45 protein-coding genes and 2 pseudogenes (2 of these 47 only partly in view) are annotated in these 57,671 nt (G+C 72.4%); 35 read left to right on the top strand and 12 right to left on the bottom strand.

Annotation, left to right across the window (positions count from 1 at the left end; genetic code table 11):
* The 3 genes from ABT070_RS05890 to ABT070_RS05880 all read left to right on the top strand — a co-directional run.
* A protein-coding gene (locus ABT070_RS05890) for an SCO1167/SCO6262 family helicase (protein ID WP_351755227.1) crosses the window boundary here: on the top strand, positions 1 to 2,364 show its 3' portion. The gene continues 501 nt to the left of window position 1, outside the view; 2,364 of the gene's 2,865 nt are visible here — the last part of the coding sequence; the start codon falls outside the window, past its left edge; it ends in the stop codon at positions 2,362 to 2,364.
* Entirely contained in the window at positions 2,361 to 3,665 is a 1,305-nt protein-coding gene (locus ABT070_RS05885; protein WP_351755224.1) for an SWF or SNF family helicase, read from the top strand. The genes ABT070_RS05890 and ABT070_RS05885 overlap by 4 nt, the downstream gene beginning before the upstream one ends.
* 160 nt (positions 3,666 to 3,825) lie before the next feature.
* Complete coding sequence (locus ABT070_RS05880) at positions 3,826 to 5,169, top strand: esterase-like activity of phytase family protein (RefSeq protein WP_351755221.1); 1,344 nt, start codon at positions 3,826 to 3,828, stop codon at positions 5,167 to 5,169.
* 49 nt (positions 5,170 to 5,218) lie between these two features.
* Here the strand turns inward: ABT070_RS05880 and ABT070_RS05875 are convergent, their stop codons facing one another.
* The gene (locus ABT070_RS05875) at positions 5,219 to 5,680 is read right to left on the bottom strand and encodes a hypothetical protein (protein WP_351755218.1); all 462 of its coding nucleotides are present in this window, start codon (positions 5,678 to 5,680) and stop codon (positions 5,219 to 5,221) included.
* Between the two features lie 209 nt (positions 5,681 to 5,889).
* Positions 5,890 to 7,056: a xylose isomerase gene (gene xylA, locus ABT070_RS05870; protein WP_351755215.1), complete on the bottom strand. Its 1,167-nt coding sequence runs from the start codon at positions 7,054 to 7,056 to the stop codon at positions 5,890 to 5,892.
* A 129-nt stretch (positions 7,057 to 7,185) separates the two neighbouring features.
* Here xylA and xylB point away from each other — a divergent pair, with 129 nt between their 5' ends.
* The 5 genes and pseudogenes from xylB to exaC all read left to right on the top strand — a co-directional run bounded on the left by xylB (position 7,186) and on the right by exaC (position 14,022).
* Positions 7,186 to 8,631 carry a xylulokinase gene (xylB, locus tag ABT070_RS05865; RefSeq protein ID WP_351755212.1) on the top strand — a complete coding sequence of 482 codons (1,446 nt, stop codon included), beginning with the start codon at positions 7,186 to 7,188 and terminating at the stop codon, positions 8,629 to 8,631.
* A 22-nt stretch (positions 8,632 to 8,653) separates the two neighbouring features.
* Complete coding sequence (locus tag ABT070_RS05860; protein ID WP_351755209.1) at positions 8,654 to 9,862, top strand: ROK family protein; 1,209 nt, start codon at positions 8,654 to 8,656, stop codon at positions 9,860 to 9,862.
* Between the two features lie 337 nt (positions 9,863 to 10,199).
* Positions 10,200 to 10,798 (top strand): annotated as a pseudogene (locus ABT070_RS05855) (N-acetylmuramoyl-L-alanine amidase).
* A 116-nt stretch (positions 10,799 to 10,914) separates the two neighbouring features.
* The gene (locus tag ABT070_RS05850) at positions 10,915 to 12,183 is read left to right on the top strand and encodes a GAF domain-containing protein (protein WP_351755207.1); all 1,269 of its coding nucleotides are present in this window, start codon (positions 10,915 to 10,917) and stop codon (positions 12,181 to 12,183) included.
* Positions 12,184 to 12,498: 315 nt separating this feature from the next.
* The gene (gene exaC / locus ABT070_RS05845; protein ID WP_351755205.1) at positions 12,499 to 14,022 is read left to right on the top strand and encodes an acetaldehyde dehydrogenase ExaC; all 1,524 of its coding nucleotides are present in this window, start codon (positions 12,499 to 12,501) and stop codon (positions 14,020 to 14,022) included.
* A 190-nt stretch (positions 14,023 to 14,212) separates the two neighbouring features.
* Here exaC and ABT070_RS05840 read toward each other — a convergent pair whose 3' ends face one another.
* The gene (locus ABT070_RS05840; protein ID WP_351755202.1) at positions 14,213 to 14,410 is read right to left on the bottom strand and encodes a hypothetical protein; all 198 of its coding nucleotides are present in this window, start codon (positions 14,408 to 14,410) and stop codon (positions 14,213 to 14,215) included.
* Between the two features lie 877 nt (positions 14,411 to 15,287).
* On the opposite strand from ABT070_RS05840, the gene ABT070_RS05835 reads away from it, so the two are divergent.
* The 21 genes and pseudogenes from ABT070_RS05835 to ABT070_RS05735 all read left to right on the top strand — a co-directional run bounded on the left by ABT070_RS05835 (position 15,288) and on the right by ABT070_RS05735 (position 42,964).
* Positions 15,288 to 16,766 (top strand): sugar transferase, encoded by a 1,479-nt coding sequence (locus ABT070_RS05835; protein WP_351755199.1) that lies wholly within the window; start codon positions 15,288 to 15,290, stop codon positions 16,764 to 16,766.
* A gap of 82 nt (positions 16,767 to 16,848) precedes the next feature.
* Positions 16,849 to 18,177 carry a nucleotide sugar dehydrogenase gene (locus tag ABT070_RS05830; RefSeq protein WP_351755196.1) on the top strand — a complete coding sequence of 443 codons (1,329 nt, stop codon included), beginning with the start codon at positions 16,849 to 16,851 and terminating at the stop codon, positions 18,175 to 18,177.
* A gap of 1 nt (position 18,178) precedes the next feature.
* Positions 18,179 to 19,434 (top strand): annotated as a pseudogene (locus tag ABT070_RS05825) (glycosyltransferase family 4 protein).
* Positions 19,431 to 20,801, top strand: a complete 1,371-nt coding sequence (locus ABT070_RS05820) for a Wzz/FepE/Etk N-terminal domain-containing protein (RefSeq protein ID WP_351755190.1) — start codon at positions 19,431 to 19,433, stop codon at positions 20,799 to 20,801. The pseudogene ABT070_RS05825 and the gene ABT070_RS05820 overlap by 4 nt, the downstream one beginning before the upstream one ends.
* Complete coding sequence (locus tag ABT070_RS05815; protein WP_351755188.1) at positions 20,798 to 22,318, top strand: Wzz/FepE/Etk N-terminal domain-containing protein; 1,521 nt, start codon at positions 20,798 to 20,800, stop codon at positions 22,316 to 22,318. Before ABT070_RS05820 ends, ABT070_RS05815 begins: the two co-directional genes overlap by 4 nt.
* 2 nt (positions 22,319 to 22,320) lie before the next feature.
* Positions 22,321 to 24,255, top strand: coding sequence for an asparagine synthase (glutamine-hydrolyzing) (gene asnB / locus ABT070_RS05810; RefSeq protein ID WP_351755186.1), 1,935 nt, complete (start codon positions 22,321 to 22,323; stop codon positions 24,253 to 24,255).
* 17 nt (positions 24,256 to 24,272) lie between these two features.
* Complete coding sequence (locus ABT070_RS05805) at positions 24,273 to 26,477, top strand: bi-domain-containing oxidoreductase (RefSeq protein ID WP_351755183.1); 2,205 nt, start codon at positions 24,273 to 24,275, stop codon at positions 26,475 to 26,477.
* On the top strand, positions 26,474 to 28,450 hold the full coding sequence (locus ABT070_RS05800) for a heparinase II/III family protein (protein WP_351755181.1): 1,977 nt from the start codon (positions 26,474 to 26,476) through the stop codon (positions 28,448 to 28,450). The genes ABT070_RS05805 and ABT070_RS05800 overlap by 4 nt, the downstream gene beginning before the upstream one ends.
* A gap of 9 nt (positions 28,451 to 28,459) precedes the next feature.
* Positions 28,460 to 29,980 carry a right-handed parallel beta-helix repeat-containing protein gene (locus tag ABT070_RS05795; protein WP_351755178.1) on the top strand — a complete coding sequence of 507 codons (1,521 nt, stop codon included), beginning with the start codon at positions 28,460 to 28,462 and terminating at the stop codon, positions 29,978 to 29,980.
* Between the two features lies 1 nt (position 29,981).
* Positions 29,982 to 31,298: an O-antigen ligase domain-containing protein gene (locus ABT070_RS05790; RefSeq protein WP_351755176.1), complete on the top strand. Its 1,317-nt coding sequence runs from the start codon at positions 29,982 to 29,984 to the stop codon at positions 31,296 to 31,298.
* A gap of 2 nt (positions 31,299 to 31,300) precedes the next feature.
* Complete coding sequence (locus ABT070_RS05785) at positions 31,301 to 32,575, top strand: glycosyltransferase (RefSeq protein ID WP_351755174.1); 1,275 nt, start codon at positions 31,301 to 31,303, stop codon at positions 32,573 to 32,575.
* Positions 32,572 to 33,807 carry a class I SAM-dependent methyltransferase gene (locus ABT070_RS05780; protein ID WP_351755171.1) on the top strand — a complete coding sequence of 412 codons (1,236 nt, stop codon included), beginning with the start codon at positions 32,572 to 32,574 and terminating at the stop codon, positions 33,805 to 33,807. The genes ABT070_RS05785 and ABT070_RS05780 overlap by 4 nt, the downstream gene beginning before the upstream one ends.
* Positions 33,804 to 34,631 carry a glycosyltransferase family protein gene (locus ABT070_RS05775; RefSeq protein ID WP_351755169.1) on the top strand — a complete coding sequence of 276 codons (828 nt, stop codon included), beginning with the start codon at positions 33,804 to 33,806 and terminating at the stop codon, positions 34,629 to 34,631. Before ABT070_RS05780 ends, ABT070_RS05775 begins: the two co-directional genes overlap by 4 nt.
* A complete protein-coding gene (locus tag ABT070_RS05770; RefSeq protein ID WP_351755167.1) occupies positions 34,628 to 35,275 on the top strand; it encodes a PIG-L deacetylase family protein in 648 nt (215 codons plus the stop codon). Before ABT070_RS05775 ends, ABT070_RS05770 begins: the two co-directional genes overlap by 4 nt.
* Before the next feature lie 3 nt (positions 35,276 to 35,278).
* A complete protein-coding gene (locus ABT070_RS05765; protein ID WP_351755164.1) occupies positions 35,279 to 36,304 on the top strand; it encodes an NAD-dependent epimerase/dehydratase family protein in 1,026 nt (341 codons plus the stop codon).
* Positions 36,301 to 37,575: a DUF4910 domain-containing protein gene (locus ABT070_RS05760; RefSeq protein ID WP_451099694.1), complete on the top strand. Its 1,275-nt coding sequence runs from the start codon at positions 36,301 to 36,303 to the stop codon at positions 37,573 to 37,575. The genes ABT070_RS05765 and ABT070_RS05760 overlap by 4 nt, the downstream gene beginning before the upstream one ends.
* Positions 37,572 to 38,879 (top strand): MATE family efflux transporter, encoded by a 1,308-nt coding sequence (locus tag ABT070_RS05755; RefSeq protein ID WP_351755158.1) that lies wholly within the window; start codon positions 37,572 to 37,574, stop codon positions 38,877 to 38,879. The genes ABT070_RS05760 and ABT070_RS05755 overlap by 4 nt, the downstream gene beginning before the upstream one ends.
* Positions 38,876 to 39,823, top strand: a complete 948-nt coding sequence (locus ABT070_RS05750; RefSeq protein ID WP_351755156.1) for a glycosyltransferase family 2 protein — start codon at positions 38,876 to 38,878, stop codon at positions 39,821 to 39,823. Before ABT070_RS05755 ends, ABT070_RS05750 begins: the two co-directional genes overlap by 4 nt.
* Positions 39,820 to 41,064 (top strand): polysaccharide pyruvyl transferase family protein, encoded by a 1,245-nt coding sequence (locus ABT070_RS05745; RefSeq protein ID WP_351755154.1) that lies wholly within the window; start codon positions 39,820 to 39,822, stop codon positions 41,062 to 41,064. Before ABT070_RS05750 ends, ABT070_RS05745 begins: the two co-directional genes overlap by 4 nt.
* Complete coding sequence (rfbC, locus tag ABT070_RS05740) at positions 41,061 to 41,612, top strand: dTDP-4-dehydrorhamnose 3,5-epimerase (protein ID WP_351755152.1); 552 nt, start codon at positions 41,061 to 41,063, stop codon at positions 41,610 to 41,612. Before ABT070_RS05745 ends, rfbC begins: the two co-directional genes overlap by 4 nt.
* A gap of 47 nt (positions 41,613 to 41,659) precedes the next feature.
* Positions 41,660 to 42,964 (top strand): glutamate-1-semialdehyde 2,1-aminomutase, encoded by a 1,305-nt coding sequence (locus tag ABT070_RS05735; protein ID WP_351755977.1) that lies wholly within the window; start codon positions 41,660 to 41,662, stop codon positions 42,962 to 42,964.
* A gap of 12 nt (positions 42,965 to 42,976) precedes the next feature.
* Here ABT070_RS05735 and ABT070_RS05730 read toward each other — a convergent pair whose 3' ends face one another.
* Both ABT070_RS05730 and ABT070_RS05725 read right to left on the bottom strand, forming a co-directional pair.
* A complete protein-coding gene (locus tag ABT070_RS05730) occupies positions 42,977 to 43,660 on the bottom strand; it encodes a phosphatase PAP2 family protein (protein WP_351755974.1) in 684 nt (227 codons plus the stop codon).
* Between the two features lie 391 nt (positions 43,661 to 44,051).
* On the bottom strand, positions 44,052 to 45,155 hold the full coding sequence (locus tag ABT070_RS05725; RefSeq protein WP_351755149.1) for a WD40 repeat domain-containing protein: 1,104 nt from the start codon (positions 45,153 to 45,155) through the stop codon (positions 44,052 to 44,054).
* A 587-nt stretch (positions 45,156 to 45,742) separates the two neighbouring features.
* Between ABT070_RS05725 and ABT070_RS05720 the strand changes: the two genes are divergently transcribed.
* The 3 genes from ABT070_RS05720 to ABT070_RS05710 all read left to right on the top strand — a co-directional run bounded on the left by ABT070_RS05720 (position 45,743) and on the right by ABT070_RS05710 (position 47,969).
* Positions 45,743 to 46,450 (top strand): AraC family transcriptional regulator, encoded by a 708-nt coding sequence (locus ABT070_RS05720; RefSeq protein ID WP_351755146.1) that lies wholly within the window; start codon positions 45,743 to 45,745, stop codon positions 46,448 to 46,450.
* Between the two features lie 150 nt (positions 46,451 to 46,600).
* Positions 46,601 to 47,002, top strand: coding sequence for a hypothetical protein (locus ABT070_RS05715; protein WP_351755143.1), 402 nt, complete (start codon positions 46,601 to 46,603; stop codon positions 47,000 to 47,002).
* Between the two features lie 64 nt (positions 47,003 to 47,066).
* Complete coding sequence (locus tag ABT070_RS05710) at positions 47,067 to 47,969, top strand: hypothetical protein (RefSeq protein WP_351755140.1); 903 nt, start codon at positions 47,067 to 47,069, stop codon at positions 47,967 to 47,969.
* 36 nt (positions 47,970 to 48,005) lie between these two features.
* Here the strand turns inward: ABT070_RS05710 and ABT070_RS05705 are convergent, their stop codons facing one another.
* From ABT070_RS05705 to ABT070_RS05695, 3 genes are read right to left on the bottom strand one after another with little or no spacing between them, the layout of a single operon-like run.
* The gene (locus tag ABT070_RS05705) at positions 48,006 to 49,979 is read right to left on the bottom strand and encodes a glycoside hydrolase family 9 protein (protein ID WP_351755137.1); all 1,974 of its coding nucleotides are present in this window, start codon (positions 49,977 to 49,979) and stop codon (positions 48,006 to 48,008) included.
* Entirely contained in the window at positions 49,976 to 51,304 is a 1,329-nt protein-coding gene (locus ABT070_RS05700) for a sensor histidine kinase (protein ID WP_351755134.1), read from the bottom strand. Before ABT070_RS05700 ends, ABT070_RS05705 begins: the two co-directional genes overlap by 4 nt.
* Positions 51,301 to 51,993 carry a winged helix-turn-helix domain-containing protein gene (locus ABT070_RS05695; protein WP_351755132.1) on the bottom strand — a complete coding sequence of 231 codons (693 nt, stop codon included), beginning with the start codon at positions 51,991 to 51,993 and terminating at the stop codon, positions 51,301 to 51,303. The genes ABT070_RS05700 and ABT070_RS05695 overlap by 4 nt, the downstream gene beginning before the upstream one ends.
* Before the next feature lie 366 nt (positions 51,994 to 52,359).
* On the opposite strand from ABT070_RS05695, the gene ABT070_RS05690 reads away from it, so the two are divergent.
* Entirely contained in the window at positions 52,360 to 53,211 is an 852-nt protein-coding gene (locus ABT070_RS05690) for a helix-turn-helix transcriptional regulator (protein ID WP_351755130.1), read from the top strand.
* A gap of 170 nt (positions 53,212 to 53,381) precedes the next feature.
* Entirely contained in the window at positions 53,382 to 54,254 is an 873-nt protein-coding gene (locus ABT070_RS05685; RefSeq protein ID WP_351755127.1) for a sugar phosphate isomerase/epimerase family protein, read from the top strand.
* 100 nt (positions 54,255 to 54,354) lie between these two features.
* Here the strand turns inward: ABT070_RS05685 and ABT070_RS05680 are convergent, their stop codons facing one another.
* From ABT070_RS05680 to ABT070_RS05665, 4 genes are read right to left on the bottom strand one after another with little or no spacing between them, the layout of a single operon-like run.
* A complete protein-coding gene (locus ABT070_RS05680; RefSeq protein WP_351755124.1) occupies positions 54,355 to 55,377 on the bottom strand; it encodes a Gfo/Idh/MocA family protein in 1,023 nt (340 codons plus the stop codon).
* Positions 55,374 to 55,508, bottom strand: coding sequence for a hypothetical protein (locus tag ABT070_RS05675; RefSeq protein ID WP_351755121.1), 135 nt, complete (start codon positions 55,506 to 55,508; stop codon positions 55,374 to 55,376). The genes ABT070_RS05680 and ABT070_RS05675 overlap by 4 nt, the downstream gene beginning before the upstream one ends.
* A gap of 28 nt (positions 55,509 to 55,536) precedes the next feature.
* Positions 55,537 to 56,313 carry an SDR family oxidoreductase gene (locus ABT070_RS05670; protein ID WP_351755118.1) on the bottom strand — a complete coding sequence of 259 codons (777 nt, stop codon included), beginning with the start codon at positions 56,311 to 56,313 and terminating at the stop codon, positions 55,537 to 55,539.
* A 16-nt stretch (positions 56,314 to 56,329) separates the two neighbouring features.
* Positions 56,330 to 57,508, bottom strand: a complete 1,179-nt coding sequence (locus ABT070_RS05665; protein WP_351755116.1) for a phytanoyl-CoA dioxygenase family protein — start codon at positions 57,506 to 57,508, stop codon at positions 56,330 to 56,332.
* A 107-nt stretch (positions 57,509 to 57,615) separates the two neighbouring features.
* Between ABT070_RS05665 and ABT070_RS05660 the strand changes: the two genes are divergently transcribed.
* A protein-coding gene (locus ABT070_RS05660; protein ID WP_351755114.1) for a LacI family DNA-binding transcriptional regulator crosses the window boundary here: on the top strand, positions 57,616 to 57,671 show its beginning. The gene runs 991 nt beyond the window's last position; the window shows 56 of its 1,047 coding nt (coding positions 1-56); the start codon lies at positions 57,616 to 57,618; the stop codon falls past the right edge of the window.

The following is a 57,671-nucleotide window of genomic DNA, read 5'->3' as shown; positions in this document are numbered from 1 at the left end:
TTCTTGGACGCCGTGGCGGACGCGCTGCCCCGCACGCCCGCCGCGTCCCTCCTGACGGGAGGACCGGCCTACGCGGCCCCGCAGCCCCGGCACCTGCCGGAGCTGCGCGCGTGGGCGGCCGACGTCGCCGCGGGCCACGACGCCGGCGTACGGATCTCGCTGCGGATCGAGGTCTCCGGGCTCGGCGTGCCCGAGGTCGACGGCCTCGCGGCCGGCCGGGCGGCGCCCAGGTTCCGGGCCGTGCCGCAGGTGCACAGTGTGAGCGACCCCGCGCTCGTCGCGGACGCCGCCGACGTCTGGGCGGACCCCGGTGTCACGCACGGTGCGTTCGGCCCCCGCGCGCGGATGGACGCCCTGCTCGCCCTGCGCCGCGCGACCCGTGCCTGGCCCGCGCTGACACCCCTGCTGTCGGCCACCGTGCCGGACGCCGTCGACCTCCTCGACGAGGAGGTGTCCGAGCTGCTGGGCGAAGGCTCGCGGGCCCTGGCGGGCGCGGGGATCGAGGTGCACTGGCCGAGGGAGTTGGCCCGCACCCTGACCGCCCGCGCGGTCGTGGGGCCGCCGCAGGAGGTGAAGGGGCCCGACCGGCTCGGCGCGGACACGCCCTCCTTCCTGTCGGCGGACTCGCTCCTGACGTTCACCTGGTGGTTCGGGCTGGGCGACCGGCAGCTGACGCGCGAGGAGCTGGACCGGCTGGCCGAGGCCAACCGTCCGCTGGTGCGGCTGCGCGACCAATGGGTTCTGATCGACCCACGGGAACTGCGCCGGGCCCGCGCTCAGCAGGACCGCAGGATGACGCCCGTGGACGCGCTGGGCGCGGCTCTGACGGGCTCGACGGAGGTGGACGGCCGACGGGTCGACGTGCGGCCCACCGGGTGGCTGGCGGCCCTGCGGGAGCGGCTGACGCTTCCCGGGACGCAGGAGCCCGTGGTGGAGCAGCCCGCGGCTCTCGACGCCACGCTGCGCGACTACCAGCGGCGTGGCCTGGACTGGCTGGCCCGGACCACGGCCCTGGGACTGGGGTGCTGTCTGGCGGACGACATGGGGCTCGGCAAGACCGTCACGCTGATCGCCCTGCACCTGCACCGTCAGACGGACGCCTCGGCGGCGGGTCCCACCCTCGTGGTCTGTCCGACGTCCCTGATGGGCAACTGGCAGCGGGAGATCGAGAGGTTCGCGCCGGGCACGCCGGTGCGCCGCTTCCATGGGCCGCGACGCGATCTGGAGGAGCTGTCCGACGGGGAGTTCGTCCTCACCACCTACGGCACCCTGCGCCTGGACGCGGGGCGGCTCGGCGAGGTGCCGTGGGGCCTGGTCGTGGCGGACGAGGCTCAGCACGTGAAGAACCCGTACTCGGCGACCGCGCGGGCGCTGCGCACCATCGGCGCACGCGCGCGTGTGGCGCTCACCGGCACCCCGGTGGAGAACAACCTGTCGGAGCTGTGGGCGATCCTGGACTGGACGACACCCGGTCTGCTGGGCCGGCTCGGCGCCTTCCGCACGCGGTACGCGCGAGCCGTCGAGAGCGGCGGGGACCCCGCCGCGGCGGAGCGACTCGGCCGGCTGGTGGGACCCTTCCTGCTGCGCCGCCGCAAGTCGGACCCGGGGATCGCCCCCGAGCTGCCGCCCAAGACCGAGACGGACCGGCCCGTGGCTCTCACGAAGGAGCAGACCGGCCTGTACGAGGCCGTGGTGCGCGAGACGCTCGCGGCGATCGCCGAGGCCGACGACATGGCCCGGCGCGGGCTGATCGTGAAGCTGCTGACCGGCCTCAAGCAGATCTGCAACCATCCGGCGCAGTACCTCAAGGAGGAACGGCCGAGGACCGCCGGACGCTCCGGGAAGCTCGAGCTCCTGGACGAGCTGCTGGACACCCTCCTCGCCGAGGGGGCGAGCGTGCTGGTCTTCACGCAGTACGCGCGCCTGGCGCGGATCCTCGAACAGCATGTGGCGGCGCGGGGCGTACCCACTCAGTTCCTGCACGGCGGTACGCCCGTCGCCGCGCGCGAGGACATGGTCCGGCGTTTCCAGGACGGTGAGGTCCCCGTGTTCCTGTTGTCGCTCAGGGCGGCGGGCACGGGCCTCAACCTCACGCGCGCGGAGCACGTCGTGCACTACGACCGCTGGTGGAACCCCGCCGTCGAGGCGCAGGCCACGGACCGGGCGTACCGCATCGGCCAGACCCGGCCCGTGCAGGTGCACCGGCTGATCGCCGAGGGCACGATCGAGGACCGCATCGCGGACATGCTGCGCCGCAAGCAGGATCTCGCGGACTCCGTCCTCGGGGCGGGCGAGGCGGCGCTGACGGAACTGACGGACGCCGAGCTGGCGGATCTGGTGCAGCTGCGAGGGGACACGCGATGAACCGGCACGACAACGTCGAGGAACGGACCTTCGCCGCGTTGCCTCCCGCGCACGGGAGGGGCTTCGCGCAGACGTGGTGGGGGCGCGCGTGGCTGGCCGCGCTCGAGGACGGCGCGCTGGACGGGGAGCAGGTGAGGACGGGCCGCCGACTGGCGCGCGCGGGCGCCGTGGGCGCGGTGTCGGTGCGACCGGGGCGCGTCACGGCCGTCGTCCAGGACCGCGATCACACGCAGCACCGGGCCGACGTGCTGCTCGACAGGCTCTCGGACGACCAGTGGGACCGCCTTCTGGACCTCGCGGTGGAGCGGGCGGGGTACGTCGCCGCGCTGCTCGACCGGGAGATGCCGCCCCATCTGGTGGAGGACGCCGCGTCGGCCGGCGTCGACCTGCTGCCGGGGCTCGGTGACCTGGAGGCGCGGTGCGACTGCGACGCCTGGGACCACTGCGGTCACACGGCGGCGGTCTGCTATCAGGTGGCGAGGCTGCTCGACCAGGATCCCTTCGTGCTCCTGCTGCTCCGGGGCCGTGCCGAACAGAGCCTGCTGGACGAGCTCCAGGCGCGCGGTTCCGCCGCCCGGTCGGCCGATCTGTCCGATGCCCACCCGCTGCGGACCGAAGGGGTGGACGCGGCGGAGGCGTACGCGGCCGGGAACATCCTGCCGCCGCTGCCCGCCGTGCCTGACCTCCCGCCGGAGCCGGGTGTGCCGCCTTCGCTGGACACGGATGCCCCGCCCCCGGCCGGGGTCGAACCGGCGGCGCTGGAGATCCTGGCCGCCCGGACGGCCGTCGCGGCGCACCTGCTGCTCGCGGAGGCGCTCCGTGAAGGAGCGCCGGGACGGCGTACGCCGTCGGCCCGGCCGACCGTGGCCCAGGACGCCGTACGGCTGGCGGAGGGCGTTCTCGACGTGCCGGGGACGGTGGATCGCACCGGCGAGGCCGTGGTGGGCCGCCTCGCCGCCGGATCGGGGCGCGACCGGGCGGAACTGGCGGCTGCCGTCCGGGCCTGGCGACACGGCGGGGTGGCCGCCCTGTCCGTGTTCGAGGAGGAGTGGACCGTGGAGGGCGAGGCGCTCGCACGCGCGCGTACCGCGCTGGACTCGGCCTGGGAGGAGGACGAGCGGCCGGTGCTGCGGGCACGGGCGAACCGGTGGACGGCCGTCGGGACGGCCTGCCAGCTGCGACTGGGGCGGGACGGCAGCTGGTGGCCGTACCGCAAGGAGGGCGGCCGCTGGATGCCGGCCGGGGATGCGGCCCGGGATCCGGCGACGGCTCTGGCCGTGGCCCGGCACACCGGCGAGTAAGCGCTTTCCCCTGCCTGGGCTCCGTACGGTGCCGCACGGAGTGTCGGTCCGACGGGCGGCCGACGCCCCGTGTTCACCCGGAGGTCGTACGACGTTCGGCGCGAGCCCCAACTCTGGCCGCTGTCATCGAACTTGCCGCATCTTCTCCTCAGGAGGCCAGATGTCCCCGCACGCCACCGGTCGGCGCCGCGTCCACCGTTCCGTCGCGGCGGGCGTACCGCTCGCCGTGCTGGCCGCGCTCGTCACCGCCGGACCGGCCGCCGCGGGCACGCCGGCCCGGGAGGCGCACGTCACGCGCACCGCGACGCTCGGCGACATCCCCCTCGGGACGTTCAGCGACGCGCTGCTGCCCGGCACGGTGGCCGACGACCGGGGCGTGGACCTCGGCGGCATCGGCAGCGACATCTTTCCGGCGGGCCGCAAGGGCGAGTTCTGGACGGTCACCGACCGCGGCCCCAACGGGCAGATCAAGGTGGGCGGCACCAAGCGCCGCACGTTCGCCGTGCCCGGGTTCGACCCGGCGATCGTGCGGATCCGGGTGTCCGGGGACACCGTGAAGGTGCTCCAGGCGATCCCGGTCACGACGAAGTCGGGGAAGCCCGTCACGGGCCTGTCGAACCAGGCGGGGCGCGACGAGGCGCCGTACTCGTACGACGCGCAGACACCGCTGGCGTACAACCCGAACGGGCTGGACACCGAGGGCATCGTGCGGGCGGCGGACGGGAGCTTCTGGCTCGTCGACGAGTACGGGCCCTCGCTGGTGCACGTCTCCGCGCGCGGGAAGGTCCTGACGCGCTACGTGCCCCAGGGGCTGAAGCTCACGGGGACGGACTACCCGGTGGTGGAGGCGCTGCCGGCGGTCCTGCTGCACCGGAAGGTCAACCGCGGCTTCGAGGGCCTCGCCCAACTCCCGGGCGGTGACCTCGTCCTGGCGGTGCAGAGCCCGCTGTCGCTTCCGGACACGGCCGCGGGAGAGGCTTCGAGGACCGCGCGTCTGCTGCGTTTCTCGCCGCAGAGGAAGGCCGTCACCGCCGAGTACGCGTACCGCTTCGACCCGGTCGACGTGGTCGACCCGAGCGAGGACGACACCTCCGAGCTCAAGATCTCCTCGGTGGTCGCCGTGGGCGGCGACCGGCTGCTCGTGGAGGAGCGCACCGACAAGGCCGCACGGCTGCACCTCGTACGGCTGAGCCGGGCGGCGAACATCCTGGGCAGCCGCTGGGACGACGACGCGACGTCCCCGTCGCTGGAGCAGCTGGACGATCCCGCGGCCTCGGGAGTCCCGGTGCTGGCGAAGCGCCTGGCCGTCGATCTCGGCACGGTCGCCGGGGTGCCCGGGAAGATCGAGGGCGTCGCGCTCGTGGACCACTCCACGCTGGCCCTGATCAACGACAACGACTTCGGGATGACCGACGGCGCCGGCGCGTTCGACGCGCAGGGCCGGCTCGTCGACAGCGGCATCGAGACGACGGTCACGTACGTACGGCTGCCGCGGGGCGTGTGAGAGACGGCGCCTCGGCACGCGCGCGTAGCGGTCCACGCGCGCGTGGCCGCTAGGGGAGCAGCTCCTCCAGGGACGGCAGCAGCGACTCGAGATCACTCGGCAGATCGCTCGGCAACGCGGTCGGCAGTTCGCTCGGCAGCCGGGTCGGAAGCTGTGACGGCAGTTCGGTCGGCAAGCCGCTGGGCAGCTCGACCGGAAGACTGAAGGACGGGGCGGGAGTGGTGTCGGTGCTGTTGCCGCCGTTCGGCTCGTCGGCCGGCGAATCGTCGCCTCTCATCAGTACGACGGCGACCACGGCCGCTGCGGTGACAAGCAGCGCAAGGACGACGAAGAGGGGGTTCCTGCGCCTTCCGGACCCGCCCGGCGGACCCGACGGAGGCGGGGGCGACCAGCCACCCCCGCCCGTCCCGTCGTCGGGTCCGTAGCCGGAGCTGGGCGGTCCGAAGCCGCCCGGAGGCGGCAGGTCGCCCGGCGGTCCGGGCGGTCGGGGCGGTACGGGCGGCATGGCCATAGCGACCAGCGTCGCGGCGAACCGCTCGCAGCGCGAGCCCCGCACGGAAGTTGGTACCGACCCATGTCATGGAGCGCATGATTCCGGCGTATTCCGTACGGAGACCGTTCGAAGACCGGGCCGAGGCCGAGCGAATCCGAACGAGGGCCGATCGTTCGACGGCACGCGTGTGTGCACACTCACCGGTGCACACACGCGTGCGTGCCGGTTCAGCCCCGGGCGCCGAGGAGGTGGTCCATGGCGAGCTGGTCGAGGTGCTCGAAGGCCATGCCACGGGCGGCGGCCACCTCGGGGTCGAACTCCTCGAAGGCGGTGCGGTCGGCGAGCAGGCTCTCCAGGCCGTCCGCGGCGGTGGCCTGGGCGAGCTCGTCCAGGCGGGAGGCGCGCAGGGCCTCCTGGACCTCCGGGTCGCCGCGGAACGCGAGCGCACGCTCCTTGAGGATCAGGTAGTTGCGCATGCAGCCGGCGGCCGAAGCCCAGACGCCGTCGAGGTCCTCGGTGCGCGGCGGCTTGAAGTCGAAGTGCTTCGGGCCCGCGTAGCCGGCGCTCTCCAGCAGGTCGACCAGCCAGAACGCGGAGCGCAGATCACCGGCGCCGAAACGCAGGTCCTGGTCGTACTTGATGCCGGACTGACCGTTGAGGTCGATGTGGAAGAGCTTGTCCGCCCACAGCGCCTGCGCGATGCCGTGCGGGAAGTTCAGCCCGGCCATCTGCTCGTGGCCGACCTCGGGGTTCACGCCGTACAGCTCCGGACGCTCCAGGCGCTCGATGAAGGCCAGGGCGTGACCGACGGTGGGGAGCAGGATGTCGCCGCGCGGCTCGTTCGGCTTGGGCTCGATGGCGAACTTCAGGTCGTAGCCCTGGGAGGTCACGTACTCGCCGAGGAGGTCGAAGGCCTCCTTCATGCGGTCGAGGGCCACCCGTACGTCCTTGGCGGCACCGGACTCCGCGCCCTCACGGCCGCCCCAGGCGACGTAGATCTTCGCACCGAGCTCGACGGCCAGGTCGACGTTGCGGATCGTCTTGCGCAGGGCGTAGCGACGCACGTCACGGTCGTTCGCCGTGAACGCGCCGTCCTTGAAGACGGGGTGCGTGAAGAGGTTCGTGGTGGCCATCGGCACGGTCATGCCGGTGGTGTCCAGGGCCTGGCGGAAGCGCTTGATGTGCTCCTCGCGCTCACTCTCGGAGGATCCGAAGGGGATCAGGTCGTCGTCGTGGAAGGTCACGCCGTAGGCGCCCAGCTCGGCCAGGCGCTGCACCGACTCGACCGGGTCCAGGGCACGCCGCGTGGCGTCACCGAACGGGTCCCTTCCCTGCCAGCCGACGGTCCAGAGGCCGAAGGTGAACCTGTCATCGGGGGTGGGCTGGTAGCTCATGTCGCGGCTCCTTGCTTGAAGACTGTGTCACCGACTATTTCGTCATGGCAGTTTACAAATTAGTATGCGGACGCATCTCGTGGGAAGACAGATCCCGCAGAGCCGCGGAAAAACTTGAGGGAGAACCCGATGTCAGCAGCCGAGGGTCCGCTCGTCGTCGGCGTGGACACGTCCACCCAGTCCACCAAGGCGCTGGTCGTGGACGCGGCCACCGGGGAGGTCGTCGCGAGCGGCCAGGCGCCGCACACGGTGACCTCCGGGGCCGGCCGTGAGAGCGACCCCCGCCAGTGGTGGGACGCCTTGCGGGAGGCCCTGCACCAGTGCGGTGACGCGGCCCGCGAGGCCGCCGCGGTATCGGTCGGCGGGCAGCAGCACGGGCTCGTCACCCTGGACGAGCGCGGCGAGCCGGTGCGCCCGGCGCTGCTGTGGAACGACGTGCGCTCGGCCCCGCAGGCCCGTCGGCTGACCGAGGAACTGGGCGGAGCGAAGTTCTGGGCGGAGCGCACCGGGTCCGTCCCGGCCGCTTCCTTCACGGTCACGAAGTGGGCCTGGCTGGCGGAGCACGAGCCGGAGGCCCTGCGCGCCACGAAGGCCGTGCGCCTCCCGCACGACTACCTCACCGAGCGCCTCACGGGTGAGGGCACCACCGACCGCGGTGACGCGTCGGGCACCGGCTGGTGGGCGTCCGCGACCGAGTCGTACGACGCGGAGATCCTCGCCCACGTGGGCCTCGACCCGGCGCTGCTGCCCCGCGTGGTGCGGCCCGGGGAAGTGGCGGGCACCGTACGCGACAGTCACGACCTGCCCTTCGCCAAGGGCACCCTGGTCGCCCCGGGCACCGGGGACAACGCCGCGGCGGCGCTCGGCCTCGGGCTCCGCCCCGGCACGCCCGTGCTGAGCCTCGGCACCTCGGGCACGGTGTACGCGGTCGCCAGGCACCGCCCCACCGACCCCACCGGCACCGTGGCCGGCTTCGCCGACGCGCACGGCGACTGGCTGCCGCTCGCCTGCACCCTGAACTGCACCCTCGCCGTCGATCGCGTCGCCGCCCTGCTGGGCCTGGACCGCGAGGCCGTGGAGCCCACCTCCGAGCTCACGCTGCTGCCCTACCTGGACGGCGAACGCACCCCGAACCTGCCGAACGCCTCGGGCCTCCTGCACGGTCTGCGCCACGACACGACCGCCGGCCAGCTGCTCCAGGCCGCCTACGACGGCGCCGTGCACTCCCTGCTCGGCGCGCTGGACCTGGTCCTCGACGAGGACGCGGACCGCTCGGCCCCGCTGCTGCTGATCGGCGGTGGCGCCCGGGGCACGGCCTGGCAGCAGACCGTGCGCCGGCTGTCCGGGCGGCCGGTCCAGGTGCCCGAGGCCAGGGAACTCGTCGCGCTGGGTGCCGCGGCACAGGCGGCGGGCCTGCTGACCGGCGAGGACCCGGCCGCCGTCGCCCGCCGCTGGAACACCACCCGGGGTCCGGTGCTGGACGCCGTCGAGCGGGACGAGGCGACGCTGGCCAGGATCGCCGGGGTACTCTCCGACGCGGCCCCGCTGCTGGACCGGAGCACGGACGCCCACTGAGCATCGACGAATCGACGGAGGCATGACCGCACCGCTGCACGAGGCCCGGCCGACCGGCCCGGGGCGCGCACTGCCCGACACCCAGCAGGGCATGCGCCGCCGCAACCTGGCCCGGGTGATGCACGCCGTCAGCGCCGAGGGACCGCTCTCGCGCGCGGCGGTCGCCTCACGCATCGGCCTGACCCGGGCAGCGGTCTCGACCCTCGTCGACGAACTCATACGCACCGGACTGCTCGAGGAGCTGGGCCCCGAGCGGCCGGGCCGGGTGGGCCGCCCCGGTTCGGCGCTGGCGGTCAGCGGGCGCGGTCCGTCGGGCATAGGCGCCGAGATCGGCGTCGACCACCTGGCGGCCTGCGCCGTCGATCTGCGCGGTGAGGTGCGGGCGCGCGCCGTGCGGCACGGCACGAACCGGGGCCGCTCCCCCGAGCCGGTGGTCGAGGAACTGACCGGGCTCGTGCGCCAGGTGGTCGCCGAGGCCGAGCGCGAGGGGCTGTGGCCTGCCGGACTCGCCGTGGCCGTCCCCGGCCTGGTCGCCCGCGACGCCCGTACGGTCGTCCGCGCGCCGAACCTCGACTGGCAGGACGTCGACCTCGGCGCGCTGCTGCCCGGGGAGTTCCCGCTGACCGTGGACAACGAGGCCAACTTCGGCGGACTGGCCGAGCTCTGGCTCGGCGCGGACACTCCGGGGGACTTCCTGCACGTCTCGGCGGAGATCGGCATCGGCGCCGCGCTGGTGGTGGACGGCAGCCTGCTGCGCGGCACCCGCGGCTTCGCCGGCGAGCTGGGTCATGTGCCGGTGCACCCCGACGGACCGGAGTGCGTGTGCGGCGGGCGCGGATGCCTGGAGCAGTACGCCGGCGAGGAAGCGGTGCTGCGCGCCGCCGGGCTGGAACCGGGCGAGGACCGTGTCGGACTCCTCGCGGGACGCGCCGCGGACGGCGACCCCGACGTACGGCGGGCGCTGCGCGAGGCGGGAACGGCCCTCGGCATCGCTCTCACCGGGGCGCTCAATCTCCTGGACCCTGAGGGCGTCGTGCTCGGTGGCGCCCTGGCCGGGCTCGCGCCGTGGCTGCTGCCGTCCCTCGAGACCGAGCTCTCCCGGCGCACGGCGGGTCCCGCCCGTCCCGTGTCCGTCTCCCGGCTGGGCCCCGAGGGCCCGTTGCTGGGAGCCGCGCACTCGGTGGTGCGGGCCGTGCTGGACGACCCCGCGGCGGTGGCGGAGCGGGCCTGAGCGGCCGGGGCCGTGGCCCGGCCGGGTCACCGACTGGGTCACCGGCCGGCGTCCGCCCTCGTGTCGGCCGAGGTGCCGACCGGGCTGGAACTCCCCGTTCGGGTGAGCGAGTTGTCCACAGTTCCGCGCTCGTCCACCGGCTCCCGGCGTGTCCTCCTGCCTGACCGGCCGGCGTCGTAACGTGATGTGTGCGGGCGCAGTCGCCGAGTGACGACGGCAGCGGCCGGCCGGTACGGGATCACGGGTTCCGCGAGTCGGACGCGTCCTGGATCGACCGGCGCCCCGCGCACGGCCGGTGCCGCCTGCCGGACGTCCGAGACCTCGAAAGGCAACCCCTGTGGAACGCACTCGACCCCTCCCCGGCCGACGCCGGATCCTGAAGGGCGCCGCCCTCGCCGCCGTTCCGTACGTACTGCTGCCCGACGCGCAGGCGGGCGCCGAGCCCCGGACCGTCGACTACCCGCTCGCCGAGTGGCAGCCCGCGACCGCCGCCAACCGCACGGCGGCGAACCGCCCCGCCACCCATCCCGTCGACCGCGTCGTCATCCATGTCACACAGACCCTGTACGCCAAGGCCCTGACCGTCTTTCAGAACCCGCGCAAGAAGGTGTCCGCCCACTACGTCGTGCGCTCCGTGGACGGTCATGTGGCGCAGTGCGTGCGTGAACCGGACATCGCCTGGCATGCGGGGAACTGGGACTACAACACCCGCAGCATCGGTATCGAGCACGAGGGCTGGGTGGACAGACCGGCCTACTTCACCGACGCCCTCTACGAGGAATCCGCCCGGCTGACGGCGTCGGTCTGCGACCGGTACGGCATCCCGAAGGACCGGGCCCACATCATCGGCCACTACGAGGTGCCGGGCAGCGATCACACCGATCCCGGTCCGAACTGGGCTGGGGCCGCTACCTGAGGCTCGTGGGCAGCACCTGACCCGCACCGGACCGAAAGCAGACGGCCGGCTTCGGGGCGACGTCGTCCAAACGGTTGTCGGTCCGCGTACCCGGAGTGACGATGTCCCCAGCCCTATCGCCTTCCGGGAGGACGAGTTGACCGATCCCTGGGTCGCCCTGGAACCGGGTGCCGACCCCGCCGAGCGGGTACGGGCCCTGCGGCGGGCGCATGAGACGTTCACCGAGGCGGGCACCGTGCCGCGGCCGGTGCGTGCCGTCGTGGCCGACTCCTGGCGGCGTTCCGCGCGGGCCGGCGTCGGTCCCGACGGCACGGCGAGCGTCGAACTGACCGACGGCGATCTCGGCGCCTACCGGTCGGAGCATCCGCTGGCGCGGGTGATGCCGCTGTTCCGTGAGCTGATGGGCACGTTCGCCGCCGACGGAGAGCACCTGCTGGCGGTGTGCGACACGCGCGGCAGGCTGTTGTGGGTCGAGGGTCACGCGGCGACCCGGCGGCAGGCGGGGCGGATGAACTTCGTGCCGGGCGCGCGCTGGGCGGAGAGCGCGGTCGGGACGAACGCGCCGGGCACCGCGGTCGCCCTGGACCGGCCGGTGCAGGTGTTCGCGGCCGAGCACTTCATCCGGCGGGTGCAGCCGTGGACGTGCGCCGCCGCTCCGGTACACGATCCGCGGACCGGGCGGGTGTTGGGCGCCGTGGACATCACGGGCGGGAACGGGCTGGCGCATCCGCACAGCCTGGGCTTCGTGCAGGCCGTCGCGCGGGCCGCGGAGGCGCACCTGGCGCTGCTCGCCCCGGAGCGGCCCGCCGTCGACGCACCGCAGCTCACCGTGCTGGGCCGGGACGAGGCTCGTCTGGTCACCGGCGGCCGTGACATCAGGCTGAGCCGTCGGCACAGCGAGATCCTGGTGCTGCTGGCCCGCCACCCCGAGGGCCTGACGGGCGACGAGCTGCTGTGCGCGCTGTACGAGGACGAGTCGGTGCCCCCCGTGACACTGCGGGCCGAACTCGCCAGGCTGCGTGGGGTGCTCGGCCCCGGGCTGCTGGCCTCGCGCCCCTACCGGCTCACCGTGGCGTGCGAGTCGGACGTCGCCGTCGTCGAACGAAGGCTGGCGGCCGGCGCGGTCACGGCGGCCGTGGCCGCGTACACCGGGCCACCGCTGCCGTCGTCCCAGGCACCGGCGGTGGCACGGCTCAGACGCCTGCTCGCCGAGGGCCTGCGCGCCGCGCTGATCGCCTGCGGCGACCCCGACCTGCTGGCGGACTGGGCGCACGCGCCGTGGGGCGAGGACGACCTCGGCGTCTGGCGGGCGCTCGCGGCGGCCCGCCCGACAGCCGCGATACGGGCCCGTCTCGCGTCCCTCGAATCGGAGCTGACGGCACCGACCGGATGGCCGCACCTGTAGGCCGGACCCCTGGCCCACAGGCGAGGCATCGCCCAGCGAGACATCGCAAAGCCGAGCCGGACGTCGAAAGCCAGGCGCCGGAAGCCGGAAGCCGGACGTCGGACGCCGGAAGCCAGGCGTCGCAAAGCCGAGCCGGACGTCGGAAGCCAGGCGCCGGAAGCCAGGAGTCGAACAGCGAGGCGTCGGGAAGCGAGGCGCCCGCAGGAAGGAGGCCGTCCCGGCGGGCGGCGCAACGTGGATGCAACGTCCGCCTTCCTAGCCTCCCGCGGAGAGCTGCCCAACGGCGGGCAGCGCTGCTGAGGGAGGCAGAGCAGGATGACCCGTTACGCGGCGCCCGGCACCGAGGGCGCGATCGTCTCCTACCAGACGCGTTACGACCACTTCATCGGCGGCGAATACGTGCCCCCGGCGCGGGGGCAGTACTTCGACAACCCGTCTCCGGTGAACGGCGAGACGTTCACCGAGGTGGCGCGCGGTACGGCGGAGGACGTGGAGCGGGCACTCGACGCGGCGCACGCGGCCGCGCCGGGCTGGGGCCGCGCCTCGGCAACCGAGCGCTCCGACATCCTGCTGAAGATCGCCGACCGGATGGAGGCGCATCTGGAACCCCTGGCGGTCGCGGAGAGCTGGGAGAACGGCAAGCCGGTCCGCGAGACGCTGGCCGCGGACATCCCGCTGGCCATCGACCACTTCCGCTACTTCGCCGGCGCGGTCCGGGCCCAGGAGGGTTCGCTCAGCGAGGTCGACGACGACACGGTGGCGTACCACTTCCACGAGCCGCTCGGCGTCGTCGCGCAGATCATCCCGTGGAACTTCCCGATCCTGATGGCGACATGGAAGCTCGCGCCGGCGCTCGCCGCGGGCAACACGATCGTCCTCAAGCCCGCCGAGCAGACGCCGGTGTCCATCCACTACTGGATGAGCCTGATCGCCGATCTGCTGCCGCCGGGTGTGGTGAACATCGTCAACGGCTTCGGCGAGGAGGCGGGCAAGCCGCTCGCGTCCAGCCCTCGGGTGGCGAAGATCGCCTTCACGGGCGAGACGTCGACGGGGCGGCTGATCATGCAGTACGCCTCACAGAACCTCAAGCCCGTCACGCTGGAACTGGGCGGCAAGTCGCCGAACATCTTCTTCGACGACGTGTGGGAGAAGGACGACGACCTGCGCGACAAGGCCCTCGAGGGCTTCACCATGTTCGCGCTGAACCAGGGCGAGGTCTGCACCTGCCCGTCGCGCGGGCTGATCCAGCGCGGCAACTACGGCGACTTCATCGAGGCGGCCGTCGCCCGTACCGAGCTGATCAAGCCCGGCCATCCGCTGGACACCGACACGATGATCGGCGCCCAGGCGTCCAGCGACCAGCTCGCCAAGATCCTGTCGTACATCGACATCGGCCGGGAGGAGGGCGCCAAGATCCTCACCGGTGGCGAACGCGCCGAGTACGAGGGGGACTTGAAGGGGGGCTACTACGTCCGCCCGACGATCTTCGAGGGCGACAACCGTATGCGGGTCTTCCAGGAGGAGATCTTCGGACCGGTGGTCTCCGTGGCCTCGTTCGACGACTTCGACGACGCCATCAAGATCGCGAACGACACGCTGTACGGCCTCGGTGCGGGCGTGTGGACGCGCGACATCAACACGGCGTACCGCGCGGGCCGGGCGATCCAGGCGGGGCGCGTCTGGACGAACTGTTACCACGCGTACCCGGCCCACGCCGCCTTCGGCGGCTACAAGCAGTCGGGCATCGGCCGCGAGACGCACAAGATGATGCTGGAGCACTACCAGCAGACGAAGAACCTGCTGGTGTCGTACTCGCCGAAGAAGCTCGGCTTCTTCTAGAAGCCACCAGCATGGAGAAGGGCGTCCGAGCCGGGAGAACTCCCGCTCGGACGCCCTTCGTGCCCACTCGGCGTCCACTCCCGAAAGCGGCTCAGCGGCGCCGTGCCGGAAGGGACAGCGTTCGCGGTTTGAACCCTGGGCAGACCGCCCCCATGTCGCTGCGGGAAGCTCGGCCACACAGGCAGCCGCGTCACCGTGGTGGTGACGTCGGTGGCGCCGCCTGGAGGAACAGGCTCGTCCGCTTGTGGTCGTGCTCGTGCTCGTGGTGGCTGTCGCGGTCGCTGTCGTGCTCGTGGTCGTGGTCGTGATCGTTGTCGTGGCCGTCGTCGCCGGTCGTCCGGTTGTCCGGTCGGCGCAGCCGTCCCGGTCGGTCGGCTTCGCGGGTCAAAACAGTCCAGGATGTCTGTCAGGCACCCTCACACCAGCCGAATTCCGTCGTCTGTCGACGGTCGAACCCCGCCATCGCTGCGAACACCCTTGGCCGGAAAGCCGGCCCAAGATCCCCGCTCCCCCGGCGGGCACGCCTTTCGCCGCGCTCTCCACCGCCGAGCCGTTGACCAGGAGAGACGTCCGGCTGACGTACGTACGGCTCGAGAAGCTCGCTCCGTACGAGCCTTGAGCCGGCTCGGGCGTCGTCCGCTCTCGGCGCCCGGTCGCCTCCTGCCTCCCGAAAGGCTCTTTGGCCTGTGCGAGAAGGAGTCTGACGTCTCATCAGATCGCCCGCCGACGGGGCTCATCACCGCGTGGAAAACGCGCCCGGGAGCCGGCTGAGCCGCCGGCGCGCGCGGTGGCGCAAAGGCACCGGTAGGCGTCACCGATCGGCGGTTCCTGCCCTGAAAACGTTGAGCACAAATTACACACAACCCTCTCTTCATACTGGCCCCGATGGTCTAGATTGACCATGCTTCAGCTGTTCGAACACCAGGCGTCCAGTAACGATCTTTTGGTCCGGCGCTACGGAAAGCCGGCAGTCGCGGCCCCGGCGCCAGGCGTGGGGGTGATCAGCTCTTGGAGCCCGAGAGGGGCGTTGGGTGCGGGGAGCACCTGGGGTCTCGACGGGTTCCCGTACACCTCGTGAGTCGGCAGGACATACAAGTCCGCTGCCGCCGGGGTGGGTTGCTCAAATAGCTCTGTCATGGGCGGAGCTGTCATGCGCGGGAGGCGGGGGCCTCCCGAGGGGGGAACAGTGCGGGGGGCGGGGGCCTCCCGGGGGGAGGAACAGTGTTGGGCGAACACGTCGAGCCACTGGGGACCTGGGGGGTTCTGTGCGGCAAGGGGGACTAGTCAGCCCGTTTCCGTCAGCGCGCGAGCGTCTGGCGAACGGCGCGACAAGACAGCCCGCGATCGAGTGGGAGCAGCGGTACCGCCGTGCCGTGGTCACCAGCGACACCGTGGCAACCGCCGTCGTAGTAGCGGCGATCGGCAACTTCTTCGGGGCCCGGGACGCGGCCAACTGGCACGAGAAGTGGGGGATTCTCGCATTCGGCACCGAGCTGCTGGTGCTGGGGGCGCTTGCGGTGAGCCGGTCGTGGGCGCCTGCCGTGCTCGGCCAGGGCGCCGAGGAATTCCGCCGGCTCGGACGCTCCCTGTTCACGGCCACCGTCGTGCTGGCGCTCGGCGGGATCGCTCTCACCTCGCGCAACATCAAACTCTGGATCTTCGTCGCGATCCCGGCGATCGCGATCGTCACCATGACCGCGCGGTATTTACTGCGCCTCTGGTTGCACAAACAGCGCAAGGAAGGCCGGTGCCTGCGGCCGGTGCTCGCGGCCGGGAGCCCGGCCACCGTGCACGACCTGATCACCCGGACCCGCAAGTTCCCGCACCTCGGCTGGCGGGTGGACGCCGTCTGCACGACGGACGTCCGCGGGCTCGACGGTGACCAGCTGGACGGAGTGCCGGTCGTCGGCCGGCTGGCGGACGTCGCGGGCCACGTCCACCGTGACGGCTACCGTGTCGTCGCGGTCACACCGGACCCGCACTGGTCACCGGACCGGCTGCGACGGCTGGCCTGGAACCTCGAAGGCAGCGATGCCGAGATGGTCGTGGCCCCCGTGCTGATGGAGGTGGCCGGTCCCCGGCTGCATGTCGACGCGGTGCTCGGGATCCCGCTGCTGCGGGTCAGCATGCCGACCTTCACCGGTGGCCGCCGGGCGGTCAAGGGGGTCGTCGACCGGATAGGCGCAACGATTCTGCTGGTGCTGTTCGCGCCGCTGATGGTGTGCGTCGGGCTGCTCGTGCTGATGGACAGCCGGGGTGGGGCGTTCTACCGCCAGCGCAGGGTCGGCAAGGACGGACGCGAGTTCACCATTCTCAAGTTCCGCACCATGGTCGCCGGGGCCGACAGGGCGCGTGCCGGGCTGGCCGACCGCAACGAGGGCGCCGGCCTGCTGTTCAAGCTCCGCCGGGATCCGCGGGTGACCCGGGTGGGAGCAGTGCTGCGCCGGTACTCGCTCGACGAGCTCCCGCAGCTCTTCAACGTGCTCACCGGATCGATGTCGCTCGTCGGTCCGCGGCCCCCGTTGCCGGAGGAGTCCGCCGCGTACGGCCCGGACATCCGGCGGCGGCTGCTGGTCAAGCCCGGACTCACCGGCCTGTGGCAGATCAGCGGACGCAGCGACCTGTCGTGGGAGGAGGCGGTCCGGCTGGACCTGCGGTACGTGGAGGACTGGTCGCTCGCCCTGGACACGGTGATCTTGTGGAAGACGCTGCGTGCGGTGCTCTACGGGCAGGGGGCGTACTGATGCGCGGGGGTCTGCAACTCAACGGTCCCGCCGACGCGCGGACCGCAGGCCGGAACGGCCTGTCTGGGGGGAGGAACGGGTCATGAGAGTCAGCGTTTTCGGGCTCGGCTACGTGGGCTGCGTGTCGGCCGCGTGCCTGGCCAGCATGGGGCACGAGGTCATCGGGGTGGACGTGAACCAGGTGAAGGTCGACCTGGTCAACGAAGGAAAGGCCCCGGTGGTCGAGGAGCGGATCGGCGAGCTCATCGCCGAGGTCGTGCGGACCGGAGCGTTGCGCGCCACCGGCGACGTCCGCGAAGCGATCATGGACAGCGAGATGTCGCTGGTCTGCGTGGGCACGCCGTCGGAGCCCAACGGCAGCCTGTGCACCACCTACTTGGAGCGGGTCACCGAGGAGATCGGCGCCGTGCTGGCCGAGGGGGGCAAGCAGGGAGGCCGGCACACCGTCGTGTTCCGCAGCACCATGCTCCCGGGCACCTGCCTGAACCTGCTGGTACCGATCCTGGAGAAATACGTCGGCGGCACGGCCGGAGTGGACATCGGGGTCGCGGTCAACCCGGAGTTCCTGCGCGAGGGCACGAGCGTGCGGGACTTCTTCGACCCGCCGAAGACGGTCATCGGCGAGCTCGACGCGGCGAGCGGCGAGGCGGTGTCGGCGCTGTACGACGGCCTGCCCGGCGAGGTGTTCCGGGTACCGGTCCCGACGGCCGAGGCGATCAAGTACGCGGACAACGCGTTCCACGGCCTCAAGATCGGCTTCGCGAACGAGCTCGGCGCCGTGTGCCAGGCGCTCGGGGTGGACTCGCACCAGGTGATGGACGTGTTCCTGGCCGACCGCAAGCTGAACATCAGCCCCGCCTACCTGCGGCCGGGCTTCGCCTTCGGCGGCTCCTGCCTGCCCAAGGACCTGCGCAGCCTGGTCCACGCGGCGCAGCGGGCGGACGTCTCGGTGCCCATCCTCGCCCACGTGCTGCCCTCCAACTCCGACCATCTGCAGCGCGCGGTGGAGCTGGTCGAGCGCACCGGCAAGCGCCGGGTGGGGATGTTCGGGCTGTCCTTCAAACCCGGCACCGACGACCTGCGCGAGAGCCCGCTCGTCGAGCTGGCGGAGAGGCTCTTCGGCAAGGGGTACGACCTGCGGATCCACGACGCCAACGTGAGCCTCTCCCGGCTGCTCGGCGCGAACCGCGAGTACGTCGAGACCCGGCTGCCGCACCTCGCGCAGCTGCTCGCGGATTCCGTCGAGGAGGTGCTCGATCACGCCGAGGTGTGCCTGGTCGGGACCAGGGATCCGGACGTGCTGGCGGCGCTGCCCCACGGCGGCGACGGCCCGGTGATCGTCGACCTCATCCACCTTCCCGACGCCGACGCGCGCCGGGCCGAACCGGGGTACGTGGGCCTTGCCTGGTGACATGACCAGCGGCGACCGGCACGACCGGCGCGCGCTGATCCTGGTGGAGAACCTGTCGGTGCCGTTCGACCGGCGGGTGTGGCAGGAGTGCACGACCCTGCGCGACGCGGGCTGGGAGGTGCACGTCATCTGCCCGCAGGGCAGCAAGCGGGACACGGAGCCGGAGGCGGAGATCGACGGGGTGCGGATCCACCGCTATCCGTTGCGCGCGGCCACCGGCGGGCCGGCCGGCTACCTGCGGGAGTACGGATCGGCGTTGTGGCACACGGTAAGGCTGGCCCGGAAGGTCGGCCCGGTCGACGTGGTCCACGCCTGCAACCCGCCCGACCTGCTGTTCCTTCCGGCGCTGTGGATGAAGCGGCGTGGCGCGCGGTTCGTCTTCGACCAGCACGACCTGGTACCCGAGCTGTACCTCTCCCGGTTCGACCGCGGCGAGGATCTGCTCTACCGCGCCGTGTGCGCACTGGAACGGCGGACCTACCGGGCCGCGGACGTCGTGCTCGCCACGAACGAGAGCTACCGGGACGTCGCGGTGAGCCGTGGCGGTCAGCGGCCCGAGGACGTCTTCGTGGTGCGCAGCGCGCCCGACATCGACCGGTTCCACCCCGTGCCGCCCGAGCCGGAGTTGAAGCGGGGCAAGCCTCATCTGCTGTGCTACCTGGGCGTCATGGGCCCGCAGGACGGCGTCGACTACGCGTTGCGGGCCCTCGCGAAGCTGCGCGACGAGCTCGGGCGGACCGACTGGCACGCGGTGTTCGTCGGCGCCGGCGACACCTTCGACGCGATGGTGGAGCTGTCCCGGCAACTCGGGCTCGCGGAGCAGGTGCAGTTCACCGGGCGCATTCCGGACGCCGATCTGGTGCGCTACCTGTCCACCGCGGACGTGTGTCTCTCCCCCGACCCGCACAATCCGCTCAACGACGTGTCGACCATGAACAAGGTCCTGGAATACATGGTGATGGGCCGGCCGGTCGTCTCGTTCGACCTCCGGGAGGCGCGAGTCTCCGCCGGCGACGCCGCCGTCTACGCGCCCGCCAACGACGAGGCCGCGTTCGCCGAGCTCATCGCGACGCTGCTGGACGATCCGGAGAAGCGGGCCCAGATGGGCAAGATCGGCCAGGAGCGGATCGGCGGGCCGCTCTCCTGGCGCAACTCCCAGCAGTCGCTGCTCGCCGCCTACGCCGCCGCCTGCCGGGACCACACCCCGGTGTCGGCGGGCGACCCGGACAGGGCACAGGGCGGAGGCCGCACCGTTGAACGATGACACGATACGCCTGGTCACGATCGGGCGGATTATCCGTCGGCGCTGGCGGCTTCTCACCATCCTCGCCGTGGTGGGTGCGCTCGTCGGCTTCGGCGCCTCCCTGCTGTTCCCGCCGCGGTACACGACGTCCGCGTCGGTACTGCTGCCGGGGGCGTGGGAGGAGCGCGAGCTGCTGACCCAGGCGGAGATCGCGACCAGTTCGGTGGTGGTCGACCGCGCGGCCGCCACGCTCGACTGGACCGGGGTCAGCGGCGGCGAGCTGCGGGATCAGGTGAGCGCCAAGGCCGCCGACGGGAACATCATCAAGATCTCGGGCACGGCCGACACCCCGGAGCGCGCACAGCAACTCTCCGACCAGGTGGCCCAGCAGTTCGTCACCTTCGCCGCGCGGATCGTGGACGACAACACCGATCCCGAGGCGGCGGCACAGCTCGAGGAACTGCAGCAGATGGTGGTGCAGACCAACCGCCGCATCACCGAGCTGGCCGACGCGACCGATCCGGGGCAGACCGTGGAGAGCGTCCAGACCCGCACCGAGCTCGCGAAGCTGCGTACCGCGCTGCAGGAGGCCATCAACAAGCTGGACCAGGCCGACCCGGCCGCCAACCAGGCCAACATGGTGGTCATGGGACCGGCGGGCCGGCCGGCCGGCGAGGCGCCGCCGACGAGGACGCAGCTCATCGTCGCCGGGGCGCTGCTGTTCTTCCTGCTCGCGGTCGTCGGCCATCTCACCGCCGCGCGGATGAGCCGCCGGCTGCGCACCGAACCGGAGATCGCCGCGGCGCTGGGCTCGGCGCTGCTGGGTACCGTCGACGTACCGGGCGAACGGCCCGCGCGCCGGCCGGAGGACCGTGGCCCGCGGGCCCGGATCCGCCGGCTGCTGGGCGTCGACGTCCGGTGGGACATCCCGACCCCGCAGACGTCCGGCGACGAGGCCAGCAGGCAGATCCGCTACCGACGGGTGTACGCCCGCCTCCGGGACCGGCTGCCGTCCCCCCGGCGGCTGCTGGTCGTCGTCCCGGACGGCGACGAGATCGCCCGCCGGGCCGCCGACCAGCTCGTCGCCGCGGCCGGGAGCGATCCGCTGCTGCGGGTGGTGGAGGTCTCGGTGTCCGAGCCGATGGTGCCGGACCACGACGACGGCGAGTCCGGGGCCCTGGTCGTGCTCAGCGCGGGCAGCTGGACCGCGGGGGAGCTCGCCGGCATCGCCGACGCGTGCGCGGACGCCAAGCACGAGGTCGTCGGCATCGTCCTCGCCGGCACGGCCTGGGCCCGTCCCACGCCGTCTGCCGACCGTCCTCGGCATGCCGCCGCACCGGCGCTAGCGGTGGGCCACGACACGACGGGAGGTGCACAGTGACGACGCGTACGACTTCGGAGCCGTCGGCCGCCGCTCCGCTGCTGGACCTGCAGGTGCTGGTGGTGGCGGTGCGCAGGCGGCGGCGCCTCTGGTGCTCCCTGGCACTGCTGGGGCTGCTCGCCGGCGCGGCGATGGCGGTCCTGCTGCCGCCGCCGCCGACCGCGGTGACCAAGGTGCTGGTGGCGCATCAGGAGGACCAGCCCAACGACCCCGGAACTCTGATCCGCACCGATGTCGCGCTGCTGCACACCACGCGGATCGCGAGCAAGGCGCTGCAGGCCCTCGGGTCCTCCGAGAAACCGGAGGACTTCATGCAGGACTACGGGGGTATCGGCCTGACCAACAACCTGCTGCAGATCACGGTGACCGGTGACAGCGACGCGGAGGCGGTGGCCCGCGCCGAGGCGCTGGCCGACGCGTTCGTCGCGGACCACGTGAGCCGGATCCAGCAGGCCGCGAACGCCGAGGCCAAGGCGCTGCTCGACCAGCGTGACCGCATGCGGGACGATCTCGCCCAGGTCGACAAGGCGATCGGGGACGGATCGTCGGAGACCGGGCCGAAGGCGTCGGCGAACATGGAGTCCCTCTTCGCCCGCCGGGCCGAACTCACCTCGCGGATCACCGATTTCGGCCAGCGCGCCGCGGAGGCGCGCATCGGCACGCCCCAGCTCGTCGCCGGCACACAGATCGTGGACGCCCCGCGCGCGGTACGGCACTCCCTGCCCAGGACCGCCGCCACCGACGCCGCGATCGGGTTCGTCCTCGGACTCGCCCTCGGACTCGCGGTGGCCGCGGTCGGCACGGTGGTGGCGGACCGCCCCGTACTGCGCCGGGAGATCGCCGCGAACCTCGGCGCCTCGGTCGTCGCGGAGCTGCCCCGCCGGTCGGCGAGGCGGTGGCAGCGCCGACGGATCCGGGCGGCACGCGAACGGCTCACCGCGTCCCTGGCCCGCACCGTGCGCAGCTCCGCGGAACCGGTGTCCCTGCTGGAGCTGGGCTGTGCGCGCAACACGAGCGTGCTCGCCCTGGACCTCGCCGGGGCACTGGCGGCGGAGGGGCCGGTGGTCGTCGTCGACGGTCTGCCCGGCCCGCAGCTCGCCAAGCGCCGCCCTAAGCCGGGAGACCCGACCGTCGTCAGCGGCGGGAGTGCAGCGGCCGAGCCGCATCAGGAACTCCGGCTCGGCGTCGGCTCGGTGGCGCCCGGCGCGGCGTGGACCGACCTCCAGTACCTCGGCACGCGGACCGTGCTCGTGGTGCGTGCCGGGCACGGCAGCGCCGCATGGCTGCACACCGTGGCGCGGCAGCTCGCGGACCAGCGCATCGAGGTGATCGGCGTGGTGCTGATCGATCCCGATCCGCGTGACCGGACCGACGGCACGCTGTGGGACGGGCTGGACATCGCGCTGCGCGGCCAGAGCGAGCGGCTGGCCCGCCAGAACGGAACGAACCGGCAGCGGACCGAGCGGCTGCCGATGTGGGCGGCACGCGTCCCGGACAGCGACCAGGAGGCGCGCTAGACATGTGTGGCATCGCAGGCACTTACCGATGGCCGGACGGGAAGGTCGTGACCGACCGGCTCACCGACACCCTCGCCCACCGCGGTCCGGACGGGGCGGGCCGCTACAGCCACCCCGTCGGCGACGGCGAAGTGCACCTCGGGCACCGTCGGCTGGCCATCATCGACCTGTCCGAGACCGGCGCCCAGCCGATGGTCTCGGACGGCCTCGTCCTGACGTACAACGGCGAGCTGTACAACGCACCCGAGCTGCGCACCGAGTTGAAGGCCGCCGGGGTGCGCTTCCGCGGTACCTCCGACACCGAGGTGCTGCTGGAGGCCTGGCGGCGCTGGGGCACGGACTGTCTGCCCCGGCTGCGCGGCATGTTCGCGTTCGGGATCTTCGACGAGCGAACCGGTGACCTGGTGGTCGCCCGCGACCAGCTCGGCATCAAGCCGCTGTTCCTGCTGCGGCGCGGCGAGGGTCTGATGTTCGCCTCCGAGCTCAAGGCGCTCGCCGCCGCGACCGGCGGGTCGCTGGAGGTGGATCACGCGGCGCTGGTGGCCTCGCTGCTGTACTACTGGGTGCCGGACTCACGGTGCGCGTTCCGCGAGGCGGAGAAGCTGCCGCCGGGGAGCTGGCTCCGGTGCCGGCCCGACGGCCGGGTGGAGCGCGGCCGGTACTGGCAGCTGAAGGACGTCGCCGCCGAGGGCCGGGAGCGGATCCGCAGCGGTGAACAGCCGGACCTGGCCGCCGTCGTGGAGGATTCGACCCAGCGGCACATGCTCTCCGACGTACCCGTGGCGACCTTCCTCTCCGGCGGTCTCGACTCCAGCTACCTGACCGCGCTCGCGGCCCGCAGCCAACCCGGGATCTCGGCCTACACCATCGGGTTCCGCGCCGAGGACGCCAGGTTCGAGGCGATGCCGGACGATCTGCGCTATGCCCGGCAGGTGGCCGAGCGGTTCGGTGTCGACCTGCACGAGATCGAGATCGCTCCGAACGTGCTCGACCTGCTGCCGCAGATGACGTACCACCTGGACGAGCCGATCGGCGACCCCGCCGCGATCAACACCTTCCTGATCTGCCAGGCCGCCCGGGAGGCCGGGGTCAAGGTGATGCTCTCGGGGATGGGTGCCGACGAGCTGTTCGCCGGTTACCGCAAGCACCTGGCCAACCTGCTCGCACTGCGCTACCAGCGCGTCCCGCGGCCCGTGCGGCGCGGTCTGTCCGCGGCCGTGGACCGGCTGCCGGTCGCCACGGCCCGCCGGGGGTACCGGTCGGTGCGCTTCGCGAAGCGGTTCCTCTCCTTCGCCGATCTGCCGGAGGAGACCGCGTTCCGGCGCAGCTACACCATGTACGACCAGGACGAGCTGCTCGCCCTGGTCGATCCGGACCTGGCCGGGACGGTCGACGACGTGCTGACCGAGCATGCGGACGTCTACCGGGACAACGACCTCGACGACTTCGTCAACCGCATGTGCCTGGGCGACGCCCGGATGTTCCTGCCGGGCCTGAACCTCGCCTACACGGACCGGTCGAGCATGGCCGCGTCGACCGAGGTGCGGGTGCCGTACGTGGACGTCGAGGTGGTCAAGGCGGCGTTCGCCGTGCCCGGCGAACGCAAGATCGTCGGACGGCAGGGCAAGGCCGTCCTCAAGGAGGCGGCCGGCTCGATCCTGCCCCGGGAGATCGTGTACCGGCCGAAGGGCCTGTTCAGCGCCCCGCTGCGCGCCTGGATGAGCCGGGATCTGGCACCGCTGGTGCGCGAGGTGGTGAACGACGGCGTGCTCGTCGGTTCCGGGCTCCTGCGCCGTGACGCGCTGGCACGCATGGTCGCCGAGGACGCCGCCGGGCAGCGGGACTTCTCCAAACATCTGTGGCATGTGCTGACCCTCGAGTACTGGTATCGCGACGCGACCTCCGGGGCCGGCCAGAACTCTTCCTTGACTGCGTAGAGACAAGAGGACTTCGGGTGAAACAGGTTGTGCAGAACTACAAGAGCGGCGAGCTGGCGGTGCTCGTCGTACCGGCGCCGGGGTGCAAGCCGGGCGGTGTGCTGGTCCGCAGCGCCTACTCGCTGATCTCCACCGGGACCGAACTCATGAAGGTGTCCGAGGCCGGCATGTCGATGCTGGGCAAGGCCCGCTCCCGGCCGGACCAGGTGGCCAAGGTCGTCCAGAGCGTGGCCACCAACGGACTGCCCGCCACCTACCGCAAGGTGATGGGCAAACTGGACTCGTACACTCCGCTGGGCTACTCGCTGTGCGGGGTGGTCGAGCAGGTCGGCACCGGGATCGACGACGTCAAGGTCGGCGACCTCGTGGCCTGCGCCGGCAACGAGCACGCGTTGCACGCCGAGCTGAACTGGGTGCCGAAGAACCTCTACGCCCGGGTGCCGGACGGCCTCGCACCCCGGCACGCGGCCTTCGGCACCGTCGGGTCGATCGCGATGCAGGGCGTCCGCCAGGGCGAGCCGCAGCTCGGCGAGGTGGCGCTGGTCATCGGCCTCGGGCTGATCGGGCAGCTCGTCGTGCAGCTGCTGACCGCCTCCGGCGTCCGCGTCGTCGGGGCCGACCCCGACCCGGTGCGCTGCGAGCTCGCCGAGCGCCTCGGCGCGGTGGCCTGCGGCGATCCCGCCTCCGCGGCCGTGGAGACCGCCGTCGCCGAACTCACCGACGGCCATGGCGTGGACCAGGTGTACCTGGCCGCCGGCGGCACCGGCAACCAGCCCGTCGAGCTGGCCGCGCGGCTCTGCCGGGACCGCGGCCGGGTCGTCGACATCGGCAAGTGCCGCCTGGACCTGCCGTGGAACGCGTACTACGAGAAGGAACTCGACGTCCGGTTCTCCCGCTCGTACGGCCCCGGGCGCTACGACCCGGAGTACGAGCTCGAGGGGCGGGACTACCCGATCGGCTACGTGCGCTGGACCGAGCGCCGCAACCTCGCGTGCTTTCTCGATCTCCTCGCCCGCGGCCGCGTCGACGTGGAGCCCCTGGTCTCCCACATCGCCGACTTCGATGACGCCGTCGAGACGTACCGGCGTCTGAAGGACGGCGAACTGAAGGCGGTGGCCGTGCTGTTCCGCTACCCGGAGCAGCAAGAGGAAGCGGAGGAAGCGCAGGAAGCGCAGGCCCCGGCGGTGGCCGTGCCCGCGGTGCGACGCGGCAGCCGGGCGTCGGCCCCGGCCCGGTCCGCCAAGGCGCCGGTGCGGGTGGCGTTCGTCGGCGCGGGCAACTACGCGACATCGATGCTGCTGCCGCATCTGGCACAGCGCGACGGCGTGGAGCTGTCCACGGTCGTCACCACGACGGCGCTGTCCGCGGCCAACGCCCAGCGGAAGTTCGGCTTCGCCGAGGCGACCACCGATCTCGACGCCGTGCTGGGCGACAAGTCCATCGACGCGGTGTTCGTCGTCACCCGGCACAGCTCGCACGCCGAACTGACCCGAAGGGCGCTGCTGGCCGGCAAGTCGGTGTTCGTGGAGAAGCCGTTGGCACTCACCGAGGACGAGCTGGCCGGTGTGCTCGCGGCGGTCGAGGAATCCGGCAACGACCGGCTGCAGGTGGGCTTCAACCGCCGGTTCGCGCCGCTCCTGCAGGAGGCCGGGAAACGGTTCGGCGTGCGCACCGGTCCGGCGAGCCTGCGCTACCTGGTCAACGCGGGCCGGCTGCAGCACGGCAGCTGGTACCTCCGGCAGGGCACCGAGGGTTCGCGGTTCGCCGGCGAGGGCGGACACTTCATCGACACGGCGAGCTGGCTTCTCGAGGCCGACCCGGTATCGGTGTACGCGGTCGCCCCGTCCGGCAACGAGGACCTGCAGGTCGTCCTGCGCTACCCGGACGGATCCACCGCCACCATCAGCTATGTCACCACCGGCGCGCCCGGCTTCCCCAAGGAGACGCTGGACCTCGTCGCGGACGGCAAGGTGCTGCGGCTCGACGACTTCGTCCGGGCCGCCGTGTACGACGGCCGCCGCAGGCAATGGGTCGGTTCGCGGCTGCCCAAGGCCCGGGACAAGGGCCAGTCCGTCGAGCTGGCCGCGTTCATCAAGGCCGTGCGGACCGGCGGGCCGATGCCGGTGCCACTGGAGTCGCTGGTCGCCACCACGGCGGCCACCCTCGCCGTACAGACCGGCCTGGCCTGCGGCGCGCCGGTGACGCTGGCGGGGGCGCGATGACGGTGAGCTCGGGGAGTCCGGTCTGGTACCTGCGGCGGCTGTCCCGGATGGGACCGCGGGAGGTCGGCGGCCGGGTGGGCGACGCGGTGCGCAGGCGGCGGTGGCGGTCCGCGCGGCCGGACTGCCCGAGCGTGACCGGCGCCCGGTTCACCGCCGTACTGCCCGCCGGGACGATCGCCGCGATACCTGCGGACGCCGCGAAGCGTCTTCTCGCCGATGCGGACCGGCTGATGGACGGGCACGCCGAGTTCTTCGGGGTGGAGCGCGACGACCTGGCCGACCCGGACTGGTGGTACGACCCGAAGACCGGGCGCCGCGCCCCGTGGGGCTACGCCTTCGACGTGCCGTACCGCGACGAGGACGCGGTGGGGGACATCAAGCAGATCTGGGAGCCGTCCCGGCATCAGTACCTCACCGTGCTCGCCGCCGCCTACGCGGTCACCGGGGACGAGCGGTACGCCGAGCGGGTGGCCGAGCACCTGCGGTCGTGGTGGGCGGCCAACGCGCCGCTGCGCGGGGTGCACTGGACCAGCGGCATCGAGCTGGGCATCCGGCTGCTGTCCTGGGTGTGGATCCGCCGGCTGCTCGACGGCTGGCCCGGCGCGGCCGCCCTGTTCGAGGGCAACCCGGTGGCGCTGAACCAGATCTGGCACCACCAGCGCTGGCTGGCCGCGTTCCCCAGCAGGGGCTCCTCGGCGAACAACCACGTCATCGCCGAGGCCGCCGGGCAGTTGGCCGCGGGCTGCGCGTTCGGGTGGTTCCCCGCCTCGGCGCGCTGGCGGGCCGACGCGCTGCGGTCGCTGGAGCGGCATCTGCGCGGCAACACCTTCGACTCCGGCCTCAACCGGGAGCTGGCGACCGAGTACCACGGACTGGTGCTGGAACTCGGTCTGGCCGCGGTGGCCGAGGCGGATGCCGCGGGCGTGCCGGTCCCCGCGTCCGTCCGGCCGGTACTGCTGCGGATGACCGACGCGCTCGCGGCCGTCGTGGACAGCCGGCTACGGCCGCCGCGCCAGGGGGACGCGGACGACGGCCACGGTCTGGTCGTGGACGGCGCCGGCACCGACCGCTGGGCCTCGCTGCTGGCCACCGGGGACGCCGTGTTCGGCCGGCTCGCCTGGTGGCCGACGGTGACCGGCACCGATGTGCGCACCCCGCTGCTGGCCGCGCTCGTCCGGCCGTACCCGGACGACGGAACCGAACCGGCCGTGACCCGCCCGGCGGGCCGACCGGACCACTTCGCAGACGCGGGCATGACCATCCTGCGCGGTCCGGAGGAGATCTGGTGCCGCTGCGACGGTGGTCCGCACGGCTTCCTCTCCATCGCCGCGCACGGCCACGCGGACGCGCTGTCCGTGGAGGTCCGGCACGACGGGGTCGACGTGCTCGCCGACCCGGGGACGTACTGCTACCACGGGCAGCCCGAGTGGCGGCAGTACTTCCGGTCGACCCTCGGCCACAACACCCTGGAACTGGACGGCGGTGACCAGTCCGTCTCCGGCGGCCCGTTCCTGTGGACCCGGCACGCCCGCAGCCGCGTCCTGGTCGCGGACACGTCCGGCGCCTCCGCCGGGGGGACGGTCCGCTGGTGCGCCGAGCACGACGGTTACCGGCGCTCCGTGCACCGCCGCCGGGTGGAGCTGACGGCCGCGAGCCGGGAGCTGCGGGTGGTCGACGAGGTGCGCGGCCCGCGCCGGGCCGTCCGCCTGGCGTTCCACCTCGGCCCGACGATCGCCGCGGACCTGGTGGGAAACCGGGCGGCGCTCACCTGGACCCGGGAAGGCGAGGACCGCTCCGCGACCCTCGACCTGCCCGCGGGGCTGTCCTGGCGGGCGCACCGGGGCGAGAGCGACCCGCCGCTGGGCTGGTACTCCCCCGGTTTCGGGCGCAAGGAACCCACCACCACGCTGGTCGGCACCGGCTTCGCCGACGGCTCGGAGGGGTTCACCACCGTACTCAGGTTCCGCGGCTAGGGAGGACGCTTGGGGATCAAGTGGCGGCACCGGGCGGTGCCGGCGGCACTGCTGGCGCTGGCCCTGACGGCGGCGACCGGCTGTGATGGCACGCCGGGCGCGCGGCCGAAGCCGACCGCCGCGCCGTCCACGTCCGTGGCCCGGGTGTGCGCCAAGCCGGGGGCCGGGCCGGCGAAGGCGCCGGCGGGCGCGGTGACGGTCGACCCTTCGGTGGCCGGTGACCTGGCCGCGAAGACCAAGAGCAGCCCCCCGAACACCACGTTCTGGCTTCGGCCGGGCAAGCACCGGCTCGGGCCGGACCGCTACGCCCAGGTCATCCCCAAGGAGGGCGACAGCTACCTCGGCGCGCCGGGCGCGGTGCTCGACGGCCGCAGGACCAACCAGTACGCGTTCGGCGGCACCGCCCGCAACGTCACCATCCGCTACCTGACCGTGCAGGGTTTCGTCGCGCCGCACGACGAGGGCGTGGTCAACCACGACTCGGCCGACGGGTGGGTGATCGAGCACGCGACGATCCAGAACAACTCCGGCGCCGGGCTGATGGCCGGTGCCCGCCAGCAGGTCCGTGCCAGCTGCCTGCGCGCCAACGGCCAGTACGGCATGAACGCGTACAAGGCCGGCGGCCCCCTCAGCGGCCTGGTGGTCGAGGGCAACGAGATCGTGGGCAACAACAGGGACGACTGGGAGAAGCGGCGGCCGGGCTGCGGCTGCACCGGAGGAGTCAAGTTCTGGGCCGTCGACGGCGCCGACATACGCGGCAACTGGGTGCACGACAACCGCGGAACCGGGTTGTGGGCGGACACCAACAACAACGACTTCCTCATCGAGGACAACGTGATCGAAGCCAACGACGGTGCCGCGCTGATCTACGAGACCAGCTACAACGCGGTCATCCGGAAGAACACGATCCGGCGGAACAACTGGGTCGAGGGCCGCAGGTACGCCGACCGCGGCGACAACTTCCCGTTCGCGACCGTCTACCTGTCCGAGTCCGGCGGCGAACCACGGATCCGGGCCCGCACGGACAAGATCGAGATCTACCGGAACGTACTGGAGAACAACTGGTCCGGGATCACCCTGTGGGAGAACGCCGACCGGTTCTGCAACAGCCCGGCCAACACCTCGTCCGGTGACTGCACGCTGCTGGTGAAGAACACCGACCGCTGCGCACAGCCGGCGATCGCCACCGCGCCGCTCTACGCCGACTGCCGGTGGAAGACCCAGCGGGTGGACATCCACGGCAACCGCTTCGTGCTGGACAAGTCCGTCGTCGACTGCACGGTGAAGTGCGACCGCATGGCGGTGCTGGCCAACTACGGCACCTATCCGGACTGGTCGCCGTACCAGGGCGAGCGGGTGGCCGAGGCGATCACCCGCACGCAGCACAACAGCTGGCACGACAACGCCTACGTCGGACCCTGGAAGTTCGTCGCCCACGACCCGAGCCGGATACTCGACTCCGGGCAGTGGCAGGGCACGCCGTACCAGCAGGACGCGGGCAGCACCTTCCGCGCACGGGACGGTGGTTGAGATGAGCCCCCACCACACGGAACGCACGGATCACACGGATCACACGGCCCGCACGGCCCGCACGGATCACACGTCGAAGATCGTCGGGGCTGTCTGGGGGCTGCTGATCCTCAACACGCTCGGCTCCGCCGGGGCGAAGACCATCGTCCCGCTGCCCCGCTCCCTCATCCAGATGGTCACCATGGGCGCGCTGGTCGCCGCGTTCGCGCTGGCGCTCGCGGTCAATCTCCGGGTGCGCATCCGGGCCAGCGCCTTCGTCTTCCTGCTCACCCTGCTGCTGGTGCCGAGCGTGATCTCCAGCGCGAACCTGGAGTCCGGGTTCGGCGCGCTGTTCCGCTGCGCCCGGCTGGCTCTCTTCGTCGGCACGCTGTGGCTGCTCAGCCGCTGGTGGGACGGCGGCCTGACGTTCGTCCGGCACCACATCCGGATGTACTTCGTGGTCCTCGGGTCGGTGGCCGCCGGCGCCATCATCTCGCCGGGCGCCGCCCTGCCCGAGCTCTACGGAGGGCGGCTGGTCGGCGCGTTGTGGCCGCTCACCCCGCCGCAGATCGGACAGTACGCCGCGGTCATCATCGGGCTCACCGTGCTGCTCGTCCTGGGCCGCAGGACCGACGGGACCAGCGCGGCGGTGGTCATCGTGCCCTCACTCGTCCTGCTGGCGCTGACCCATACCCGCACGGCCACGCTCGGCCTGCTGATCGGGCTGGCGTTGGCGATCAGCTCGCTGATCCTGACCAGCGCCGCCGCCCGCCGCTTCTTCGCCTGGGCGGTGCTGTGCGCCGTCGTGGCCGCGGTGGGGTTCGCCTCCGCGCTGCAGTCGTGGTTCCTGCGCGGACAGAGCCAGGAGAACTTCTCCAGCCTCACCGGTCGGGCCAAGGTCTGGCACGCCCTGCTGGCCGCACCCCGCACGACCTCGGAGTACCTGTTCGGCGCGGGCCTGGGCGACAAGTCGTTCGGCGGGCTGCCGATCGACAACAGCTGGCTGGCGGTCTACCACGAGCAGGGCATGACCGGCGTCGTCCTGGTGGCGGCGATCATCATCGTGCTGGGCGGCGTCGCGTTGCTGCGGCCACCGTCGCTGTCGAGGGCCTGCGCGATCTTCCTGATCAGCTACTGCGCGATCGCGTCGTACACCGAGGCCGGGCTGGGCGACGCCTCGCCGTATCTGCTGCATCTGGCCTTGGCCGCCTCCCTGCTGGCCGCACCCGCCGCGGCCACCGCCACGGTCACGGCCACTGCCACAGCCACTGCCCTCTCGACGTCCGAAGCCCCTCGGCGACGCATCCCGCAATGGGCCCGAAGATCGGAGGTGACCTGAGCATGCACGTCCTCGTGGTGCACAACCGCTACAACTCGGCGCAGCCGAGCGGGGAGAACAAGGTCGTCGACCAGGAGGTGGCGCTGCTGCGCGGGGCCGGCCACCGGGTCGAGCTGTTCGAGCGGCGCAGCGACGACATCGCCGCCCGGTCCCTGCTGGGCAAGGCCGCGATACCGCTGCTCGTGCCGTGGAACCCGGCGGTCCGCACGGAGCTCGCCGCCCGGCTTCGCACCGAGCGGCCGGACGTGGTGCACGTCCACAACGTCTTCCCGCTGCTGTCGCCGGCGGTGCTGGCAGCCTGCGCCGACGCCGGCGTGCCTGCCGTCGCCACGCTGCACAACTACACCCAGGTCTGCCCGCCCGGCACGCTGCAGCGGGACGGCCGGCCGTGCACGGAGTGCGTCGGGTCCGCGCCGCTGCCCGCCGTCCGGCACGGCTGCTACCGGAACTCCCGGCTGGCGACGGTGCCGCTCGCGGTCAGCCTGTCGGTCAACCGGCGGCGGTGGTGGTCCGGCGTGGAGCGGTTCTTCTGCATCTCCGCGGCGCAGCGCGACGTCCTGGCGCGCTCGGGAATGCCGCCCGAGCGGCTGGCCGTGAAGCACAACTTCGTGCCCGACCCGGACACGCGCCGGACGGACGCCGGTGAGCATGTGCTGTATCTCGGCCGGCTCGCGGAGGCCAAGGGCGTGCGGCTGCTCATGGCTGCCTGGGACGAACTCGCCGCCGACGGCGGGGTGGGCGTCCCGCTCGTGATCGCCGGCACGGGGCCGCTGGAGCCGGAGGTGGCCGCCTGGGCGGCGGGCCGGGACGACGTCCGCTACGTGGGCCTCTACGACACGGCGGAGTGCCAGAAGGCCGTCGCGCGGTCGGTCGCGGTGGTGGCTCCCTCGACCTGGCTGGAGGCGTTCGGCCTGGTGGTCGTGGAGGCGATGGCGGCGGGGGTCCCGGTCGTCGCCGCCGGTCACGGCGCCTTCGTCGAGCTCGTCGAGGACGGGGTGACCGGGCTGCTGCACCGGCCGGGCGAGGCCGCGTCGCTCGCGTCCTGCATACGCCGGATCGCGGCCGGACCGGACCGCAACCGGGAGATGGGCCGGGCGGCCCGACGCCGTTACGAGCAGGGGTTCAGCCCCGCCGTCGGCCTCGAGCGTCTGGTGGAGGGGTACCGCACCGCGATCGCGGGTCGGTCCGGCGGCGGGGACAGCCCGCCGCCGGTAGGGGACGGAAGCACTGACTCGCGGCGGGGGCACCGGCGCGAACGGGATGGGGGCAGTAGATGACACGATGCCGACTCTGCGGCTCGGCGGCGCTGGCCAGCGTCGTCGATCTCGGGGCGACTCCGCCGTGCGAGAGCTTTCTCGCCGCGGACCGACTGGACCTGCCGGAACCGGCGTACCCGCTGCATCTGCGGGTCTGCACCGACTGCTGGCTCGCCCAGATCCCGCCGCTGATCACGCCGGAGGAGACGTTCAGCGAGTACGCGTACTTCTCCTCCTTCTCGACCTCCTGGGTGGAGCACGCGCGCACGTTCGTCGCCGACGCCGTGGAACGGGTGGGGCTCGGCCCCGACGCCTTCGTGGTCGAGGTGGCGAGCAACGACGGGTATCTGCTGCGGCACGTGGTGGACCGGCAGATCCGCTGCCTCGGCATCGAGCCGTCGGTGAACGTCGGCGCAACGGCGCGGGACGCGGGCGTGCCCACGCTCACGGAGTTCCTGTCCCCGGACACCGGCTCGGCCGTCCGCGCCGAGCACGGCCCGGCGGATCTGGTCGTGGCCAACAACGTGTACGCGCACATCCCCGACGTGGTCGGGTTCACGCAGGGGCTGCGCGCCCTGGTGGCCGACGACGGCTGGGTCTCCATCGAGGTGCAGCACCTGCTGACCCTGATCGAGGAGAACCAGTACGACACGATCTACCACGAGCACTTCCAGTACTACACGGTCGCGTCGGCGACCCGGGCGCTGGCGAGCGGCGGACTCACGCTCGTGGACGTCGAGCTGCTGCCCACGCACGGGGGCTCCATCCGGCTGTGGGCCCGGCCGGCGGAGGTGGCCGGCGAGCCGAGCGGGCGGGTGGCCGAGGTGCTGGACCGGGAGAAGGCCGCCGGGCTGCGGGAGCTGTCCGGGTACACCGAGTTCTCCGCCCGGGTCGCCAAGGTGCGCCGGGACCTGCTGCGGTTCCTCATCGAGGCGGCCGAGCGCGGTGAGACGGTCGTCGGCTACGGCGCCCCGGGCAAGGGCAACACCCTGCTCAACCACTGCGGCATCCGGCCCGACCTGCTGCCGTACACGGTCGACCGCAACCCCTACAAGCACGGCAGGTTCACCCCGGGCACCCGCATCCCGATCCTGCCGCCCGAGCAGATAGCCGCCGACAAGCCGGACTACGTCCTCGTCCTGCCGTGGAACCTGCGGGCCGAGCTGGTCGAGCAGCTGTCCTTCGTGCACGACTGGGGCGGCCGGCTGGTCTTCCCCATCCCGGAACTGAGCATTGTCGAGGTCAAGTCGTGAAGGTCGTACTGTTCTGCGGCGGTTACGGGCTGCGTATGCGCAGCGGCGCCTCCGACGACGTGCCCAAGCCGATGGCGATGGTCGGTCCGCGGCCGCTGATCTGGCACGTCATGCGCTACTACGCGTACTTCGGGCACACGGAGTTCATCCTGTGCCTCGGGTACGGGGCCCATCACATCAAGGACTTCTTCCTCAACTACGAGGAGACGACGTCCAACGACTTCGTGCTGCGGGGCGGGCGGACGGAGCTGCTGTCCACCGACATCTCCGGCTGGACGATCACCTTCGCGCAGACCGGCATCGAGTCGCCGATCGGAGAGCGGCTGCGCCGGGTGCGGCACCACCTGGACGGCGACGAGATGTTCCTCGCCAACTACGCCGACGTCCTCACCGATGCGCCGCTGCCGGAGATGATCGACCGGTTCGCCCGGCGCGACGCCGGTGCGTCGATGATGGTGGTACCGCCGCAGTCCTCGTTCCACTGCGTGGAACTGGGCGAGGACGGCCTGGTGGGAGGCATCACCGCGGTGAGCGACATGCCGCTGTGGGAGAACGGCGGCTACTTCGTGCTCCGCCAGGAGGTCTTCGACCACATCCCGGAGAACGGGGACCTGGTCGCCGACGGCTGCGGCCAACTGGCCAAGCGCGGACGGCTGGTGGCCCACCAGCACCGCGGCTTCTGGAAGCCGACCGACACCGTGAAGGAGCGGGCCGCGCTCGACGAGGCCTACGCCCGGGGCGACCGCCCGTGGGCCGTGTGGGAGCGGGACGGCACGGGGGCCGGCGCGACCGGCGGCAGGGCCGGTTCCGGAGCGAGGGCGTGATCCGGCTCGGGCCCGGGCGCCTGGACCGGATCGTCGCGGTGGGCGCGCACTGCGACGACATCGCCATCGGCGCCGGCGGCACGCTGCTGACGCTGTGCCTCGCGCGGCCGGGTGTCCGCATCGACGTGCTGGTGCTCTCCGGCGGTGGCAGCGAGCGGGAGCAGGAGGAGCGGGCCGCGCTCGCCGCCTTCTGCCCGGGTGCCGACCTGCGGCTGACCGTGCTCAAGCTGCCGGACGGCCGGATGCCCGCGCACTGGGAGGAGGCCAAGGCGGCGGTCGAGGAGCTGCGCGCGCGGACCGAGCCCGACCTCGTGCTGGCCCCGCGCACCGCCGACGCCCACCAGGATCACCGCGGCCTGGCGAAGCTGATGACCACCGCGTTCCGCGACCATCTCGTGCTCGGCTACGAGATCGTCAAGTGGGACGGCGATCTCGGCCGTCCGCCGGCGTACCAGCCGCTGTCGCCGGAGATCGCCGAACAGAAGGTACGGCTGCTGCAGGAGCACTACCCCTCGCAACGGCACCGGCCCTGGTACGACCGGGAGGCCTTCCTCGGCCTCGCCCGGATCCGCGGTATCGAATGCCACGCGCGCTACGCCGAGGCGTTCGCCGTCACCAAACTCACTCTCGACCTGGGGGAATGAACCTTGCGCGTACTGCTGACCGGACACCAGGGCTATCTGGGCACCGTGATGGCCCCGGTCCTCGCGGCCGCCGGGCACGAGGTCGTCGGTCTCGACGCCGGCCTGTTCGCCGATTGCGTGCTGGGCCCGCAGCCCGCCGACCCGCCGGGGCGACGGGTGGACCTGCGCGACGTCACGGCCGAGCACGTGGCCGGGGTGGACGCCGTGATCCACCTGGCCGCGCTGTCCAACGACCCGCTGGGCTCGCTGGCGCCGGAGCTCACCTACGACATCAACCACCACGCCTCCGTACGGCTGGCCCGGCTGGCCCGCGACGCCGGAGTGCGGCGCTTCCTGTACGCGTCGACCTGCTCCGTCTACGGCGCCGCCGGCGGCGACGACCTGGTGGCCGAGGACGCCCCGCTGCGCCCCGTGACGCCGTACGCGGAGTCCAAGGTGCGGGTGGAGGACGACCTGCACGCGCTGTCCGACGGCGACTTCAGCCCGGTGTTCATGCGCAACGCCACCGCCTTCGGCTACTCCCCCCGGCTGCGCGCCGACATCGTGCTGAACAACCTGGTGGGCCACGCGCTCCTGTCCGGCGAGGTCCTCGTGCTCTCCGACGGCACCCCCTGGCGGCCGCTGGTGCACGCCGCGGACATCGCACGGGCCTTCGCGGCCGCGCTGAGCGCGCCGCGGGAAGCGGTGCACGACCGGGCGTTCAACATCGGCAGCGAGACCAACAACGTCACGGTCGCCGAGATCGCCGAGCAGGTCGCCGAGGCGGTGTCCGGCTCGAAGGTGGTGATCACCGGGGAGAACGGTGCCGATCCGCGGTCGTACCGGGTGGACTTCTCCCGGTTCCGCGCCGCGGTACCCGGCTTCGACTGCGAGTGGACGGTGAAGCAGGGCGCGCTCGAACTCGCCGACGCCTACCGCGGACACGGGCTGACCCAGGAGGACTTCGAGCGACGCTTCACCCGCCTCGCCGTGCTGCGCGCGGCGCGCGACACCGGCGCCGTCGACGACACCCTGCGGTGGCGCCGATGACCACGGCCGGCGAGGAGATGCACGCGCTGGTGGAGCGGCTGTACCCGCTGTGCCGGAGCATCACCGGCGACGGTGTGCGCGCCACCCTGGAGATCGTCGGCGAGTACCTGCCGCTGCAGGTGCACGAGGTGCCGACCGGGACCCAGGTGCTCGACTGGACGGTGCCGCAGGAGTGGAACATCCGGGACGCGTACATCGCCGACGCCGCCGGCAACCGGGTCGTCGACTTCGCCGCGTCCAGCCTGCACGTGCTCGGCTACAGCGTGCCGGTGTCGGCGACCATGCCGCTGACCGAACTCCGCGAACACCTGCACACCCTGCCGGACCACCCGGGCTGGGTGCCGTACCGCACCAGCTACTACACGCCGGAGTGGGGCTTCTGCCTGGCCCAGGAGACCTTGGACGCGCTGCCGGACGGCGAGTACGAGGTGCGCATCGACTCCACACTCGCCGACGGCCACCTCACCTACGCCGAGCACGTGGTCCCCGGGCAGGTCGCCGACGAGGTGATCGTCTCCTGCCACACCTGTCACCCGTCGCTGGCCAACGACAACCTGGCCGGTATCGCGGTGGCGACGTTCCTGGCCCGCGCGCTGGCGCAGGAGACGCCGTACTACACGTACCGGTTCATCTACGCGCCCGGCACCATCGGGGCGATCACCTGGCTGGCCCGCAACGCGGAGCGGATGGAACAGGTCAAGCACGGGCTGGTGCTGGCCTGCGCCGGCGACCGGGGCCGGCTGACGTACAAGCAGAGCAGGCGCGGTGACGCGGAGATCGACCGGGTGATGCGGCATGTGCTGGCCGCCTCCGAACGCCCGCACCACGTCGCCGAGTTCACTCCGTACGGCTACGACGAGCGGCAGTTCTGCTCGCCCGGGTTCGATCTCGGCGTGGGCTCGCTCAGCCGGACCCCGTACGCCGGCTACCCCGAGTACCACACCTCGGCGGACAACCCGGACTTCGTCACCCCGGAGGCGATGGCGGACACGCTCGCCCTGTGCCGCGAGGCGTTCGCCGTCCTCGACCGCAACCGGCGCTACGTCAACCTCAGCCCGTACGGCGAACCACAGCTGGGCCGGCGTGGGTTGTACGACTCGCTCGGCGGCCGAAGCGACGCGAAGCAGGCCCAGCTGGCCATGCTCTGGGTGCTCAGCCTCTCCGAGGGCGAGCACAGTCTGCTGGACGTCGCCGAGCGGTCCGGGCTGCCGTTCGGCACCGTCGCCGCCGCGGCCGACGCCCTGTGCGGCGCCGAACTGATCAAGGCATGACGCCGATGACCACCGAGGGGGAGAAGCCGCGGACGACGGCGCGACCGGCCGGATCGGCCAGGCGGGCCCTCGTCGGCCGGCTGTCCTGGGGACTGGCCGACCAGGCGGCCTCCAGCGTCAGCAACTTCGCGGTGGGCATCTACGTGGCCCGCTCGCTGGGGGTGACCGCGTTCGGCGTGTTCAGCCTCGCCTGGGTGACGTACGGCGTGGTGCTCAACGTCTCCCGCGGGCTGGCCACCGATCCGCTCGTGGTCCGCTTCAGCGGCGTGCCGGACGCGTCCTGGCGCGGGGCGGTGGCCCGGTCGACGGGTACCGCGCTCGGCGTCGGTACGGCCATCGGCGCGGTGTGTCTGGTGGCCGGGCTCGGCCTCGGCGGCCGCCTGGGGCCCGCGTTCGCCGCCCTCGGCGTCATGCTGCCGGGACTGCTGCTCCAGGACGCCTGGCGGTTCTCGTTCTTCGCCGCCGGCGCCGGGCGGAAGGCGTTCGTCAACGATGTCGTGTGGGGGGTCGCGCTCGTCCCGGCCCTGGTGGTAGCGGCCCGTGTGGGCAGCGTGGCCGCCTTCGTGTTCGCCTGGGGCGCGTCGGCCACGGTGGCGGCCGGGTACGGCTACCTCCAGTCCGGCATCGGGCCCCGGCTGACCGAGGCGCGCGGGTGGCTGCGTGAACAGCGCGATCTCGGCTACCGGTACCTGGTCGAGAACGTCAGCCTCAGTGGCGCGAGCCAGCTGCGGGCGTACGGGCTCGGCGCCATCGTCGGAGTCGGCGCGGTGGGTGCGGTGCGGGGCGCCGAGCTCCTGCTCGGCCCGTTCCTGGCGGTGCTCATGGGGCTTTCGCTGGTCACCGTCCCGGAGGCGGCACGGGTGCTGCGGCAGGCCCCGCGTCAACTGGGCCGGTTCTGCCTTCTCCTCGGCGGGGGCCAGGCCGCCGGCGCGCTGCTCTGGGGCTCGGCACTGCTGCTGATGCCCGGCCGGTTCGGCGAGCTGGTGCTCGGCGGTGTCTGGACCTCCGCCTCGCAGCTCATCGTGCCGATCACCCTCGGCGTCGCGGGCGCGGGCCTCGGCACCGGCGCGGCGGCCGGGCTGCGGGCGCTCGGCGCGGCCCGGCGCAGCCTGCGCTGCCAGCTGTTCGCCTCCGCCTGCTATGTCGGCGGCGGACTCGGCGGGGCGGCCGCCGCCGGCACGGTCGGCTCGGCCTGGGGCGTCGCGGCCGCGACCGTCAGCAGCTCGGCGGTGTGGTGGCTGCAGCTGCGGTCCGCCCTGCGCGAGCGCCACCACGAACCCATCCCCGAAGTGAGGACCTCATGACCGACCGACCCAGGCTGAGCATCGGCCTGCCCGTGTACAACGGCGAGGAGTACCTGGCCGAGTCGCTCGACGCTCTGCTCGGCCAGACCTACGAGGACTTCGAGCTGGTCGTCTCCGACAACGCCTCGACCGACGGGACCCAGGAGATCTGCCGCAAGTACGCCGCGCGGGACTCGCGCATCCGGTACCTCCGGCTGCCCCGGAACATCGGCGCCACGCCGAACCACAACCGTGTGCTGGCCGAGTCCCGCGGCGAACTGTTCAAGTGGGCCTCGCACGACGACCTGTACGGCCGGGATCTGCTGCGGCGCTGCGTCGAGGCGCTGGACGAGCGGCCGGACGTGATCCTCGCGCACACCGGCCAGGCGGTCATCGACGGCGACGGCCAGGTGAAGGTCCCCTACGAGTACACGCTCGCCACCGACTCCCCGCACGCGCCGGAGCGCTTCCGCAGTCTGCTGTTCGAGCCGGGTGGCGACGACTTCTACGGGGTGATGCGGACCGACGTGCTGCGCCGGGTGAAACCGATGGACAGCTATCACCACGCGGACCGCACGTACGTCGCCGAGATCACCCTGCACGGCTCCTTCCACCAGGTGCCGGAGCTGCTGTACTTCCGCCGCGACCACCCCACCCGCGCCGAGCGGGCGAACCCGTCCAAGCGCTCCCGGTGCGTCAACCTGGACCCGCGCCGCGCGGGCCCGCTGCACCCGACGCCCCGGCTGCTCGCCGAGTACGTCTGGGGCTTCGTCTCGGCGATCCGGCGGGCGCCGTTGTCCCGGGCCGACCGGCGCGCGTGCTACCGCCACCTGGCCGCGTGGATGACCAGCCGGGTCCGGCCGGGCGCCGGCGAGCGGGTCGAGGACCGCGCCCCGGTCGATCCGGCCCTGCTCACGGTCTCCGTCGACGCCCTCGTCGCCGGCCGTGAGGGGAGGCAGCCATGACAGCACCCGTGAACGGGACCGCGGTGCGGGTGGGGGTGTTCGGTCTGCTCGGCTCCGGCAACCTCGGCAACGACGGATCGCTCGAAGCCGTGCTCGGGTACCTCCGCGCCGAACACCCCGAGGCGGTCGTGGACGCGCTGTGCGGCGGACCCGAGGCCGTGACGGCCCGGTTCGGGATCCCCGCGACGCGGCTGCACTGGTACCGCGGGGAGTACCGGACCGCGTCACGTGCGGGCGCGATCGCGGGCAAGGGACTGGGCAAACTCGTCGACGTCTTCCGCACCGCTGCCTGGGTGCGCCGGCACGACGTGGTGATCGTGCCGGGCATGGGCGTCCTGGAGGCGACACTGCCGCTGCGGCCGTGGGGCTTCCCGTACTCGCTGTTCCTGCTCTGCGCGAGTGGCCGGCTGCTGCGCACCCGGGTGGCGCTGGTCGGCGTCGGCGCCGCGACGATCGCCGACCGGCCGACCCGCGCCCTGGTGCGCTGGTCGGCGCGGCTGGCCGCATACCGGTCGTACCGGGACGCGCAGTCCCGCGACGCGATGCGGGCGATGGGCGTGGACACCGCGCGCGACGAGGTCTACCCGGACCTGGCGTTCGCCCTGCCGACGCCGCGGACGAGCGCGCCCTCGGACCCGTCGGCCCCGCCGGGTCCGGTCTGCGTCGGCGTCATGGACTTCCACGGCGGCAACGACGATCGCGCCCGGGCCGACGAGATTCACCGGCGCTACCTCGACGGGACGATCCGGTTCGTCCGCACGCTGGCCGAGGAGGGCAGGGCCGTCCGGCTGCTCACCGGTGACGACTGCGACGCGTCGGTGGTCGCCGCGATCCTCGACGCGGTGGACTCGCCGCTGGTCACCGCCGCCGAACCGGCCTCGCTGGCCGACCTGATGACGGAGATGGCGGCCGCCGACACCGTGGTGGCGGTCCGCTACCACAACCTGATCTGCGCGCTGAAGACCGGTACGCCGGTGCTCGCTCTCTGCTACGCGGCGAAGAGCGACGCGCTCATGGCGGAGATGGGCCTCGGCGCGTACTGCCACCCGGCGCGCGAGGTGGACGCCGACCGGCTGCTCGAGCAGTTCCGTGCGCTGGAGAAGCGTTCGGGCGAGCTGCGGCGGACCCTCACCGAGCGGAACCTGGCCGCCACCCGGCGGCTGGAGCGCCAGTTCGACTCCTTGACCGCGGCCCTGTTCCCGGCGGCCGACCACGCCCCGACCTTACGGAAGGCTCCATGAAGGCGACCGAAGTCCTCGAGATCAGCGGCGCGTACCTCTTCGAGCCGACGCCGTACGCCGACGAACGCGGCTTCTTCTGCCGCACCTTCGACGCCGACGTGGTCCGCTCGGTGGGGCTCGACCCGGACGCCTTCGTCCAGGACAGCCTGTCCCGCTCCGTCCGGGGCGTGCTGCGCGGTCTGCACCTGCGCTCCGGCGCCGGCGAGGCCAAGCTGGTGCGGTGCTCGTACGGGAGGATCTTCGACGTCGTCGTGGACCTGCGGCCGGACTCGCCGACGTACCGCAACCGGGCCTGGTTCGAGCTGTCCGGCGAGACCCAGGTGACCCTGTACATCCCGGCGGGGTGCGCGCACGGTTTCCAGGCGCTGACCGAGACCACCGACACCTCGTACCGGATCGACCGACCGCACGATCCGGCCGAGGACGTGACGATCGCCTTCGACGACCCGGAGCTCGCCATCCCCTGGCCGCTGCCGGTCACATCGATGTCCCAACGGGACCGGGAGGCGCCGAGCCTCGCCGAGGTCCTGAAGCACAGAGAAACATAAAGAAAGTTGAGGTCCGCGTGGACACACGAGACACCGCAGAGCTCCTCATGCCCCGCTCGCGGACGGCGAACGAGCGGCTGCACGCCCTGATCCCCGGGGGCGCGCACACCTACGCCAAGGGCGACGACCAGTACCCCGAGAACCTGGCCCCGGTCATCAGCCACGGCCGCGGTGCCCATGTGTGGGACATCGACGGCAACCGCTACATCGAGTACGGCTCCGGCCTGCGGTCGGTCAGCCTCGGCCACGCCCACCCACGCGTGATCGAGGCGGTGCGGCGGGAACTCGACCGCGGCAGCAACTTCGTCCGGCCGTCCATCGTGGAGGTGGAGGCCGCGGAACGCTTCCTGGCCACGGTGCCGACCGCCGAGATGGTGAAGTTCGCGAAGAACGGCTCCGACGCCACCACCGCCGCGGTGCGTCTCGCCCGCGCCGCCACCGGGCGCCAGCGGGTGGCCCTCTGCTCCGACCATCCGTTCTTCTCCGTCGACGACTGGTTCATCGGCACCACGCCGATGTCCGCCGGCATTCCGGCGGCGACCAACGAGCTCACCGTGGCGTTCCCCTACGGAGACCTGGCCGCCACGGAGGAGCTGCTCACCCGGTACCAGGACGAGGTCGCCTGCCTGATCCTCGAACCCGCCACCCACACCGAGCCGCCGCCCGGGTACCTCGCGGGCCTGCGCGCGCTCGCCGACCGGCACGGCTGCGTACTGGTCTTCGACGAGATGATCACCGGCCTGCGCTGGTCCGAGGCGGGCGCCCAGGGCCTGTACGGCGTCGTCCCCGACCTCTCCACGTTCGGCAAGGCGCTGGGCAACGGATTCGCCGTCTCCGCGCTGGCCGGACGCCGCGATCTGATGGAGCGGGGCGGGCTGCGTCACCCCGACGAGCGGGTGTTCCTGCTGTCCACCACGCACGGTGCGGAAACCCACTCCCTGGCAGCCGCGATGGCCGTGCAGACCACCTACGTCGAAGAGGGTGTCACCGCGCGGCTGCACACCCTCGGCGAGCGGCTGGCCGCCGGTGTCCGCGACGCCGCGGCCAGCATGGGGGTCGGCGACCACGTCGTCGTCCGGGGCCGGGCCAGCAACCTGGTCTTCGCCACCCTCGACGAGAACCTGCGGCCGTCGCAGCGGTACCGCACCCTGTTCCTGCGCCGGCTCCTCGCGGGCGGGGTGCTGGCCCCGTCGTTCGTGGTGAGCAGCGCGCTCGACGACGCCGACATCGATCACACCGTCGACGTGGTGGCGCAGGCATGTGCGGTGTACCGGAAGGCGCTGGACGCCGCCGACCCCACCCCCTGGCAGGCCGGAAGGCCGGTGAAGCCGGTGTTCCGGCGCCTGGCGTGACGTGATGTGACGTCAGCGGTGCTGCCGCCGACCGTCGTCGGCCCTCCGATCGGCCAGCCGCTCAGCCGTCCGGTCGATCAGCCACGCGGTCGCCGGTGTCACCGCCAGCGCGGTGCACCAGCCGCCGAGGACGTCGGTCGGGTAGTGCGCGCCCAGGGCGACCTGCGCCCAGCCCATGGCGGCTCCGGCAGCCAGCGCCGCGATGAGCACGAGTGACGTGCCGGCCGTCCTGCCGAGGCCGAGCCGGCCGGTCACGAGCAGTGCGACCACGAGGGCGAGCGAGGTGGCGAAGGCGGTGTGCCCGCTCGGGTAGGACAGGTTGCCGTCCCCGTGGATGGTGCGTCCCACCAGGTGCTTGAGCAGCGTGGCCGTCCCCACGGTCGTGCCGGCGCCGGCCACGACGAGCACCGCCGCGCGGGGATGCCGGAGCAGCAGGCAGCCCGTCACGGTGGCCGCGACCAGCATCGCCGCTCCTCCGGGCTCCCCCAGGTAGTCCGTGGCCAGGGCGACGTGCCGCCACGGCTCCCCCACGCCGTACAGCGCCGCCCCGATCCGCCCGTCCGCGATGCCGGGTTCGCCGGCGCCGGCGTACAGGACCCCGAGCACGGCGACCACCAGCGCGGCGAGGGCCGCGATCAGCCCGAGCCGTGCGCGCAGCGACGGGGGCAGCACCGCGGGCGCCGACCGGCCGGTCACCCGCCCGCCGCGTCCGGTCGGCCTGCGGTGCTCCGCCGTGATCGGTGGACGGTGTTCCGGATCTCGGCTCCTCGAGGCGGCGTGGAGATGCGCCCCTTCGTCCGACCGGTGGGCAGCCATGAATCAGCGGCTTCCTGTCTCCCCTGCTCCAGGCCTTCTCGTACCTCGGCATTCCTGCCGGCGCCGACTCCCCACCTACGAGCCCCCCGTCGTGTCCGACCTGACCCGCGCGGGACCCGTCAGCCTGTGCGGCCCCGAACCCGCCGGTCCGTCCTTCACCTCGGCCGACAGCACCGAGTCAGTCCCTGTTCGCCACCCTAACCAACAATGCGCTCGCGGAGTACAAGGCCTCCGGCTCCGCGTCACCGACGGCGGCCGGCGCCCGAGGGCGTCAGTTCGTGGTCCACAGCCTCACCGTCGCGTCGGCGCCGCAGCTCGCCAACAGCCGTCCGTCCGGACGGAACGCCAGAGCCCGCACGGCGCCGCGGTGGCCGAGGAGAGTGGCGGTCGTGGCCAGGCGGGCGGGGTCGGTGACATCCCACAGGGTCACGGTCGCGTTCTCGCATCCGGAGGCCACCGAGCGCCCGTCGGGACTGAACGCCACCGCATACATCTCCCCCGTGCCCCTGCGACCGTCGAGAGGCAGGGTGGCCGTCCCGACGGGATGTGCCGGGTCGGCGACATCCCACACCATGACGGCTCCTTGCTGCCACGACCCGTAGACGGTGCCGGAGACGAAGCCGAAGTCCCCGCTTCCGGTGGCCAGCAGCCGCCCGTCCGGACTGAATCCCAGCGCATGGACGGCAGGCGCTCCGCCCGACGACAACTTCTTCGCCCAGTCACGGGCCTGCGGCCGGACGACGGCGATCGGCACCGGCTGCGTCGGCTCACCGACATCCCACAGGACTCCGGTGTTCTTGTCGCCGGAGGAACCCGTGGCCAACAGCCGTCCGTCCGGACTGAACACCACCGCACCGACGGGCCCTGACAGCCAGGGGCGGCGATGGTGAGCGACAGCGGCGCACCGGGTGGGGTGGGCCGGGTCGGTGACGTCCCAGAGGATCACGGTCCGGTCGCTGCCGCAGGCGAGCAGCCGCCCGTCCGGACTGAAGCCCACCGCGTGGACACCACCTTGCCGCCAGCCGTCACGCAGCAACCAGCGAGGGCGCGGGTGGACGAGAGTCGCCCGCCGGGTCGGGTGGGCCGGGTCGGCGACGTCCCAGAGGATCACGGTCCGGTCGCCGCTCGCGGACGCGACCAGCCGCCCGTCCGGGCTGAACGCCACCCCGTTCACCGCCCTGCGCTGGCCGGTGAGGTCGGCGGCCCGGATCGGGTGGGCCGCATCGGTGACGTCCCAGAGGATCACGGTCCGGTCGCCGCTTCCGGACGCGAGCAGTCGCCCGTCCGGGCTGAACCCGACCGCGTTCACCGCTCTGCCGTGCCCGGTGAGGGTGGCGGCCGGGCCCCACGACGGAGACGGAGACGGTGGTCCCACGAATGCCATGGTGCAGTCTCGCGCGTTCCGGAATCCCCGGGAAGGCGGCGGACCACGGGCAAAGTTCCGGCTCGGGTCCTTCGGGCGAGCGGGCCGGACGGGCCGTGCGCGCCAGGAGGCACTTCTCGAACGTGTCGACCCCGTCCGGCGCGCCCGAGGGCGAGGCACTGCGCCGCATCCCGGACTTCCGTACGCAGGCCGGAACTTCCTCCTGCTCGGCCTCATCCGCCGCAGCGGTCGCAGGAGTTGGCATACGGCAGGGGATCCGACGCCGGGCCCGCCTGTTTCAGGAAGCCGTCCGGTACGGCGGCGCCCCAGTGGCCTGGCCGGTTCCGGTCGGGCCCCGCGGGTCCCGTCCCGCCCGGTGCCAGCATGCCTGCGGGCCGCCCGGCGGCGCGTCGGACCGGCCCACCGACCACAGGGGGACGTAGATGACCGACTCAGCATGTCCTGAAGGAACTTGGGAGAGTGTGCCCGGACGGCCGACGGAGTGTCTGAGACCCGGCGTACTGTGCTACCACGGTTTTCGCGCTCGCTTCAGCCGTCCGCGGCGGCGGCTGGAACTGCCCAGCGGGACGGTGACACTCGTGGTCGGCTTCGACGAGAAACTCTCGCTGGACGACACGCAAGGCCGTGGCGCCGCCCTGTACAGCGCGGTTCTCACCGGCGTGCACGCGTCCGCCGGTACCGGCGGGCACCAGGGCCGGCTGTCGGGCATGGAGATCGTCATGACGCCCTGGGCCGCGTACTCGTTGCTGGGTGCGGCGATGCACGAGCTGGCCGGCCGTCATCTGGCGGCCGAGGACGTGCTGGGGCGCCGGCTCGGCCCGCTCGCGGACGCGCTGGCCTCGGCGCCGGACTGGCCGCGGCGCTTCGCTCTGATGGACACGGCCCTCACCGCGTGGGGGGCCGCCGGCCGGCCCTGTTCGCCACGCGTCGCGCGGGCCTGGGACGAGGTGGGCGCACGACGGGGCATCGTCACCACCGACGTGCTGGCCGCTTCGGTGGGCTGGGGCCGCAGGCAGCTGGAGAACCGCTTCCGTGAACAGATCGGCGTGTCCCCGAAGATCGCCGGTCGGATCGCGCGCCTCGACAACACCCTGCGCGCACTGGCCGCCGGCCGCAGTCCGTGTGAGACCGCGGCGGCCGTCGGCTTCTCCGACCAGGCGCATCTCAGCCGGGAGTTCAAGGCGATGACGTCCCTCAGGCCACGCCAGTTCGTTCAGGCGATCGCCGAGCACCGCGTCGTCGAGCGCGTCCCCGGGCACCTGACGAGCGTGCTGCTGGAGCGCTGAGGGGCCGGCTCGGCATCTGGCCGAAGGGCCCGCCCGGGATCGAACTGACAGTGCGCATTCCTTCAAGACCGCGTCACCGCGCCGCTGTCAGTGTGCAGGCGACGGGCGGACACCAACCGGTCCGTCCGCAGCCCGAAGGGGGAACGTCCGATGAAGAAGATCTGGTCCGCGCTGGCGGCCTCGGCTTTCGTCGCCACATCGCTGGTCGTCCTGGCCCCGGCCGCCGAGGCCGCGCCCCAGGCGTGCGCCACAGGGGAGATAACCACCGGCTACCGGGGCCCCGGCACCGTCGTGTACAAGTCGTCCACGAGCACCTGCAACGACCTCAACCTCACGACCTCGTACGAGAACAGCTCGGCGACCAGCGACCTGTACGCGGGCTTCTACCGCAACTCCGCCGGCACCTGGATCCGCGGCTCCCGCGGCTACATCCGCGCCTACGACGGCGGGCACAGCCCGTGGATCGTCCTGCTGTCCGACGTCAACAACGGTGTGCCGATGAGCGTCGGCAGCTACAACACGAGCGGCGACATCGTCTACGTCGCGCACTGACCCGGTGGAACCCGGGGCCCGCGCCCGCCGCGGGCCCCGACTCCCCTCACAGAGAGGCTTCCCGGTGCCCCACCGCCGCCACCCGGCGCAGTCGGTGCCCGTCGCGCTCCTGATGGTCGCGGCGATCGGCGGCTGCTCCGCGTCCGCGAGCCCCGCAGCCGACCGGACCGACCCGGCCCGTCGGACCACGGCGGCCGCCCGGTTGTCCCACACCTTCCCCCAGGACCCGATCCCCATGGTGTTTCCGGCGACCGGTGCCGACACCCGGCTGACCGTGGGTCTGGGCACCTTCGGTCAGACCGTCAGCGCGGCGGTGACCGCCCGCTGCGCCCAGAACGCCGGGCGCCCTCGGCCACAGAGCCCGCCACCCCTGTTCGTCCGGCTCGGTGCGCTGCCTGACCTGGACCTCCTGGAACGCGACGGCTTCAACGGCGGTCCCGTCCCCGATCTGCCGAGCGTCCTGCGGACCGCGACGAACTCCGCGGAACCCGGCGCCGCCTCACCCGACGGGGTCGTCCGCCGCTGCGCGGCCGCCGGGAGCACCGCCGTCCGCGGCCTCGACGCGCTCACCTCGCCCCTGCAGGGCGCGTGGTGGAACCAGCTCGACGCACTGCGCCACGAGCCGCGGGTGCGGCGCGCGCTGGCCGAGGTGCCGAAGTGTCTGGAGGACCGGCACCACCTGCGGGTGAAGGACGAGGAGGACTTCTTCACCCTGGTCGACGGCCGACTCGCGGAGCATGCCGACGACGCCACCGCGCTCGTACGGGAAGACCGCGAGCTGGCCGGCGCCTACGCCGACTGCATGCGGCCGGTGGAGGCCGTCCGCGAGCCGCTGCGCGAGAAGCTGCGCGAGCGGTTCGTCGCGCGGAACAGCCGGGAGATCGCGGCCCTCCGCTCGGCGTTGGGACCGGCCGTGCGGGAGCTGGAGAAACGCCATGGGGTCCGCTTCTCCTTCCCCGCTCTCTGACGCCGTGCGGATCGGGCTCTTCGCCGAGGGGCCCGCTCAGCCCGTGGCGGTGCCGGCCCGGGGACTCCGGCCGGTCTGGTCGGGGCCTTCGCCCTGTGCGGTCAGGGCGAAGGCCAGCAGTGCCGTCGTGGTGAAGTCCAGCGCGGGCTCCACCGTCTGCCAGGCGCCCACGTCGTCGACGTACCGTGCGCCCTTGCCGTCGAAGTCGGTCCAGGCTCCGGTCGGCGGGGCGGCCGTGCACTTCTTCATGGTCTCGAAGCCGTTCGTCTCCTCCAGCTTCGCGGCGGCGTTGGGGCCGTTGACCACAGCACCCCGCAGGATGGCTCCCGTTCCGTCGTGGCTGCCCCTGAGGTTGGCTAGCTGGTGTTCCGGGCAGTGCGGGTAGACCTCACCCGCGCCGATGACGAAGCTGGTTCCCCAGGGGTTGGCGCCGAGGGCCCAGCCTCGCTGCCGGGCGGCGAAGGCCGCGTAGCGGGTGTCCCCGGTGGCCCTGGCATAGAGGTGGGCGGTGGCCGCCAGCCCGAAGGTGTGCGGTACGGCGTCGAAGTCGTCGTAGACGGCGCCGGCTCCGAACGGGTCGTGCCCGGCGCGGGCGACCCCGTCGTCCAACTGGCGGCGCAGGTCCGCGTACAGCTCCTCGGCCCCGATGCCGTTCGCCCGGGTGCCGTCCAGGACCGTGGCCAGGTCGGCGTGGGCCAGGGCGCTGACGTCCGCGACGCCGAGCGTTCCCTTGGTGTCGGATTCCAGATAGTCCCCGGCCCATCCGGCCGCGGCGTCGGCCCAGTCGCCCTCCCGGTCGTCCCCGAGTCGCCGTGCGGCCAGGGCCAGTTCCGCGCCGCCGAACTCCATGTCGTCCTGCCAGGAGTCCTCGGGATAGAAGGCGCCCGGGTACGCGGTGACGAGCTGTTCGTCGGGGTCGTGGCCGGAGTCGGCCAGGTCGTAGACGGCGGCGGCCTTGTCCAGCCAGTCCTGGGCCTCCTGCGGCTCCGTGGCGGCCGCGCGCTGTGCGGCGAGGGCGAAGACCGCGGCCACCCGTCCCGCCAGATTGGGGCTGATCGCCTCGCCCGGTGCTGCCGCGCGGAAGACCGGGCGGTGCTTGATCGTGTAGTCGGGGTCACGGGGTGACACCTCGAGTCGGTCGTCGGCCTCCGGCAGCCGCCACACGTCGTGGTCCGTCCGTACGGCGTCGTTGCCCGCGCCTATGCCGACCTGCGCGTAGAGGGTCTCGCCGTCCTCGTCCCACATCTTGTCCAGCCAGGCCAGCCCGTGCGAGGCCTCGGCGGACAGTTCCGCCATGCCCGGCACGTCGCGCTGGGCCAGGAGGAGTTCGGCGACCGAGTAGGAGGTGGTGCCGGTGAACTTGAGGTAGTCCCCCGCGTCGAACCAGCCGCCCGAGACGTCGACCCGGTCACCGGTCGGCGTCAGCCGCTCGTCGAGCAGCTCGTCGCCCTCCTCGTCGTAGTCCGGGTCGGCGTAGACGGTCGCGTCCTGGTCGGCCAGATGGGAAGGCCCGTGCCGCAGGGTCCCGGGCAGCACGTCGGCTCCGTCGCGCTGTGCCTGCAGGAAGCGGACGTTGTCCCGGACGAGCGGGGTCATCAGCTCGCGGGCGTCGGCGATCCGGAACGCGGGCGAGCGGCCGGCCGCGGTGCCGGTCAGGACGAGGCGATAACTGCCGGGGGTGTCGAGCGTGGTGAGGTCGACGGTGCGCACCGAGGGGTACCGGGCGTTCCAGCGGCCGGTGGCGGCTCCGAGCCGCCCCGCCATGACGACCTCGTTCTTCGCGTCGACGACCTTGAAGCGCGCTCCGGCGAGAGCCGCCGAGGACCCCATGACGTAGGCCTGTTTCGCCTCGCCGCGCACATAGCCGACCTGGTCGACCCGGACGGCCACCTCGGTCGAGGCGGACGCGGTGTCGCCGCCGGGCAGGCCGTGCAAGGTCACGGCGAGGAGCAGGGTGCCGAGTCCCGCGGCGGTGCCGACCAGCAGCCGGGGTCTGCGCAGAAGGTTCATGCGCCCACCGTGCCGGGGTCATCATGAGATGAGGATGAGGACAAAGATGAGGACGAGGACGAGGCGCGGGGCGGGCCCGTCGGCAGCCGGAGCTCGGCGACCAGGCCGCCTCCGGGAGCGTCCGTGAGGCGAGCGGTGCCGTGATGCAGTTCGGCGACCCAGCGGACGATGGCGAGCCCCGCCCCCGTTCCCGAGGCGGCTCCGGCACCCTCGGTGACTCCCCGGGCGAAGACCCGCTCCCGGTCCACGGACGGCACGCCCGCACCGTGGTCGCGGACCGCGACGAGGCCCGGCGTGACCGTGACCTCGACCGGCGACCCCGCCGGGCCGCCATGGCGCTGGGCGTTCTCCACCAGGTTCCGTACCGCCTGGGCCAGCAGGTCCGGATCCCCGAGCACCACCACCGGCTCGGAGCTCACCGTCACGCTCGCACGGTCCGGCAGCTCCTCCACCGTGGTCTCCACCAACTGGTCGAGACGCAGGGGCATCAGCTCGGCCCGCTGGGCGCCGGCCTCCATGCGGGCCCTGGCGAGCAGCCCGGTGACCAGACGGCTCAGCCGGTCCACCAGCCGCAGGGCCTCGTCGGAAGAGCCACCCCGCTCCACCACGAGCCGCAACGTCGCCAGCGGCGTACGCAGCTCGTGCGCCGCCTCGGCCAGAAACTGCTCCTGCTGCCCCAGCCCCCGCAGGGCGGGACGCATGGCCCGGCCGGAGAGCAGGTGCCCGACGGCCGCCGCGCAGCAGACCAGAGCCGTGCAGCCGAGAGCCAGCCAGCGCACGAGGGCGTCGTGATCGCGTTCGCCGCGCGCCAGCTCGGTGCCGACCAGTACGGCCGCCCCGATCCGGTCGCCGTCCCAGACCGGAGCCGCCGCCCATCTCAGCCGCCCGCCGTCCGAGGAGGGGGCGCTGACCACCACGGTGTCCTGTTCCTCCAGGATGCTCCGCCAGACCCGGTCGAGCCGGTCCTGACGGGGCAGCGCCGACCGAGCGGGAACCGCGTGGTGAACCGACGGCGGCTGCCCCGGCGCTGCCTGCAGAACCGCCAGCACCGGTGCGCCCTGAGCGAGTTCGTCCTCACGCAGCGGCTCGAGGTGCAGCGTCCCCGCGTCGAACCAGACCGCCCGCGAAAGTCCGACGGCGCGGCTGCCCACCTCGTGGTCGAGGCCCGAGCGGCGGGTTCCGGCGTCGATGCGGACGGCGACCGTGGCGAGTACGACGAGACAGGCCGCGGTCGTCGAGGCGAACAGGAGCGTCATCAGCCGGCGGGTGCGCCGCAGCCGGGCCACGGCGGGCGACCGGGAGGACGCCGTGTCCCGGCGGCTCACGCCCGCGCCTCGGCGGCCCGTCCCTGACCGGCTTCGCCCAGCCGGTAGCCGACACCGCGCACCGTGCCGATCGGATCGGGCGGCCCGAGTCGCCGTCGCAGCTGGCCGATCAGGACGTCCACCACATTGGACATCGGCTCGCTCGCCTCGTCCCAGCAGCTCTCGATCAGCTCGGTGCGCGTGACGACCTCACCCGCGCGCAGCATCAGCAGCTCGAGCACCGCGAACTCCTTGGCCGACAGGCCGAGCAGCACCCCGGCCCTGGACACGCGGCGCCGCGGCAGGTCGACCTCCAGGTCACCCGCCCGCAGGACCGGCAGCCGTGCGGGCTGCTCCCTGCGGCACAACGCACGTACCCGGACGACCAGTTCGGCGAAGGCGAAGGGCTTGACCAGGTAGTCGTCCGCCCCGTGCTCGAAGCCGGCCACCCGGTCGCTCACCGAGTCCAGTGCCGTCAGCAGCAGAAAGGGCAGCGCCGATCCCGTCCGCCGGTGCCGGGCGAGCAGCGTGAGCGAGTCTCCGTCCGGAACGGAGCGGTCGGCCACGACACAGTCGTAGCTGTTGACGGAGAGCTTGAGATCCGCTTCGGCCAGAGTCCGCGCGAGGTCCACCGCGAACCCCGCACCACGCAGCTGAGCAGCGACGACGGGCCCCAGGTCGGGGTCGTCCTCCAAGACCAATACGCGCATGGCCCGGAGCTTAGACGGTCGCGGACGGAGCGGTCGGACGGACCGTTTCGGGACCGCGTCCGACGCGGGGCGCCCGGTGTGTGTCACGGAGCGTGTGTCACGGGGCGTGTGTCAGGCGGCGCCGAGGAAGTCGGTGCCTGCGGGAGCGGAGGAACTGACCCAGCCCTTCGACCGAGTCGGGGCGTGCGTCGTTTTCCATGCCGCCGAGGCCAGGCGGAGAACACCGCGAAGAGGTCTGTCGAGGGTGGTGCGCCACACCCAGGATCACGGCCCCCGAGGAATTACCCTGCGTGCAACGCATTCCCTTCTGTGTCACATAGCGCGACCGCCGCTTCTCGCCGGTCGAAACCCATCTAGTCTTGCCGCATGAGCAACGGGACGCCTTTGGGTGATTTCCTCAGAGCCCGCCGAGAAGCCTTGAAGCCACATGACGTCGGTCTGCCCGAGTACGGGCGACGCCGGGTGCCGGGACTGCGCAGGGAGGAAGTCGCGCTGCTCGCCGGTGTCAGCTCCGACTACTACATCAGGCTGGAACAGGGGCGCGAGAACAGCCCGTCCCCGCAGGTCCTCGACGCCGTGGCGCAGGCGCTGAAACTGGACGCGGAGGCCACCGCCCATCTCAACCGCCTCTGTCTCACCGCCTCGCAACGCCCTCGCGACTGGGGCGGGACGGACGTCAGCCGGCAGTTGTTGCGGCTGATGGACGGATGGGATCACACTCCGGCCTTCGTCGTCGGCCCGGCCCTCGACATCATGGCGGGCAACTCCCTCGCCACGGCCCTCCACAGCGGGTTCGACCGGTTCGACAACCTCGCCCGCATGGTGTTCGTCGACCCGGCGGGGCGTGAGTTCTACCAGGAACGGGAGCGGGCCGCCCACTCCTGTGTCGCCGAGCTCAGGGCCGCCTACGGCCACGACCCCGAGTCGGCCCGTATCGCCGAAGTCGTGGCGGAACTGTCCGCCCGGAGCGAGGAGTTCGCCGGGCTCTGGCAGACGCACGACGTCAGGAGCAAGACCCAGGAGGTCAAGCGGCTCAGACACCCCCGGGTCGGAGACCTGCACATCGCCTTCGCGGCCTTCACCGTCAACGGCGCCCCGCACCAGCAACTGGTGGTCTACCAAGCCGAACCGGCCGGCCCGACGGCGGCCGCCTTCGAGACGCTGAGGGCGCCGGCGCGCGATGTCGCGCAGCCGGATGCGGGCCTGATGTGTATTTGATGTATTCCGATGGATTGACCGGCATGCGCGGGGCGTCCAAGAATGCCGGGGCGGACGTGCCACCCTTTGCCGAAACGCCATTCGCCGCACACCGGCGACTTTCCAATCTTTTCCGAACACGATAAATCCAGACGCGGGGAATCCAGACGTGAGGAATCCAGGAAACAGAAATGACCGCTGACGAATTTCTGGCCACGTGTTGGACCACCGCGGGCGACGCCGCTCCCGACCGGGAGGAACAGCGCAGTCCGCTGAGCCTGCGGGAACGGGTGGAAGCGGCGCGCGACGCCGGATTCACCGGCTTCGGGCTCCTGTACGGGGACCTGGTGGAGGCCGAGCGCGCGTACGGACTCGCCGGTGTCCGGTCCCTCTTCGAGGACAACGGGATCAGCCACATCGAGTTGGAGCTGCTGACCGACTGGTGGGCCGACGGACCCCGGCGGGCCGCGTCGGACACCGTCCGGGCCGGAATGCTGCGGGCCGTCGAGGTGCTCGGCGCACGCACCTTCAAGATCGGCCCCGACGTTGCGGACGAACCCTGGGACCTCGACGGCTGGGCCGAGGAGTTCGCCACGCTGGCGGCGCAGGCCGAGGGGGTGGGCGCCCGGCTCGGGGTCGAGCCCCTGCCCTGGTCCAACCTGAAGACCGTGCACGACGGACTCCGGCTCGTCGAGGCCGCCGGCCACCCGGCGGGCGGGCTCATCATCGACGTCTGGCACACCGAGCGCGCCCGCACCCCACCCGCCGAACTGGCCGACGTGCCCGGGTCGCGGATCGTGGGCGTGGAGCTCAACGACGCCGACCCCCAGGTGGTCGGCACGCTCTTCGAGGACACCGTCCATCGCCGTCGCCTGTGCGGAGAGGGCTCCTTCGACCTCCCGGGGATCATCACCGCGCTCCGTACGGCCGGCTTCCGCGGGCCCTGGGGCGTGGAGATCCTCTCCGACGCGCACCGCGCGCTGCCGGTGCGGGAGGCCGCGGCGGCGGCGTACCGGAGTGCCGCGGCGCTGCTGAAGCAGGCGGAGCAGAGGTCACAGGGGTGACGAGGACGGGGACGACACCACGGTCGTCCCCGCCACCTCTGCTCTCCTTCGCCGACCGATCTCCTCCGCCGACCGATTTACTCTGCCCGTTCGCTCTTCGTCATGCGGTGGCCGGCAGCACCGTACGCGGCCGTGGCGGGAACCCGGCCGACCGGTAACAGGCGTCGATGAGCCGCATGGTGGTGAGCGCGTCGTCGGCGTCGAGCGCCGACGGTGTGCCGTGCCGCAGGCGGGCGGCGAAGGCCTCGAGCTGGTAGGTGTACGAGGACCGGCGGCCGAGCTCCTCGGTGCGCTCACCGGCGGCGGCCGTACGCACCACGACCCGGTCGTCCAGGTGCGGCTGGACGAAGTTCACCACCGTGGCTTCGCCGCGCGAGCCCACGACCCGGCAGCTCATCTGCCATGTGCCGTGGGCCATGTGGCAGCGGGCGCTGCCCGTGCCGCCGCCCGGGAACTCCAGATCGGCGTCCAGCCACTCGTCGACTCCCGGTGCCCCCGCCCTCTCACCGCCACGTGCGGCGACCAGCCGGGGCGCCCCGCCCGCCCAGGACGCGAGCATGCGCTGGGCGTGCAGGCTGTAGCACCCGAGGTCCATCAGCGCGCCGCCCGCCAGCGGGAGCGACCACCGCACGTCGCTGTCCGGTGGCGCGGGCATGGCGACCATGGTCTCGACGTGCCGTAGGTCGCCCAGCTCCCCGCTGTCCAGCAGCTCGTGCAGACGCCGGGTGACGGGGTGGAACAGGTAGTGGAAGCCTTCCACGAACACCGTGCCCGCCTCGGCGGCGGCCTCGCGGACCTCGGCCGCCTCCGCCGTGTTGCTCGCGGACGGCTTCTCGGTCAGGACGTGCTTGCCGGCCTTCAGGGCGGCCAGGTTCCACGGTCCGTGCAGGCTGTTGGCCAGCGGGTTGTAGACGACCTCGATCTCCGGGTCGGCGACCAGGTCGGCGTAGGAGCCGACCACCCGTTCCACGCCGTGCGCGGCGGCGAACGCCTCGGCCCGGTCCCGGTCGCGGGCGGCCACCGCGACGAGGCGGTGGCCGCCCGCACGGGCCGGCCCGACGATCGACAGCTCGGCGATCCGGGCGGCGCCCAGGACTCCTATGCGCAGGGGCTCGTCGGTCATGCCTCGCGCACCTCTTCGAGTCGTACGGGCCGGTGTTCACGGAAGGACGGGGAGTCCACCGCGTCCGGCCCGGCGAGGGTCCGCGCGCGGAGGCTGCCGATGCGGCCCAGCCCCGTGACGCCTGTACGCATGATCTTGCTCCTTCAGCCCGAGGGCGGCTCAGTCCTGGCCGCCGAAGACGTTCTGGTCCCAGTCGATGACCGAGCCGGTCACCACTCCGCTGCGGCCGGAGAGCAGGAAGACGACGAAGTCGGCGATCTCGTCGACCTGCCCCAGCCTGCCCATCGGCTGCGACCGGGCGGCCCGCTCCCGCCAGTCGTCGCCCGCGTCGTGGAAGGCGCGCTGGGTGGCGTCCTCGCCCTCGGTGTCCGTCCAGCCGATGTTGAGGCCGTTGATCCGGATGCGGTCCCAGCGGTGCGCGTGGGCGGCGTTGCGCGTCAGGCCTGCCAGCCCTGCCTTGGCCGCCGAGTACGCCGCCAGGTGGGGCGGACCGCCGTGCGCGCAGTTGGAGATGATGTTGACGATGGTGCCCGGCGCCTTGCGGGCCGTCATGTCGGCAACCGCCGCCTGCATCGCGAAGAACGGCGCGCGCAGATTGATCGCCATGTGCTGGTCGAACAGTTCCGGCGTGGTGTCGAGCAGCGAGCCGCGCGACGTCAGTCCCGCCGCGTTGACCAGGCAGTCGATGCGCCCGTGCGCAGCGATGGCCTGTACGGCGCTGTCGCGCGCCTGCGCCGGATCGGAGAGGTCCGTCCGCACGAAGCGCGCGCCCGTGTCCGCGGCGAGTTCCTCGCCCACGTCGGCCCGGCGGCCGGTGAAGACGACGCTCGCGCCTTCCCGCACGGCCGCCCGTACGATGCCCGCGCCGACGCCCTGGCTGCCGCCGTTGACGAGGACGACCAGGCCGTCGAGCAGCGGGGTCTGAAGCAGTCCCATGGGTGCGGTGTCCTTTTCAGCTTCGGCGGCGCTCGGCGGCGGCCCGCAGTTCTTGGCGCAGCCGCTGCGGGGCCCAGCCCTCGACGACGGCCTGCCAGACGGTGTCCGCCTGGGAGGGCGGGGCGAGACCGTCGACCGGCGGGTCGAGGTCGAGGTCGGTGGGGAAGGGATACCCCTCGGCGGTGGCCGCGACCACGCGGCGCAGCCAGTCCTGCGACACGCCCTCGGCCTTGCGGCGCAGCAGCACCGGGAACAGCGCGTTCGCCATCGCCTCGCGGTCGACCGTCTCCATGGCGCGGCCGAAGGCGGACGAGATCTGCAGCAGATTGGCCATGCGCCTGATGCCGGCCGAGCGGTTGTGCCCGGCGGCGTGGAAGAGCGCCGGGTTGAAGAAGACCACGTCGCCCTTCTCCAGCGGGAGTTGTACGTGGTGGGTGTCGAAGTACTCGACGAACTGCGGCAGTCGCCAGGCGAGGTAGCCGGGCTCGAACTTCTGCGAGTGCGGCAGATACAGCGTCGGGCCGGACTCGACGGGCATGTCGCAGTGGGCCACCGCGCCCTGGAGGGTCAGCACCGGCGAGAGGCGGTGGACGTGCGCCGGGTAGACGGCGGCCCGCTCCCGGGAGAGGAACCCGAGGTGGTAGTCGCGGTGGACGCTCTGCGCCGCGCCCCCCGGGTTGACCACGTTGACCTGGGAGGTCACCTGGTAGGCGGGGCCGAGCCAGGCCTCGGCGATCAGCTCCAGGATGTCGTTGGCGTAGTAGTCGGCGAACGCCTCCGGCGCCCGTACGGCCACCTTGTCCAGGGCGTTCCAGACGCGGTCGTTCGCGCCGGGTTCGGCGAAGTGGTCGCCGCGGGCCGCACCGGTGGCACGCTCCTCCTCGATCAGCGCGCGGAAGGCCTCGGACGCCGCGTCCACGACGGCCGCCTCGGTGAAGGCGCGCTTGAGGACCACGATGCCGGGCCCGTCCAGCAGGGCCCGGATCACCTCGTCCTGGACGCTCCGCCGGCCCTGTGGGGTGGCCGACAGGAAGCGGAGCCGTTCGCTGTCGTAGAGCGGGACGTTCTGCTCCACCCGCTCGGCCGAGGGATGGTCGGCGAGGTCGGTGCTCTGCTCCACGAGTGAGCGGAACTCTTCGAGATCGCAGTCCGCCTCGGTCAGCCGAGTCCGCGCTCCCGCGGTTGTGGAAGACATCGGGGTCCTTTCGCAGTCCGTGCATTTCTGCCAGTCTTGAGAACCCAAACACATCATTCAATGCTTATCGATACATCAAAAATCCATCATCAGCCTTGGAATCAGTCATGCGACACCCCTACCCGATCAGGGAAATCGCTCGCCAGGCCGGACTGAGCACGGC

Source organism: Streptomyces sp. NPDC002884 (assembly GCF_040295245.1).
Taxonomy (GTDB): domain Bacteria; phylum Actinomycetota; class Actinomycetes; order Streptomycetales; family Streptomycetaceae; genus Streptomyces.
Note: the sequence above shows the minus strand (reverse complement) of the source record. Positions and strands in the feature narration are given on the sequence as shown.

What these genes read in the sequence shown, in the direction of transcription:
- ABT070_RS05885 (WP_351755224.1), top strand. Translation starts at nt 2,361, where the DNA reads ATGAACCGGCACGACAACGTCGAGGAACGGACCTTCGCCGCGTTGCCT.
- ABT070_RS05880 (WP_351755221.1), top strand. Translation starts at nt 3,826, where the DNA reads ATGTCCCCGCACGCCACCGGTCGGCGCCGCGTCCACCGTTCCGTCGCG.
- ABT070_RS05875 (WP_351755218.1), bottom strand. Translation starts at nt 5,680, where the DNA reads ATGGCCATGCCGCCCGTACCGCCCCGACCGCCCGGACCGCCGGGCGAC.
- xylA (WP_351755215.1), bottom strand. Translation starts at nt 7,056, where the DNA reads ATGAGCTACCAGCCCACCCCCGATGACAGGTTCACCTTCGGCCTCTGG.
- xylB (WP_351755212.1), top strand. Translation starts at nt 7,186, where the DNA reads ATGTCAGCAGCCGAGGGTCCGCTCGTCGTCGGCGTGGACACGTCCACC.
- ABT070_RS05860 (WP_351755209.1), top strand. Translation starts at nt 8,654, where the DNA reads ATGACCGCACCGCTGCACGAGGCCCGGCCGACCGGCCCGGGGCGCGCA.
- exaC (WP_351755205.1), top strand. Translation starts at nt 12,499, where the DNA reads ATGACCCGTTACGCGGCGCCCGGCACCGAGGGCGCGATCGTCTCCTAC.
- ABT070_RS05830 (WP_351755196.1), top strand. Translation starts at nt 16,849, where the DNA reads ATGAGAGTCAGCGTTTTCGGGCTCGGCTACGTGGGCTGCGTGTCGGCC.
- asnB (WP_351755186.1), top strand. Translation starts at nt 22,321, where the DNA reads ATGTGTGGCATCGCAGGCACTTACCGATGGCCGGACGGGAAGGTCGTG.
- ABT070_RS05800 (WP_351755181.1), top strand. Translation starts at nt 26,474, where the DNA reads ATGACGGTGAGCTCGGGGAGTCCGGTCTGGTACCTGCGGCGGCTGTCC.
- ABT070_RS05790 (WP_351755176.1), top strand. Translation starts at nt 29,982, where the DNA reads ATGAGCCCCCACCACACGGAACGCACGGATCACACGGATCACACGGCC.
- ABT070_RS05785 (WP_351755174.1), top strand. Translation starts at nt 31,301, where the DNA reads ATGCACGTCCTCGTGGTGCACAACCGCTACAACTCGGCGCAGCCGAGC.
- ABT070_RS05780 (WP_351755171.1), top strand. Translation starts at nt 32,572, where the DNA reads ATGACACGATGCCGACTCTGCGGCTCGGCGGCGCTGGCCAGCGTCGTC.
- ABT070_RS05760 (WP_451099694.1), top strand. Translation starts at nt 36,301, where the DNA reads ATGACCACGGCCGGCGAGGAGATGCACGCGCTGGTGGAGCGGCTGTAC.
- ABT070_RS05755 (WP_351755158.1), top strand. Translation starts at nt 37,572, where the DNA reads ATGACGCCGATGACCACCGAGGGGGAGAAGCCGCGGACGACGGCGCGA.
- ABT070_RS05750 (WP_351755156.1), top strand. Translation starts at nt 38,876, where the DNA reads ATGACCGACCGACCCAGGCTGAGCATCGGCCTGCCCGTGTACAACGGC.
- ABT070_RS05745 (WP_351755154.1), top strand. Translation starts at nt 39,820, where the DNA reads ATGACAGCACCCGTGAACGGGACCGCGGTGCGGGTGGGGGTGTTCGGT.
- rfbC (WP_351755152.1), top strand. Translation starts at nt 41,061, where the DNA reads ATGAAGGCGACCGAAGTCCTCGAGATCAGCGGCGCGTACCTCTTCGAG.
- ABT070_RS05735 (WP_351755977.1), top strand. Translation starts at nt 41,660, where the DNA reads ATGCCCCGCTCGCGGACGGCGAACGAGCGGCTGCACGCCCTGATCCCC.
- ABT070_RS05715 (WP_351755143.1), top strand. Translation starts at nt 46,601, where the DNA reads ATGAAGAAGATCTGGTCCGCGCTGGCGGCCTCGGCTTTCGTCGCCACA.
- ABT070_RS05705 (WP_351755137.1), bottom strand. Translation starts at nt 49,979, where the DNA reads ATGAACCTTCTGCGCAGACCCCGGCTGCTGGTCGGCACCGCCGCGGGA.
- ABT070_RS05695 (WP_351755132.1), bottom strand. Translation starts at nt 51,993, where the DNA reads ATGCGCGTATTGGTCTTGGAGGACGACCCCGACCTGGGGCCCGTCGTC.
- ABT070_RS05690 (WP_351755130.1), top strand. Translation starts at nt 52,360, where the DNA reads ATGAGCAACGGGACGCCTTTGGGTGATTTCCTCAGAGCCCGCCGAGAA.
- ABT070_RS05685 (WP_351755127.1), top strand. Translation starts at nt 53,382, where the DNA reads ATGACCGCTGACGAATTTCTGGCCACGTGTTGGACCACCGCGGGCGAC.
- ABT070_RS05680 (WP_351755124.1), bottom strand. Translation starts at nt 55,377, where the DNA reads ATGACCGACGAGCCCCTGCGCATAGGAGTCCTGGGCGCCGCCCGGATC.
- ABT070_RS05675 (WP_351755121.1), bottom strand. Translation starts at nt 55,508, where the DNA reads ATGCGTACAGGCGTCACGGGGCTGGGCCGCATCGGCAGCCTCCGCGCG.
- ABT070_RS05670 (WP_351755118.1), bottom strand. Translation starts at nt 56,313, where the DNA reads ATGGGACTGCTTCAGACCCCGCTGCTCGACGGCCTGGTCGTCCTCGTC.
- ABT070_RS05665 (WP_351755116.1), bottom strand. Translation starts at nt 57,508, where the DNA reads ATGTCTTCCACAACCGCGGGAGCGCGGACTCGGCTGACCGAGGCGGAC.